This is a genomic window from Streptomyces sp. MI02-7b, assembly GCF_033793585.1.
In the GTDB taxonomy this organism is placed as follows: Bacteria; Actinomycetota; Actinomycetes; order Streptomycetales; family Streptomycetaceae; genus Actinacidiphila.
In genome coordinates, this window is the sequence record NZ_JARAWX010000020.1 from 56,105 (window position 1) to 113,775 (window position 57,671).

At 70.8% G+C, this 57,671-nt stretch carries 47 protein-coding genes, 2 tRNA genes and 1 pseudogene (2 of these 50 running past the window's edge); 17 read left to right on the forward strand and 33 right to left on the reverse strand.

Annotated elements, in window-relative coordinates; translation table 11 throughout:
* A protein-coding gene (locus tag PV364_RS28890) for a class E sortase (protein WP_319663441.1) crosses the window boundary here: on the reverse strand, positions 1–626 show its 5' portion. It extends 85 nt beyond the left edge of the window; only the first 626 of its 711 coding nucleotides appear in the window; it begins with the start codon at positions 624–626; the stop codon falls past the left edge of the window.
* Entirely contained in the window at positions 626–1,393 is a 768-nt protein-coding gene (locus tag PV364_RS28895) for a DUF881 domain-containing protein (protein WP_319663326.1), read from the reverse strand. The genes PV364_RS28890 and PV364_RS28895 overlap by 1 nt, the downstream gene beginning before the upstream one ends.
* Positions 1,394–1,528: 135 nt before the next feature.
* On the opposite strand from PV364_RS28895, the gene crgA reads away from it, so the two are divergent.
* Positions 1,529–1,783 (forward strand): cell division protein CrgA, encoded by a 255-nt coding sequence (gene crgA / locus PV364_RS28900; protein WP_319663327.1) that lies wholly within the window; start codon positions 1,529–1,531, stop codon positions 1,781–1,783.
* Positions 1,784–2,024: 241 nt separating this feature from the next.
* Here the strand turns inward: crgA and PV364_RS28905 are convergent, their stop codons facing one another.
* Together PV364_RS28905 and PV364_RS28910 are read right to left on the reverse strand one after the other, a co-directional pair.
* Positions 2,025–2,879, reverse strand: a complete 855-nt coding sequence (locus tag PV364_RS28905; protein WP_319663328.1) for a rhomboid family intramembrane serine protease — start codon at positions 2,877–2,879, stop codon at positions 2,025–2,027.
* Positions 2,880–2,952: 73 nt separating this feature from the next.
* Positions 2,953–3,480: a peptidylprolyl isomerase gene (locus tag PV364_RS28910; protein WP_319663329.1), complete on the reverse strand. Its 528-nt coding sequence runs from the start codon at positions 3,478–3,480 to the stop codon at positions 2,953–2,955.
* A 216-nt stretch (positions 3,481–3,696) separates the two neighbouring features.
* Between PV364_RS28910 and PV364_RS28915 the strand changes: the two genes are divergently transcribed.
* Complete coding sequence (locus PV364_RS28915; RefSeq protein WP_319663331.1) at positions 3,697–4,464, forward strand: DUF5324 family protein; 768 nt, start codon at positions 3,697–3,699, stop codon at positions 4,462–4,464.
* Between the two features lie 80 nt (positions 4,465–4,544).
* Here PV364_RS28915 and PV364_RS28920 read toward each other — a convergent pair whose 3' ends face one another.
* The 4 genes from PV364_RS28920 to PV364_RS28935 form a co-directional block, all read right to left on the reverse strand.
* A complete protein-coding gene (locus PV364_RS28920; RefSeq protein WP_319663332.1) occupies positions 4,545–6,137 on the reverse strand; it encodes an MFS transporter in 1,593 nt (530 codons plus the stop codon).
* Positions 6,138–6,193: 56 nt separating this feature from the next.
* Entirely contained in the window at positions 6,194–9,508 is a 3,315-nt protein-coding gene (locus tag PV364_RS28925) for a BTAD domain-containing putative transcriptional regulator (protein WP_319663334.1), read from the reverse strand.
* Positions 9,509–9,558: 50 nt separating this feature from the next.
* Positions 9,559–9,933 (reverse strand): VOC family protein, encoded by a 375-nt coding sequence (locus tag PV364_RS28930; protein WP_319663335.1) that lies wholly within the window; start codon positions 9,931–9,933, stop codon positions 9,559–9,561.
* A 100-nt stretch (positions 9,934–10,033) separates the two neighbouring features.
* Positions 10,034–10,106: transfer RNA gene (locus tag PV364_RS28935), tRNA-Ala, on the reverse strand.
* Positions 10,107–10,215: 109 nt separating this feature from the next.
* Here PV364_RS28935 and PV364_RS28940 point away from each other — a divergent pair.
* Positions 10,216–10,794, forward strand: a complete 579-nt coding sequence (locus PV364_RS28940) for a DNA-binding protein (protein ID WP_319663336.1) — start codon at positions 10,216–10,218, stop codon at positions 10,792–10,794.
* Complete coding sequence (locus tag PV364_RS28945) at positions 10,787–12,028, forward strand: serine/threonine-protein kinase (RefSeq protein ID WP_319663338.1); 1,242 nt, start codon at positions 10,787–10,789, stop codon at positions 12,026–12,028. Before PV364_RS28940 ends, PV364_RS28945 begins: the two co-directional genes overlap by 8 nt.
* A gap of 24 nt (positions 12,029–12,052) precedes the next feature.
* On the opposite strand, the gene PV364_RS28950 is transcribed toward PV364_RS28945, so the two are convergent.
* From PV364_RS28950 to dnaA, 12 genes and pseudogenes are all read right to left on the reverse strand, one after another.
* On the reverse strand, positions 12,053–13,279 hold the full coding sequence (locus PV364_RS28950; protein ID WP_319663339.1) for a hypothetical protein: 1,227 nt from the start codon (positions 13,277–13,279) through the stop codon (positions 12,053–12,055).
* The gene (locus PV364_RS28955; protein WP_319663340.1) at positions 13,276–15,045 is read right to left on the reverse strand and encodes a hypothetical protein; all 1,770 of its coding nucleotides are present in this window, start codon (positions 15,043–15,045) and stop codon (positions 13,276–13,278) included. The genes PV364_RS28950 and PV364_RS28955 overlap by 4 nt, the downstream gene beginning before the upstream one ends.
* Positions 15,046–15,199: 154 nt before the next feature.
* The gene (locus PV364_RS28960; protein ID WP_319132034.1) at positions 15,200–15,340 is read right to left on the reverse strand and encodes a DLW-39 family protein; all 141 of its coding nucleotides are present in this window, start codon (positions 15,338–15,340) and stop codon (positions 15,200–15,202) included.
* Between the two features lie 590 nt (positions 15,341–15,930).
* Positions 15,931–16,007: transfer RNA gene (locus PV364_RS28965), tRNA-Ile, on the reverse strand.
* Positions 16,008–16,060: 53 nt separating this feature from the next.
* Positions 16,061–16,768 carry a DUF3566 domain-containing protein gene (locus PV364_RS28970; RefSeq protein WP_401972980.1) on the reverse strand — a complete coding sequence of 236 codons (708 nt, stop codon included), beginning with the start codon at positions 16,766–16,768 and terminating at the stop codon, positions 16,061–16,063.
* A gap of 6 nt (positions 16,769–16,774) precedes the next feature.
* Entirely contained in the window at positions 16,775–19,351 is a 2,577-nt protein-coding gene (gyrA, locus tag PV364_RS28975; protein WP_319663342.1) for a DNA gyrase subunit A, read from the reverse strand.
* Positions 19,352–19,394: 43 nt separating this feature from the next.
* The gene (gene gyrB, locus PV364_RS28980; RefSeq protein WP_319663343.1) at positions 19,395–21,437 is read right to left on the reverse strand and encodes a DNA topoisomerase (ATP-hydrolyzing) subunit B; all 2,043 of its coding nucleotides are present in this window, start codon (positions 21,435–21,437) and stop codon (positions 19,395–19,397) included.
* A gap of 270 nt (positions 21,438–21,707) precedes the next feature.
* Complete coding sequence (locus tag PV364_RS28985; protein ID WP_319663344.1) at positions 21,708–22,244, reverse strand: DUF721 domain-containing protein; 537 nt, start codon at positions 22,242–22,244, stop codon at positions 21,708–21,710.
* A complete protein-coding gene (gene recF, locus PV364_RS28990) occupies positions 22,241–23,371 on the reverse strand; it encodes a DNA replication/repair protein RecF (RefSeq protein ID WP_319663345.1) in 1,131 nt (376 codons plus the stop codon). Before recF ends, PV364_RS28985 begins: the two co-directional genes overlap by 4 nt.
* A 66-nt stretch (positions 23,372–23,437) precedes the next feature.
* Positions 23,438–24,322 (reverse strand): annotated as a pseudogene (gnd, locus tag PV364_RS28995) (phosphogluconate dehydrogenase (NAD(+)-dependent, decarboxylating)); the annotation flags it as partial.
* Between the two features lie 79 nt (positions 24,323–24,401).
* Positions 24,402–25,532: a DNA polymerase III subunit beta gene (dnaN, locus tag PV364_RS29000; RefSeq protein ID WP_319663346.1), complete on the reverse strand. Its 1,131-nt coding sequence runs from the start codon at positions 25,530–25,532 to the stop codon at positions 24,402–24,404.
* A gap of 850 nt (positions 25,533–26,382) precedes the next feature.
* Complete coding sequence (gene dnaA, locus PV364_RS29005) at positions 26,383–28,164, reverse strand: chromosomal replication initiator protein DnaA (protein WP_319663347.1); 1,782 nt, start codon at positions 28,162–28,164, stop codon at positions 26,383–26,385.
* A gap of 388 nt (positions 28,165–28,552) precedes the next feature.
* Between dnaA and rpmH the strand changes: the two genes are divergently transcribed.
* The 9 genes from rpmH to PV364_RS29050 all read left to right on the forward strand — a co-directional run bounded on the left by rpmH (position 28,553) and on the right by PV364_RS29050 (position 35,195).
* Positions 28,553–28,690: a 50S ribosomal protein L34 gene (rpmH, locus tag PV364_RS29010; RefSeq protein ID WP_003975051.1), complete on the forward strand. Its 138-nt coding sequence runs from the start codon at positions 28,553–28,555 to the stop codon at positions 28,688–28,690.
* A gap of 27 nt (positions 28,691–28,717) precedes the next feature.
* Complete coding sequence (gene rnpA, locus PV364_RS29015; protein ID WP_319663349.1) at positions 28,718–29,092, forward strand: ribonuclease P protein component; 375 nt, start codon at positions 28,718–28,720, stop codon at positions 29,090–29,092.
* Positions 29,089–29,409, forward strand: a complete 321-nt coding sequence (gene yidD, locus PV364_RS29020) for a membrane protein insertion efficiency factor YidD (protein WP_319663350.1) — start codon at positions 29,089–29,091, stop codon at positions 29,407–29,409. The genes rnpA and yidD overlap by 4 nt, the downstream gene beginning before the upstream one ends.
* 2 nt (positions 29,410–29,411) lie before the next feature.
* Positions 29,412–30,485 (forward strand): membrane protein insertase YidC, encoded by a 1,074-nt coding sequence (yidC, locus tag PV364_RS29025; protein ID WP_319663351.1) that lies wholly within the window; start codon positions 29,412–29,414, stop codon positions 30,483–30,485.
* Between the two features lie 15 nt (positions 30,486–30,500).
* The gene (locus tag PV364_RS29030; RefSeq protein WP_319663352.1) at positions 30,501–30,995 is read left to right on the forward strand and encodes a protein jag; all 495 of its coding nucleotides are present in this window, start codon (positions 30,501–30,503) and stop codon (positions 30,993–30,995) included.
* A gap of 129 nt (positions 30,996–31,124) precedes the next feature.
* Positions 31,125–31,841, forward strand: coding sequence for a 16S rRNA (guanine(527)-N(7))-methyltransferase RsmG (gene rsmG, locus PV364_RS29035; protein WP_319663353.1), 717 nt, complete (start codon positions 31,125–31,127; stop codon positions 31,839–31,841).
* 264 nt (positions 31,842–32,105) lie between these two features.
* Positions 32,106–33,155: a ParA family protein gene (locus tag PV364_RS29040; protein WP_319663354.1), complete on the forward strand. Its 1,050-nt coding sequence runs from the start codon at positions 32,106–32,108 to the stop codon at positions 33,153–33,155.
* Positions 33,152–34,267 carry a ParB/RepB/Spo0J family partition protein gene (locus tag PV364_RS29045; RefSeq protein WP_319663355.1) on the forward strand — a complete coding sequence of 372 codons (1,116 nt, stop codon included), beginning with the start codon at positions 33,152–33,154 and terminating at the stop codon, positions 34,265–34,267. Before PV364_RS29040 ends, PV364_RS29045 begins: the two co-directional genes overlap by 4 nt.
* 310 nt (positions 34,268–34,577) lie before the next feature.
* On the forward strand, positions 34,578–35,195 hold the full coding sequence (locus PV364_RS29050) for a GNAT family N-acetyltransferase (RefSeq protein ID WP_319663356.1): 618 nt from the start codon (positions 34,578–34,580) through the stop codon (positions 35,193–35,195).
* 81 nt (positions 35,196–35,276) lie between these two features.
* Here the strand turns inward: PV364_RS29050 and trxA are convergent, their stop codons facing one another.
* The 7 genes from trxA to PV364_RS29085 form a co-directional block, all read right to left on the reverse strand.
* Positions 35,277–35,606, reverse strand: a complete 330-nt coding sequence (trxA, locus tag PV364_RS29055; protein ID WP_319663357.1) for a thioredoxin — start codon at positions 35,604–35,606, stop codon at positions 35,277–35,279.
* A gap of 52 nt (positions 35,607–35,658) precedes the next feature.
* Positions 35,659–36,642, reverse strand: a complete 984-nt coding sequence (gene trxB / locus PV364_RS29060; RefSeq protein ID WP_319663358.1) for a thioredoxin-disulfide reductase — start codon at positions 36,640–36,642, stop codon at positions 35,659–35,661.
* A gap of 104 nt (positions 36,643–36,746) precedes the next feature.
* The gene (locus tag PV364_RS29065) at positions 36,747–37,652 is read right to left on the reverse strand and encodes a hypothetical protein (RefSeq protein ID WP_319663359.1); all 906 of its coding nucleotides are present in this window, start codon (positions 37,650–37,652) and stop codon (positions 36,747–36,749) included.
* Entirely contained in the window at positions 37,649–38,341 is a 693-nt protein-coding gene (gene sigM / locus PV364_RS29070) for an RNA polymerase sigma factor SigM (protein ID WP_319663360.1), read from the reverse strand. The genes PV364_RS29065 and sigM overlap by 4 nt, the downstream gene beginning before the upstream one ends.
* A 19-nt stretch (positions 38,342–38,360) precedes the next feature.
* The gene (locus PV364_RS29075) at positions 38,361–40,064 is read right to left on the reverse strand and encodes a serine/threonine protein kinase (protein ID WP_319663361.1); all 1,704 of its coding nucleotides are present in this window, start codon (positions 40,062–40,064) and stop codon (positions 38,361–38,363) included.
* Positions 40,065–40,185: 121 nt separating this feature from the next.
* Complete coding sequence (murJ, locus tag PV364_RS29080; RefSeq protein ID WP_319663362.1) at positions 40,186–42,240, reverse strand: murein biosynthesis integral membrane protein MurJ; 2,055 nt, start codon at positions 42,238–42,240, stop codon at positions 40,186–40,188.
* Between the two features lie 34 nt (positions 42,241–42,274).
* Positions 42,275–44,686, reverse strand: coding sequence for a DUF6049 family protein (locus PV364_RS29085; protein WP_319663363.1), 2,412 nt, complete (start codon positions 44,684–44,686; stop codon positions 42,275–42,277).
* Between the two features lie 161 nt (positions 44,687–44,847).
* Between PV364_RS29085 and PV364_RS29090 the strand changes: the two genes are divergently transcribed.
* Positions 44,848–46,266, forward strand: a complete 1,419-nt coding sequence (locus tag PV364_RS29090; RefSeq protein ID WP_319663365.1) for a CCA tRNA nucleotidyltransferase — start codon at positions 44,848–44,850, stop codon at positions 46,264–46,266.
* 120 nt (positions 46,267–46,386) lie between these two features.
* On the opposite strand, the gene PV364_RS29095 is transcribed toward PV364_RS29090, so the two are convergent.
* The 3 genes from PV364_RS29095 to PV364_RS29105 all read right to left on the reverse strand — a co-directional run bounded on the left by PV364_RS29095 (position 46,387) and on the right by PV364_RS29105 (position 49,536).
* On the reverse strand, positions 46,387–47,676 hold the full coding sequence (locus PV364_RS29095) for an MFS transporter (protein ID WP_319663366.1): 1,290 nt from the start codon (positions 47,674–47,676) through the stop codon (positions 46,387–46,389).
* A 100-nt stretch (positions 47,677–47,776) separates the two neighbouring features.
* A complete protein-coding gene (locus PV364_RS29100) occupies positions 47,777–48,859 on the reverse strand; it encodes an inositol-3-phosphate synthase (RefSeq protein ID WP_319663367.1) in 1,083 nt (360 codons plus the stop codon).
* 23 nt (positions 48,860–48,882) lie between these two features.
* Complete coding sequence (locus PV364_RS29105) at positions 48,883–49,536, reverse strand: PadR family transcriptional regulator (protein WP_319663368.1); 654 nt, start codon at positions 49,534–49,536, stop codon at positions 48,883–48,885.
* A gap of 347 nt (positions 49,537–49,883) precedes the next feature.
* On the opposite strand from PV364_RS29105, the gene PV364_RS29110 reads away from it, so the two are divergent.
* Both PV364_RS29110 and PV364_RS29115 read left to right on the forward strand, forming a co-directional pair.
* Positions 49,884–52,664: a transglycosylase domain-containing protein gene (locus PV364_RS29110; RefSeq protein ID WP_319663370.1), complete on the forward strand. Its 2,781-nt coding sequence runs from the start codon at positions 49,884–49,886 to the stop codon at positions 52,662–52,664.
* A gap of 141 nt (positions 52,665–52,805) precedes the next feature.
* Entirely contained in the window at positions 52,806–54,371 is a 1,566-nt protein-coding gene (locus tag PV364_RS29115; RefSeq protein ID WP_319663371.1) for a glycosyltransferase family 87 protein, read from the forward strand.
* A gap of 70 nt (positions 54,372–54,441) precedes the next feature.
* On the opposite strand, the gene PV364_RS29120 is transcribed toward PV364_RS29115, so the two are convergent.
* From PV364_RS29120 to PV364_RS29130, 3 genes are all read right to left on the reverse strand, one after another.
* Positions 54,442–55,473, reverse strand: a complete 1,032-nt coding sequence (locus PV364_RS29120; protein WP_319663372.1) for an alanine racemase — start codon at positions 55,471–55,473, stop codon at positions 54,442–54,444.
* A gap of 46 nt (positions 55,474–55,519) precedes the next feature.
* On the reverse strand, positions 55,520–56,641 hold the full coding sequence (locus tag PV364_RS29125) for a lipid II:glycine glycyltransferase FemX (RefSeq protein WP_319663373.1): 1,122 nt from the start codon (positions 56,639–56,641) through the stop codon (positions 55,520–55,522).
* A gap of 172 nt (positions 56,642–56,813) precedes the next feature.
* The gene (locus PV364_RS29130) at positions 56,814–57,155 is read right to left on the reverse strand and encodes a hypothetical protein (protein ID WP_319663374.1); all 342 of its coding nucleotides are present in this window, start codon (positions 57,153–57,155) and stop codon (positions 56,814–56,816) included.
* Between the two features lie 290 nt (positions 57,156–57,445).
* On the opposite strand from PV364_RS29130, the gene rpsF reads away from it, so the two are divergent.
* Positions 57,446–57,671, forward strand: the 5' portion of a protein-coding gene (gene rpsF / locus PV364_RS29135; RefSeq protein WP_319663375.1) for a 30S ribosomal protein S6. 65 nt of this gene lie beyond the right edge of the window; 226 of the gene's 291 nt are visible here — the first part of the coding sequence; it begins with the start codon at positions 57,446–57,448; its stop codon lies beyond the right edge, outside the window.

Genomic DNA, 57,671 nt, shown 5'->3' on the forward strand with positions numbered 1-57,671 from the left:
CCCCACTCGGGATCGCAGGTGGTCAGGGTCAGATAGCGCCCCGGACCGCGGTATCCGGACTTCACCGGCACGGGATCGACGACCGCGACGTCGGTGGGCACCGTGCGGTAGGGTGCCCGGTCGATCTCGTACGTGTACCAGGTGCGGCCGTCGGTGAGGAGCACCTCGTCGCCCTTACGCAGCCGCGGGAAGTCCTTGAACGGGTCGCCATAGGTGCGCCGGTGGCCGGCGACGGCGAAGTTGCCGATCCCGCCGAGGCGGGCGGTGTCCGCGTAGTGGCCCAGGCCCCGCTTGAGGGTGTCGGTCTCGGTGCCCTGCAGCACCGGCTTGTGCCAGGCGCGCCCGAGCCGGGGGACGTACATGACGGCGAACGCCTTGCCCTGCGGATACGGCGTCACCTTGGGAGCGGGCCGCGCGGAATCCGGCACCTTGTGCGGGGTGGACGGCCGCACGGTGGCGACCGGTTGCGTCGCCCAGCTGTCCTGGAGCCGGTGGATCTCGCGGTCCATGGCGCTGTCGGCCCGTAAGCCGGTCCAGAAGAGCACGTAGACCACGAACAGCACCATCAGCGCGCCCACGGTGACGCACAACTCGCTCAGCGTCCGCACCACCAGGCGCACGGCGATCACCCCACAGGCTTGGCGTAGTGCAGATCCACTGTGCCGGAGTAGCCGGGCAGAGTCACCCGCTTGTCGTCCTCGACTTTCCATCCGAGTCCGTAGGCGTTGACGTACTGCAGGTAGTTCTGGATCGCGGGGCTCCGGTCGATCGCCTTGTGGAGCTTGCCGGGGTCGCCCACCGCCGTGATCTTGTAGGGCGGGGAGTAGACCCGCCCCTGCAGGATGAGGGTGTTGCCGACGCAGCGCACCGCGCTGGTGGAGATCAGCCGCTGGTCCATGACCTTGATGCCCGAGGCGCCGCCCGCCCACAGGGCGTTGACGACGGCCTGCAGGTCCTGCTGGTGGATCACGAGGTCGTTGGGCTGCGGGTCGGGCACGCCGGGGATGAGCGGCGTGGCGTCCGGCGGCGCGTCGTTGAGGGTGACCGAGACGGCGGGGCCGCTCAGCTTGCTGGTGCCGGCCTCCGCCGACAGCCGGTCGAGCATGTCGCGGGTGGCGTCGCTGACCCCGCTGTCGGCGTGGGCGAGGGAGTCGACGTCCTTGCGCACCCCGGAGAGCTCGTTGTCGAGGTCCTCGTTCTGCCGGCTCTTCTCCTGGACCCGGTCCGACAGCCGCAGGAGAGGCTCGTCGGTGCGGATGTCCACACCCTTGGCAGTGTCGAAACTCACCCAGAACAGCAGCCCGGCGAGCGCGAAGACAGCCGCGCTGAGCAGGCGAAGCACCACAGACCGGGCAGAACGGCGGGTGGGGGAGGCGTGGATCGGAGTGCTCACCGTAGCCTTATCTCCTTCCAACCCTTGGAAGCACTACGCTAACGGACGCCCGGCGGCTGGTTTCCCCTGCCGCCCGCCAGATCACACCACACGTCACACGCGCGGTCACGCAGCGCATCGACAGGAGAGTCCCTCGTGCCGAAGTCACGGATCCGCAAGAAGGCAGACTTCACTCCGCCGCCGGCGAAGACCGCCGCCATAAAGCTCAGCACCGGCAGGGGCTGGGTCGCGCCGCTGATGCTGGCGCTCTTCCTGGTCGGCCTGGCGTGGATCGTCATCTTCTATGTGACGCAGGGCAGCTGGCCCGTGGAGCAGCTGGGTAACTGGAACATCGCCGTGGGCTTCGGCTTCATCGCGGGTGGCTTCGTCGTCTCCACGCAGTGGAAGTAGTCGATCGCACAGTTATCCACAACCGTCATCCACAGTGTTGAAAAGGTCGCATGATCTGTGGATAACCACTACCGGGTTGACGCCGGTGTGACCGGTGGTCCGATGTACGGGCCACCGGTCTTTCATTGATCTTGCAGGTCAGACACGGTCTGTGGGGGCCCGAGCACGGCTTGCCCACAGGATGCACAGGACGGCGGTCCTGCTCTGTGGATAACGTCAGATCAACAGAGCGGGTTACGGCCTAACCGGTGATTCTTGCGACGCCGGCCCAGGTCACGACCAGCACCACGGCCAGCACCGCCGCGGCCGTCCCCCACTGCACGAGCGCGCGGCGCTCACGCGGCGCGTAGGCCATCCCGACGGCCACCAGACCGCCGGTGACCAGCCCGCCGATGTGGGCCTGCCAGCTGATGCCCGCCCAGAGGAACGTGAAGGCCAGGTTCAGCGCGAGCAGGATCAGCACCGGGCGCATCTCGTAGCGCAGCCGCCGCATGAAGACCGCCGTCGCGCCGAACAGTCCGAAGATCGCGCCCGAGGCACCGAGCGTCGCGGCGTTCGGAGCCGCCAGCAGCAGTACCAGCGCGCCCCCGCCCAGGCCCGACAGCAGGTAGAGGACGAGATAGCGGGTGCGGCCGAGCAGCCCTTCCAAGGGGGCGCCGATCCACCACAGCGACAGCATGTTGAAGCCGATGTGCCACAGCTCCTGGTGCAGGAACATCGAACTGAGCAACCGGTACCACTGGTCCGCGCCCAGGGCGACGCCGAAGCATCCGGAACGGTCGCAGGCCGCCCCGACGAGCGCCAGGTCGTTCACCACCCGGTCGCCGAGCGCCTGCACGAGCAGGAAGACCGCGAGGTTCAGCCCGATGAGGATCTTGGTCACCAGACGCGGGTCGCCTGCCACGCTGCCGCCCGCGACCGTACGCGGCCCGGTGGCCTGGGCCTCCCGGCGCGCGTCGCGCACGCACTCGGGGCAGTGGAAGCCGACCGAGGCGTTGACCATGCACTCCGGGCAGATGGGCCGCTCGCAGCGGGAGCACCGGATGCCGGTCTCCCGGTCCGGGTGCCGGTAGCAGCGGACCGCCTGGTCGGTCATCTCTCAGCCCTTCACCGCCGAATCGCCCCGCACATCAGACGGACGGGCGGGGCGGTTGAGTTCCCGGGACGCCCTACCGGCGCTCGACGACCACGCTCTCGATGACGACGTCGTCCACCGGACGGTCGGTGCGCGGATTGGTCGGGGTCGTCGCGATGGCGTCCACGACCTTCTGGCTGGCCGGGTCCACGACCTCGCCGAAGATGGTGTGCTTGTGGGTCAGCCAGGTCGTGGGGGACACGGTGATGAAGAACTGCGAGCCGTTGGTCGCGGGCCCGGCGTTCGCCATGGCCACCAGATACGGCCTGGTGAAGGCCAGCTCGGGGTGGAACTCGTCGCCGAACTGGTAGCCCGGGTCGCCGGTGCCGTTGCCCAGCGGGTCGCCGCCCTGGATCATGAAGCCGGAGATGACGCGGTGGAAGACCGTGCCGTCGTAGAGGTGCTCCGTGGAGGGGCGGCCGGTCCGCGGGTCGGTCCACTCGCGGGTGCCCTCGGCGAGCTCGACGAAGTTCTTGACGGTCTTCGGCGCGTGGTCCGGCAGCAGCCGGATGGTGATGTCCCCGTGGTTGGTCCTCAGGGTGGCGTGGAGCTGCTCGGCCACGGGTCTACCTTCCATCAGTCCTCGACGACAGGGACAAATCCTCGCACGTCGGGGCCTGCCCCGCGCCCCGTCGCGACCCGGGCCCGCGGCGGTACCCCGGGCGGGCGCCGGCTTGACCCGGATGCCCGTACGCACATGCCGTTCCCCGTCGTCGCGGGCATGATTTCAAACCGGGTGGAAAGGCGAAAACGTAACGCCACCGAGGAGGAGGTTCTCGTGACCCGCATCGACAGCGTGCGCGACGCAGCCGGAAGGACGAAGGACAGCGTGCGACACGCCGCGGACGTGGTGGCGCCGTACGCCGACACAGCGAAGGGCAGCGCCGCGCACTACGCGGACGAAGCGCGGCTGTATCTGGCGCCGAGGGTGTCGTCGGCCGCCCTGCAGGCCCGCGACGCGGCCCGCCTGCAGTACGACGCCCACCTGGCGTCGCGCGTCGACCAGGCCCTGGCGGCGGTGCCACCAGGAGTGCAGCAGGCCGTCGGCACCGCCGCCCAGCGCACCCGCAGGACGGCACGGCAGGCGGCGGAGTACACGGCCCCGCGCGTGGAGCAGGCGGTCAGCACGGTCCGCTCGGTCGCCCAGCCGGCGGCGGAGGAGGCGGCGGTCCGGGCGGCGGCCGCGGTCGCCGTACTGCGCAGCCACGTCACGGCCGCCGACATCCGCAAGCTGGAGCGCCGCAAGGTCCGGCGTGCCCGCAGCGGGCGTATCGCCAGGGGCTTCCTGCTGGTGGGCCTCGTCGCGGGCGGCGGATTCGCGGCCTGGAAGTGGTGGAGCAAGCAGACCAATCCCGACTGGCTGGTGGAACCCGCGCCCGCCACCGAGGTCGCCGACCGTGCCTCGCTCAACGGCGGGGTCGGCTCCGACGCCGCCTTCGGCAAGGTCGACGGCTCCCCGGTCGACGCCCTCGACCCCGAGGTGCAGGCCAAGCAGGCCGAGGCCGACTCCAAGGACCGGCCCGGCAACGGGGAGACGTATCCGTGAGACGGCCCCCAGCCGCGACGTCATGACGCGGGAGGGCGGCGGACCGCACGGTCCGCCGCCCTCCCGCTGTGCGTACGGGCTCACCGCCGCGCGGGCACCGGCAGGCCGGCGGCCTCCTGGTCCGCCTCGGGGTCGCGGATCTCCGCGGGCACCGCGCGCAGGGCCCAGCGGACGACGACCGCGCCGCAGGCGATGAGCACCGCGCCGGCCAGTGTCGTGACCTGGATGCTGTGGCAGAAGGCGTCCTTGGCGGAGTCCGTCAGCGCGGTCCCCGCCGCGCCCTGGATCCGGGCACCGGCCTCCACCGCCCCGCCGACCGACTCACGCGCGGCCCGTGCCGCGCTGTCGGGCAGCCCGGCGGGCAGCGCCAGGGCGTCGCGGTAGACCGATCCGAGGACGGAGCCGAGAACGGCGATGCCCAGTGAGCCGCCCATCTCCATCGCCGTCTCCGAGACTGCGGCGGCCGCTCCGGTGCGGTCCTTGGGAGCGCTCGCCAGGATCGTGTCGTTGGTGACCGAGACGATCAGGATGATCCCCGTGCCGTTGGCGATCAGCGGGGCCAGCAACTCCCCGTAGGGCGTGCCCGGGTCGGACAGCTGCCCGAGGACCGCGGTGCTCGCCGCCACCAGCACGAGGCCCAGGGCCACGACCCTGGCCCGGCCGAGACGCGGGATCAGCGCGGTGGCGAGCGGCGCGGCGAAGGCGGCGGCGAGCGGGCCGGGAAGCAGCGCCAGGCCCGCGGTGAACGGCGACCAGCCGCGGACGGTCTGGAAGTACATCGCGAAGGCCAGTGACAGCGTGGACGACGCGAAGATCATCACGAGGTTGGCGCCGACCGCGCCGCTGAAGGCCGGGTTGCGGAACAGCCGCAGGTCGATCAGCGGCTCCTCCACGCGGACCTGACGCCGGACGAAGGCCAGCAGGGCCGCGACCCCCACCGCCGCCGCGATCCACACCGGAGCGTGGCCGGCGCCGTCCCGGAAGCCGGTCTTGATCGCGTAGATGGCGCCCAGCACCCCGATCACCGACAGCGGGACACCGGGCCAGTCCAGCCGCCCGGGGCGCGGGTTGCGCGACTCGGGCAGCACCACGGTCCCGGCGATCAGGACGACGGCCATCAGCGGGACGTTGACCAGGAAGACCGAGCCCCACCAGAAGTGGTCCAGCAGCAGCCCGCCGACGACCGGGCCGAGCGCGAAGCTCGCCGCGCCGATGCCGCTGCTGATGCCGATCGCGGTGGTGCGCTCCTTGGGGTCGGCGAAGGCGTGGCGCAGCAAGGACAGGGTCGAGGGGACCATCATCGCGCCGGCCACACCCAGCAGGGCGCGCCCGGCGATGAGCAGCGCCGGGCCGGGGGCGTAGGCGGTGAGCAGCGAGGCACCGCCGAACGCCACGGCGCCCAGCAGCATCAGCCGCTTGCGGCCGAGGCGGTCGCCGAGGTTGCCCATGACGACCAGCAGGCCGCCCATGGCGAAGCCGTAGACATCGGAGATCCACAGGATCTGGGTGCCGCTCGGGTGCATGTCCCTGAGCAGCGACGGGATCGCGTAGTTGAGGACGCTGTTGTCGATGCCGAGGAGCATGGCGGCCAGGCAGCAGACGGCCAGCGCGGCCCATCGGTGGCGGGCGGGGCCGGCGGCCCGCGGGGTCGGGGTGGTGCGTGTCGTCGTCATGGGCGCAACGGTGGCCGGGTGCGCTGACCGGCCGCGCACCGCGCGCTGACCGGTGGCTACCCGCCGGCGGCGGACCCGGTCAGCGCCCGCAGGGCCCGGTCCGCGGAGAGCCCCGCGCCGCGTGCGTACGCCGCCTCGTACCCGGCGGCCCCCAGCGCGGTCCGTACGGCGGCGTCGGTGCGGGCGGTCCCGGGGAGCGCGGGCACCGACGGACCGCGCAGGGCGCGGGCGACGCCGAGGAGTTCGGCGGCCGCGCGGGGGTCGCCCTCGGCGAGCGAGAGATCGGCCCGGGCCTCGGCGAGGGCAGCCGCCAGGGGCAGGTTCCGGGCGCCGTGCGCAGGATCGGCGGCCTCCAGGAAGCGGGCGCGGGCCTGCTCGGTACGGCCTTCCGCCAGGGCGATCCGGCCCAGCGCGATGAGTGTCTCGGTGCGTGCGCCCTCGCCGGTGTACCAGCCGGTCAGGCACTCCGACAGGGCCAGTTCGCACAGCCGGCGCGCCTCGGCCAGGTCGCCCTCCAGCCGCGCGCACTCGCCGAGACCGAGGTGGGCACCGGCGAGCATCTCCCGGGCGCCGGTCCTGCGGGCCAGCTCCAGGCACGCGGCGAAGTCGGCCCGGGCCCGGTCGACCCGGCCCGCACGGACAGCGCTCTTGCCGCGCTCGCCGAGCAGTTCGGCGACGTTCTCCGTGGCACCGATCTCCCGGGCGACCGTCAGTGCCTCGTCCACGAGGCCCGCGGCGCGCGGCAGGTCGCCGCGGGCCCCGGAGAGCCAGGCCAGTTGGGTGAGGGCCAGGGTGGCGCCCCACCGGTCGCCCAGCGTGCGGAAGGCCGCGAGCGCGGTGGTGAACTCCGCCTGCGCCGCCTCGATGTCGCCCTCCACCATCCACCGCTGGAAGCCCGAGCCGATGTGCGTGAGCGCGGTCTGCCAGGGCTCCTCGGCCATCCCGGCCAGCTCCCGCTGGTACACCGCGTACGTCTCGGTGTCGGGGACGCCGGAGAAGGGCGCCCACAGCAGGTTGAGCACGGGGAAGCGGCGGGGCAGGCCGCCGAGCCGGCGCACGACCTCTGCCACGGCGGCGAAGTGCTCGGCGAGTCCGGCCTGGTCGGCGGTGCCGGCGGCGGCCGTCATCACGCACAGCGCGTACTCCTCGTCCAGCCCCTCCGGCGGGCCCGTCCCCGTCGCCCGGAGCAGTTCGACGGCGGGCTGGGCGCCTTCGTAGCGCATACCGCGGAGCATCCAGTACGTGCACAGGGCGGCGAGCAGCCGCAGGGCGACGGCGGTGTCCCCCGCGGCGACCGCGCCGCGCAGGGCGGAGTGCAGGTTGTCGTGGTCGGCGGCCAGGCGGTCCAGCCAGTCGAGCTGTTCGGCCCTCCGCAGATGGGGGTCCGCGGTCAGCGCCAGGTCGAGGAAGCAGGCGGCGTGCGCGCGGCGCAGCCACTCGGTCTCCCCGGCCTCGGCCGCACGGTCGGCGGCGTAGGCGCGGATGGTCTGCAGCAGCAGGTAGCGCGTCCCCCGGGCGGTGCCGCCCTCGGGACGCCGGACGACGAGGAGCGACTTGTCGGCGAGCGAGGCGAGCAGGTCCAGCACGTCGTCGGCGTCGATGCCCGCGGCGCCCGGCACCCCGTCCGGCGGTCCGGCGCAGACCGCCTCGGCCGCGGCGAGGGTCCAGCCGCCGGCGAAGACGGACACCCGGCGCAGGACGGTCCGCTCCTCCTCGGACAGCAGCTCCCAGCTCCAGTCGACGACCCCGCGCAGGGTGCGCTGGCGCGGCTGCGCGGTACGGCTGCCGCGGGACAGCAGCCGGAAGCGGTCTCCCGCGCCGACAACCCCCGGGAGGGCGTCGAGCCGGTCGGCGATCTCGGCTGCGGACAGCGAGCGCAGGCGGGCGGCGGCCAGCTCGATGGCGAGCGGCATGCCGTCCAGGGCCCGGCAGATACGGGCGGCGGCCCCGGGGTCCGGCAGGCCCTGCACGGATCCGGCCGCCGTGGCCCGGTCGGCGAGCAGCCGGACGGCGGGGGAGGCGAGCACAGCGGCGTCGTCCGCCCCTTCCTCGGGCAGCGGGAGCGGCGCGAGCGGGGACAGCGTCTCCCCGGTGATCCCGAGCGCCTCCCTGCTGGTCGCCAGGACGCGCAGGCCGGCGCAGGCGGACAGCAGACCGTGCGTGAGGCGCGCCACGTCGTCGATCAAGTGCTCGCAGTTGTCCAGTACCAGCAACAGGTCGCGATCGGTGAGCGCGGCCGTGAGCCGCGCGAACGGACCGGGGGCGCCCGCCTCCCGGCCGGTGGCGGGCAGCGGACCCGCCTCGCGGAGCCCCAGCGCCCCGGCGACCGCCTGGGGCACCGCCGCTCCGTGGGTCAGGCCGGACAGGTCGACGAAGCACGCCTCCCCGGCGTACCGGCCCGCCGCCTCGACGGCGATCCGGGTCTTGCCCGCGCCGCCCGGCCCGATCAGGGTCACCAGCCGCGCACCGGCCAGCAGCGACCCGATCCGCTCCAGGTCCTCCTCCCGGCCGACGAAGCTGGTGAGCGGCGCCGGCAGCGTGTGCCGCGGAGGCGGTGACCCGACGGGCGGGGCGGCCGGTGTTTCACGTGAAACACCCGAAGCGCGGGAAACAGGCGCCGTACGGACCACCGGGCGGGGGTCTCCGCGCAGCACCGCCAGATGCGTCTCGGCGAGCTCGGGGCCGGGGTCGGCGCCCAGGCTGTCGGCGAGCTCGCGGCGTGTGTCCTCGTACACCGCCAGCGCCTCGGACTGGCGCCCGCAGCTGTACAGCGCCCGCATCAGCTGGGCCGTCAACCGTTCACGGAGCGGGTACGCGGCCACCAGCTCGCGCAGTTCGGCCACCAGCTCACCGTGCCGGTGGGCATCGAGCGTGAGGTCCGCCGCGATCCGGTCCTCCAGCGTCGCGACGCGCAGTTCTTCCAGACGGGTGATCTGCGGCCCGGCGAAGGGCGCGTCACCCACGTCGGACAGAGCGGACCCCCGCCACAGCCCGAGCGCCTCACGGAGCAACCCGGCCGCCCGCTCGGTGCCGCCGGCGGCCAGCGCCCCGCGGCCCTCGGCGGCGAGCCGCTCGAAGCGGTGGACGTCGACCTCGTCCCGGGGTACGGCGAGCCGGTAGCCGCCCGGGTGGCTCTCCACGGGTGCCCCGATCGCGGAGCGCAGCCGGGAGACCTGCGACTGAAGGGCGTTGCCCACACCGGTCGGCGGGTCGTCGCCGTACAGGCCGCCGATCAGGCGCTCGGTGCTGACGATCCGCCCGGCCTCCAGCAGCAGCATCGCGAGCAGCGCGCGGCGGCCGGGCCCGCCCGCCGAAGCGGTGTCCCCGTCGGGCCGCAGGGCCCGCGTCTCCCCCAGAATGCCGAACCGCACGCCGCCGATTGTGCCGCACGGTCCACCCGAACGGGCCAGTCCCTGTCGGTCTAGTCCTCCTGCAGGACGGCGAGGATATTGCCCGCCGGGTCGGTGAACCAGGCGATCGGCGGGCCGCCGGTGCCGCGGGCGACGCCCTTCTCGTCGTGCTCGAAGCCGGGGTAGCGCTCGAAGGTGACGCCGCGCCGGATCAGCTGGTCGACCGCCCGGTCGATGTCGGCGACGGGGAAGTTCAGGACGGTGAACGAGGCCGGGGTGTGGCCGGGCTTCGGGTACACCAGCACCCGGGTGCCGCCCTCGATCCGCAGGGTCAGCAGTCCGTGCTCCGCGCAGACGTCCAGCCCCAGCGTGTCCCCGTAGAACTCCCTGGCCCTCTCGATGTCGTCCACGGCGAAGCCGCTGTACGCCCTCGTTTTTCCGAACATGGCTCCAGCATGCCCAAGCGCCGGACGCACCGCCCTCCGAGCGGGACGGAAAAGACGGCGGGCCGGAACCTCGATGAGGTTCCGGCCCGTCGGGGGACTGTGGAGCCTAGGGGAGTCGAACCCCTGACATCCGCCATGCAAAGACGGCGCTCTACCAACTGAGCTAAGGCCCCGTGCCGCAGACCAGCGTACCGGCTGCCGCGACGATCACCGACCGAGTATCGGTGTCCGTAGGATGACGGGCAAGTTCGCGGCCGCAAAGGTCCCCCGTCAGGAGCCCGCATGGACACCTCGCAGCAGGACGCCACCGCTCGCGCCCGGGAGATGCAGCGCACCTGGTACGGCGAGCCGCTCGGGGCGCTCTTCCGGCGGCTGATGGCCGATCTGGGGCTCAACCAGGCCCGCCTGGCCGGGGTGCTGGGGCTGTCGGCGCCGATGCTGTCGCAGCTGATGAGCGGGCAGCGGGCCAAGATCGGCAACCCCTCGGTCGTGCAGCGGCTCCAGGCGCTGCGCGAGCTCGGCGCGGAGGCCGCCGACGGGATCGTCACCCCCGTGGAGGCGGCCGGACGGATGGAGGAGATCCGCCGGTCCGAGGGCTCCTCGGTGCTGGGTACGACGCAGAGCTCGTCCGCCGGGCAGCCGCTGCCGCCCGCGCGCCGCGTCGTCCACGAACTGCGCACGCTGCTGCGCGCGACGGCGCCGCCCGCCGAGATCGCCGAAGCCGCCGACTCCCTCGCCCCGGCCCACCCCCAACTGGCAGAGTTCCTCCGTGTGTACGGCGCCGGGCCCGCCGAGGACGCGGTGCGGCACTACGAGGCGCACCAGCGGCGGTCACAGGGGGCGGACGCAGGGCATGGGTGAGGTCTTCGCGGGCCGGTACGAGCTCGTCGACCCGGTCGGACGCGGCGGTGCGGGCGCGGTGTGGCGGGCCTGGGACCGGCGGCGCGGCCGCTATGTGGCGGCCAAGGTGCTGCAGCAGAGCGACGCCCACGCGCTGCTGCGCTTCGTCCGCGAGCAGGCGATGCGCATCGACCATCCGCACGTCCTCGCCCCCGCGAGCTGGGCCGCCGACGACGACAAGGTGCTGTTCACCATGGAACTCGTGCGCGGCGGTTCGCTGGCGCACCTCATCGGTGACTACGGCCCGTTGCCCCCGCGCTATGTGTGCGCCCTGCTGGACCAGTTGCTGTCCGGACTGACCGCTGTGCACGCGCAAGGCGTGGTGCACCGCGACATCAAGCCGGCGAACCTCCTGATGGAGGCGACGGGCACCGGCCGCCCGCATCTGCGGCTGTCGGACTTCGGCATCGCGATGCGCAAGGGCGAGCCCCGCCTCACCGCCGCCGACTACGTGGTCGGCACGCCCGGTTACTTCGCGCCCGAGCAGCTGATGGGCGCCGACCCGGACTTCCCGGCCGACCTGTACGCCGCCGGGCTGGTCGCGCTCTACCTCCTGAGCGGCGCCAAGCCGGACGCAGAGGCGGTCGCCACCCAGTACGCGCACGGAATGCCCCGGGCGCCGATCGGCGTCCCCGGACCGTTGTGGGAGGTCGTCGGGACGCTGCTGCAACCCGACCCCGAGGCCCGTTTCCGCACCGCGTCGGGCGCCCGCAAGGCGCTGGCCGCCGCCGTGGAACTGCTGCCCGAAGCGGATCCCTGCGAGGAGCCGGTGGAGGTCTTCGACCAGATCGGCCCGCTCCCCGAGGGCTTCTCCCCCAACGGCCCGGTGCGCCGGGCGCCGGGGGCCGAGAAGGCGGAGCACACCGAGCGCGCGGAGGGCACGGAGGACACCGGCAGCTTTCGTCTGCCGCCGCCGCTGCCATCGGTGCCCGCGGCACCGGACGCGATGCCGTCCGCCCGCGTTCCCGCCGTTCCCCCGACCCCGCCGACGCGGCCCCCCGCCGCCCCTGCGCCCACGCGCCCGTACACGGCGGGCGACGGGAGAGCGGGCACGCCGCCCCTTCCCGCACACCACCGCTCCGGTCCCCTCGGGACGCACCGTCCGGGCCCTCCCGCCACGGTGGTCGTGCCCGTGCTGCTCGTGGCCGCGCTGTGCTTCGCCTTCGGCATCTGGGCGCTGTCGGTCTCCTCCTGAGGCCGCGCCGCATCACCCGCCGGATCACGCCCCGGTGCGCCGCCGGGCGGACGCGACCCACACCGCCAGCGACAGCAGCAGTACGCTCCCCGCGCCCAGGGAGGCGAACCCGGCCAGCCGCAGGGCCGATTCGCCGCCGGAGCTCTCCTCCCCCGGCAGGCCGAGGTCGGCGGTCGGGTCGCCGTCGTACCGCGGAGCGGCCTGCGCCTCGCCCTCCAGGCCGACCCGCAGCGTGACGGGAATCGGGCCGCGCACAAATCCCGCGACGTCCCGGTGGACGGTGACCGCCACGTAGTACGGGCCGGCGAAGCGTGCCGCCGAGACCCTTTCGTCGGGCTCCCAGCGGTTGGCGTAGGCGACCTTCCCGGTGGTCGCCGTGACGGAGGTCTGCTTCCCGGAGTACGCGCCCCCGGCGCCGCCGACAAAGCCCCAGCGCGGGTTGTAGAGCTCCACACGCACGCCCGAGGCCGCGAAGCCGCCGGCCTTCGTCACGGGCGCGTTGGCGAACTCGGCGTCGATCCAGGCCTCTCGCCCCCAGTCCACCGGCACCTCGTAGAAACGGGTCTGCCCGGGCGGCACTTCGTCCTTCCACACGCCCGCGCCGAGTTCCGCCGCCCCGGCGACGTCGGATCCGCCCGCCACCCCCCGCGCGGTCCCGGCCGCGGGCGCGGGAGGCCGCGTGCCCGCGCTCACGGCAGGTCCCGGCGTGGCGCCGGTGACGAGTGGCGGCTCGGTCGTGAGGCGTATCTGCAGCGGCCACGGCGCCGGGTCGGAGGTGGCGGCGGACCTGCGGGTCACGGAAAGGACGTAGGCGTGCGCCTCCTGACACGGCTCGTCGGCGCCGATCGTGCGCTTGACCCAGGTGCCCAGCGGCCGGGCGGCGCCGTCGCCGGAGAAGGTGCGGTGGTCGCTGTCGCAGCGGGTGCCGTCGGTGCTCTCCAGGCTCAGGTCGACACCGTCCCCGAACGCGACCTCGCTGCCCGGCCCGGGGAGCGCGAAGACGGCGAGGTAGGCCGATTTCTCCGCATCGAGCTGGACGGCGTAGTGCCGCGCCTCCCCGCCCGGGGGCAGGGTGTCCCGGTACAGCACACCGGCCGTCAGTTGAGGGGCGTCGGCCGTGCTGGGCCGGCCCCGGACCACCTCGCCCCGCGGCTGCCGGCCCGGCGCTGCGGAGTCGGCGAAGGCCGTCCCCGCCGGCCCGGTGGGCAGCAGGAACGCGGCCACCACGGCCGCCACCGTCCTGCGGATCACGTGTGGCCCCTCCGCCGCCGGCTCAGCGCGGCCACCCCCGCGACCCCCGCGAGCGCCACCGCGCCGCCGGCCCCCGCCGCGACCACGTCGCCCGCGGTCATGAATCCTCCCCCGTGCCTACCGCCGCCCGGCGCGGCCGCCGCGACGTCCGTCCCGGCCTCCTCGGACGGCGAACCGCCGCCCAGCGCCGCCGCCTTGTACTGCGGACCGGCCAGCTCCGTCCCCGCCACGTCCACGCGCAGCACAACCTTCACCACCGCGCCACGGGCGATGCGCGCCGCACCCGGCCCCAGGGACACGGCGACGTAGTAGTCGCCACTGGTGCGGGCGCCCGGCGCCGCGCTCCCGGCGACCCAGCGGTTGGTCCATGTCACCGGCACCGTACCGAGCCCCACCGACACGGGGCGCCCCGTGTAGGCACGCCGCTGCGAGACGCCGGAGGCGTCGTCCACGGTCTGCCGGTCCGGACCGTAGGCCGCCGTCGCCACGAAGGAGGGCGCCGTCGGGCCGTCCGCGTCCCGCACGGGCACATCGGCGAACTCCGCGGCGTACACCAGCCGTTGTCCCCAGCCCACCCGCACCTTGTAGAAGCGGGTCCGCCCGGGCGGCAGCGCGTCCCGCCACACGCCTCTGCTCAGCCGCAGCGCGTCGTTGAAGCCGCTGCCGCCCTCGACGTCGCGGGGCGTCCCGGCCATCGGCGGGGGCGCCTCCCCGAACCGCGTCGCGGCGGGTGCCGGGGTGGTCCCGGCGGCGAGCGGGGCCTCGGTGCCGTAGCGCAGTTCGACCGGCCAACGCTCCCGGTCCGAGCCGGCGTCGCTGGTGCGGTGCACGGACAGCGCGTAGCGCCCTGACGTGTCGCAGCCGCCGTGCCCGTCGGCGGACGGGACGCGGCTGACGGCCCCGCTGAGCACCATGGCGCCCTCGTTCTGCCCGAAGTGCGCGAAGTCCGTTCCGCAGGCCGGGGAGTACCGGCCCGGGGCGCCGAGCCGCAGTTCGATCCCGTCGCCGTGGGCGACCTCGACGCCGGTGCGCGGCACCGCGGTGACCGCCAGGTCGGCGGTTGTGGCGGCGTCCAGATCGACCGCGTACCAGCGCGTCTCACCGGGTCCGAGGGTGTCCGTGTACTGACCCGGCGTCAGGATCGCCGCGGTCTTGTCGCTGCCGCCCCCGCTCACCCGCCGGCCCTGCGGGCGGTACGCGTTCGCGTTCGCGTTCGCGACGAGCGTCGAGGCCGGGGTCAACTGCCGTGCCGGCGCCGCCGCGTAGGACACATCGTGGCCGTTGCCGCGACCGGCGGCGGCTGCGACGCACTCCACCTGCCGCCGCGAGCTTCCGCGCACCCGGAGACCGAGCGCACCGATCCGCGGGCCGGCGCCCTCGCGCTCGGCCCCGGCCACCGGTTCGGCCGCCGGCGTGCAGGGCTGGCCTGCTCTGCAGACACCCTCCGCGTCGGAGACCGGCACGTCGGCGTCGCCGGAGGCCTTCGGGGCCGTCCGGTCCAACGGGCGCACGGGCCGCACCGGGCGTGTGTCGTCACAGCCGTACTCCTTGGCGCCGTGCACCCCCACGAACGCGCCGACGGCGTTCCCGGCGGCCGTCGCCGTGGCACCCTCCATGGAGCCGGCAGAGGAGTCCAGCACCATGGCGGGCTTCTCGGCCACCACCGGGCCCGCTCCGGCCGCGAGCAGCGCCACGCCCACGGCGCACACCAGCGGGGCCGTGCGCGGCGCGTGCCCGTACGCCGGCAGCGCCTTTCCTCGTCGCATGTGCCGTTCCCCCTCGCACATCGTCGGCTGCGGCGACGCTAGTGATTTGCGAGAGCAAATTCAAGGGGATCCCGTCACGGTCAGGCAACGACGAAGCCCCGGCCACACCGTGGCCGGGGCTTCGGGAAACCTTGGGATGCGGGCCTTGCCCGCCTCAGACGCTCGCGCCGGAACCGGCGGGAACGGAGTCGGTCGCCTCCGTCCACAGGTCCTGCTCGGCGCGGTCCGCCTGGATCTGGCGGTACACGAGAAGACCGCCGATGGCGGCCAGTGCGACCAGGAGCAACTTCTTCACCGCGCGACCTCGTCCTTCTTGCGTTGGGGGGTCCTCCGACCAGCCCGACTATACACACCGGTCGATATCGAACGGTGATCTGTCTATCCACCCCAACGGTAGTACGTGAGGTGAGGAAACGGTCCGTCCGGATGAAAGCCGAGGCCCGAACCCAGGTCGTGCCGGGTGCTGCGTCGAACCCGTCGTCTCTCCCCTCACCGGGCCGGTTCCACGTGAAACCGGGCCGGCAGAGCCGCACCGGCCCCGCCTCGCACACCCGCCGACGCCAGTGGGGGCCCCGGCCTCGGCGGACGCAACAAGGCCCGCAATAGGAACGTTTGGAACGCCGCCCGCGGCGTGCACAGACTCGCGCAACCGCGCAGGGACCGGCCCGGCGCTGACCACCTGGCCGCGGGCCGCCCACCGGGAAGGAAGCGAGCGAGGAGGGAGGGCCGGCGGGAATCCGGGGAGCGACGGGGAAACATCCGCCGGGGCGGAGCGCCACGGCGCACGGCCGTGAGGCGCGTCACGCGTCACGATCCGCCCTGCCCCGGCCGGTATCCCCCGGGAATGCCGAAGGACCCCGGGAAATCTCCCGGGGCCCTTCACGCTGGTGGGGCTAACAGGACTTGAACCTGTGGCCTCTTCCTTATCAGGGAAGCGCTCTAACCGTCTGAGCTATAGCCCCGCGCTGCGTCGCGTTGAAAGATTAGCGCACGCGGGGCCATGTCCCAAAATCGGTTACTCGTCCTCCGCCAGGGTCAGCTCGACGCCGCCGACCATGCCCGCCGACATGTTGTAGATGAAGGCGCCGAGCGTGGCCAGGGCGGTGGCCAGCACCACGTCGATGACGGCGATGACCGACGTGAAGGTCAGCACCCGCGACAGCGACAGGAACGACACCAGGTCGAAGCCGCCGTCCGAGCCGGACGAGGTGGCCTCGCTGAGGGTGCCGCCGACCGTGCTGAAGACGCCGATGGTGTCGAGCACCATCCACAGGACGGCGACCGCCACGATCGTGCAGACGCCCAGCGCGATGGAGAGCAGGAAGCTGACCTTCATCACCGACCACGGGTCGGCCTTGGCCACCCGCAGCCGGGCCTTGCGGGTCCGCGGGACCTGCCGGGCCGCCGGGCGGGGCTGGCGGACGCCGGCGGTGGCCGGGGGCCCCGCCGGGGGCGCGTACGCCTGCGGCGGCTGGTGCGGGCCCTGGGGGGCCTGCTGAGGCTGCTCGGGGGCGCCGGGCACGGCCCCGTAGGTCTGCGTCTGCTGTCGCACCGCGTGCTGGTGGTGCGGCGGACGGGTGTCAGTCACGGTGGTTCCCCCCTGATGCGGGCCGCTGTCCGTACGTGAGCCAGGGGCACCACCGATCGCGTCCGGTACCGCAGCCGGCATCGGCTGCGGTCCTTCCGCGCCCGTCCCACCCGCGGCGCCCTCGGCTCCACTCACGGCTACTTACTCCTCCGACTCGGCGGCCGCGGGCTGCTCGCCCTCGGCCTCTTCGGCGGCGACGACCTCTTCGGCCTCCGCCCCCGCCTCGGCATTGCGTGCGATGCCCACAACGGCATCCTTCTTACCGAGGTTGATCAGTTGGACGCCCATGGTGTCACGCCCGGTCTCGCGGATCTCGTTGACGCGGGTGCGGATCACTCCGCCGCCGAGTGTGATGGCAAGGATCTCATCCGTTTCCTCGACCACCAGCGCCCCGACCAGTGAACCCCGGTCCTCGACGATCTTCGCCGCCTTGATGCCGAGTCCGCCGCGGCCCTGGACCCGGTACTCGTCCACACTGGTCCGCTTGGCGTACCCGCCATCGGTGGCGGTGAAGACGAACGTACCCGGTCGCACGACATTCATCGAGAGCAGTTCGTCCCCTTCGCGGAAGCTCATGCCCTTGACGCCCGATGTCGCCCGGCCCATCGGCCGCAGCGCGTCGTCCGTCGCCGTGAAGCGGATGGACTGCGCCTTGCGGCTCACCAGGAGCAGGTCGTCGTCCGGGCCGACCAGTTCCGCACCGATCAGCAGGTCCTCGCCGCCGTCCTCGGTCTCCCGGAGGTTGATCGCGATGACACCGCCCGAACGGGGCGAGTCGTAGTCCTTGAGCGAGGTCTTCTTCACCAGGCCCGAACGGGTGGCCAGCACCAGGTAGGGCGCCGCGTTGTAGTCGCGAATGGCCAGCACCTGGGCGATCTGCTCGTCCGGCTGGAAGGCCAGCAGGTTGGCCACGTGCTGCCCGCGGGCGTCACGGCCGGCGTCCGGCAGCTCGTAGGCCTTGGCCCGGTAGACCCGGCCCTTGTTCGTGAAGAACAGCAGCCAGTGGTGGGTGGTGGTGACGAAGAAGTGGTCGACGATGTCGTCTTCCTTCAGCTTCGTGCCGCGCACGCCCTTGCCGCCGCGCTTCTGGGAGCGGTAGTCGTCCGTCTTGGTGCGCTTGACGTATCCGCCGCGGGAGATCGTGATGACGATGTCCTCCTCGGCGATCAGGTCCTCGATGGACATGTCGCCGTCGAAGGGCACCAGTGCCGAGCGCCGGTCGTCGCCGAACTTCTCGACGATCGCCGTCAGCTCCGTGCTGATGATGCCGCGCTGCATCTCGGGCGAGGCCAGGATGCGGTTGTACTCGTTGATCTTGGCCTGGAGCTCGTCGTGCTCCTGGACGATCTTCTGCCGCTCCAGGGCCGCCAGGCGGCGGAGCTGCATCTCCAGGATCGCGTTGGCCTGGATCTCGTCGATCTCCAGCAGACCCATCAGGCCTTCACGCGCCACGTCGACCGTCGCGCTGCGCCGGATCAGGGCGATGACCTCGTCGATCGCGTCCAGGGCCTTCAGCAGACCGCGCAGGATGTGGGCGCGCTCCTCGGCCTTGCGCAGCCGGAAGCGGGTCCGGCGGACGATGACCTCGATCTGGTGGGTCACCCACTGCTTGATGAACTGGTCGAGCGAGAGCGTGCGCGGCACGCCGTCGACCAGCGCGAGCATGTTGGCGCCGAAGTTCGTCTGCAGGTCCGTGTGCTTGTAGAGGTTGTTCAGCACGACCTTGGCGACGGCGTCGCGCTTGAGCACGATCACCAGGCGCTGGCCGGTGCGCGACGAGGTCTCGTCGCGGACGTCGGCGATGCCACCGACACGGCCGTCCTTCACCAGGTCGGCGATCTTCTGGGCCAGGTTGTCCGGGTTCACCTGGTACGGCAGCTCGGTGACGACCAGGCACTGCCGGCCCTGGATCTCCTCGACCTCGACAACCGCGCGCATCGTGATGGAGCCGCGGCCGGTGCGGTAGGCCTCCTCGATGCCCCTGCGGCCCACCACCAGGGCGCCGGTCGGGAAGTCGGGGCCCTTGATGCGCTCGATGAGGGCTTCCAGCAGCTCCTCGCTGGACGCGTCGGGGTTGGCCAGGCACCACTGGGCGCCCTCGGCGACCTCGCGCAGGTTGTGCGGCGGGATGTTGGTCGCCATGCCGACCGCGATGCCGGCGGAGCCGTTGATCAGCAGGTTGGGGAAGCGCGACGGCAGGACCGTCGGCTCCTGGTTGCGGCCGTCGTAGTTGTCCTGGAAGTCGACGGTCTCCTCGTCGATGTCCCGGACCATCTCCATGGACAGCGGCGCCATCTTGCACTCGGTGTACCGCATGGCGGCCGCCGGGTCGTTGCCCGGGGAACCGAAGTTGCCGTTGCTGTCGACCAGCGGCATGCGCATCGACCACGGCTGCGCGAGGCGGACCAGCGCGTCGTAGATCGAGGAGTCGCCGTGCGGGTGGTAAGTGCCCATGACGTCGCCGACGACGCGGGCGCACTTGTAGAAGCCGCGCTCGGGGCGGTAGCCGCCGTCGTACATCGCGTACAGCACGCGGCGGTGGACGGGCTTGAGTCCGTCGCGGACGTCGGGCAGCGCGCGGGAGACGATGACGGACATCGCGTAGTCGAGGTAACTGCGCTGCATCTCCGTCTCGAGCCCCACGGGCTCGATCCGCATGGTGTCCGTCGCGGCGCCCTCGGGGCCCTCGGGCGTGACGGGGGTCTTGTCGTCGGCCATTGCTGGTCAAAGTCCTTTCGAGCTGCGGCTGATGGGGGCCGACTCAGATGTCGAGGAAGCGGACATCCTTGGCGTTGCGCTGGATGAAGGAGCGCCGGGCCTCGACGTCCTCGCCCATCAGCACCGAGAAGAGGTCGTCGGCGAGGGCAGCGTCGTCCAGGGTGACCTGGCCCAGCACACGGTGGTCGACGTCCATCGTGGTGACCCGCAGCTCCTCGGCGTTCATCTCGCCGAGGCCCTTGAAGCGCTGGATCGAGTCCTCGCGCACGCGCTTGCCGTTCTGCCGCCCCAGCTCGATCAGGGCGTCACGCTCGGAGTCGGAGTACGCGTACTCGAAGTCGTCCCGGCCCCACTTGATCTTGTAGAGCGGGGGACGCGAGAGGTACACGTGCCCGGCCTCGACCAGCGGACGCATGAAGCGGAACAGGAAGGTCAGCAGCAGGGTGTTGATGTGCTGGCCGTCGACGTCGGCGTCCGCCATCAGGATGATCTTGTGATACCGCAGCCGGGAGATGTCGAAGTCCTCGTGCACACCGGTGCCGAAGGCCGAGATCAGCGCCTGGATCTCGGTGTTCTGCAGGATCTTGTCGATCCGCGCCTTCTCCACGTTCAGGATCTTGCCGCGGATCGGGAGGATCGCCTGGTACTGCGGGTTGCGGCCGGACTTGGCCGAACCGCCGGCGGAGTCACCCTCGACGATGAAGATCTCGCACTTGCTGGGGTCGTTGGACTGGCAGTCGCTCAGCTTGCCCGGCAGCGACGCCGTCTCCAGCAGTCCCTTGCGGCGCGTCAGGTCGCGCGCCTTGCGCGCGGCGACACGGGCGGTGGCCGCCTGGATCGACTTGCGGATGATGTCCGCGGCCTCGTTGGGGTTGCGGTCCAGCCAGTCCGTCAGGTGCTCGTGCACGACCTTCTGGACGAAGGTCTTCGCCTCGGTGTTGCCGAGCTTGGTCTTGGTCTGGCCCTCGAACTGCGGCTCGCCGAGCTTGACCGAGATGATTGCCGTCAGACCCTCGCGGATGTCCTCGCCCGTGAGGTTGTCGTCCTTCTCGCGGAGGAACTTCTTCTCCCGCGCGTACTTGTTGACCAGCGTGGTCAACGCGGCGCGGAAGCCCTCCTCGTGAGTGCCGCCCTCGTGGGTGTGGATGGTGTTCGCGAAGCTGTAGACACCCTCGCTGTACTGGGTGTTCCACTGCATCGCGACCTCGAGCGACAGGAGGCGCTCCTTGTCCTCCGCCTCGATGTCGATCACCGAGGGGTGGACCGTCTCGCCCTTGCGCGAGTTGAGGTACTTCACGAAGTCGACGATGCCGCCCTCGTAGTGGTACGAGACGGTGCGCGGCTCGCCCTCGTTCTCGACGTCCGCGTGCTCGGGGCGCTCGTCGGTCAGCGAGATCGTCAGGCCCTTGTTGAGGAAGGCCATCTCCTGGAAACGCCGCGACAGCGTCTCGAAGGAGTACTCGGTGGTCTCGAAGATGTCGCCGTCGGCCCAGAACGTCACGCTCGTACCGGTCTCCGAGACCGGCTCGTTCTTCTGCAGCGGGGCGGTGGGGACACCGAGCTTGTAGTCCTGGGTCCAGCGGAAGCCCTCACGCTTGACCTCGACCGCGACCCTGTTCGACAGGGCGTTCACCACGGAGACGCCGACGCCGTGCAGACCGCCGGAGACGGCGTAGCCGCCGCCGCCGAACTTGCCGCCCGCGTGCAGCACGGTGAGGACGACCTCGACGGCCGGCTTGCCCTCGGACGGCACGATGTCCACCGGGATGCCGCGGCCGTTGTCGATCACGCGCACGCCGCCGTCGGCGAGGATCGTGACCAGGATGGTGTCCGCGTGACCGGCCAGCGCCTCGTCGACGGAGTTGTCGACGACCTCGTACACCAGGTGGTGCAGGCCGCGCTCGCCCGTCGAGCCGATGTACATGCCCGGGCGCTTGCGAACCGCGTCCAGGCCCTCGAGGACGGTGATCGCGCTGGCGTCGTACGCGCCCCCGTGCGGGGGCGCGGCGGAGCCGTCGGCTGCGGACGTATTGATCTCGTTGGGGTTGCCGGAATCGGCCACGAAGCGCCCTTTCTGGCACAGCATGAGCCGGGACCCGCGGAGCGGGTTCGGCTGCATCACTTCGACATCGATCGACGGGTCCCGCTGGGATCCCCCAGTGCCGGAGGCCAGGGGCGGGCGTCTTGCCACCAGTCTACCGGTAGCGCCGACATAGATGGGGCTTTGGCGGTACCTGAGTTCCCGTGTACCCGACGGAAGTGCCTCCATCCGACTCCCTACACGCGCACCGGGTCTCAAAACCGCTCACGCGGGCGCACAGGGCTTCGACCTGATTACGCACAGCAGGTTTCCGGCCTATCCGTACGTATCGCCCGGCCCACGGCTCCCGGGAGCCCTCAGACGACCGTAGGAACGCACCGGTCCCCCCGGTCCCAGGACTTTGATCAGCTTGACCGTGCCGTGACCGAGATCGGCATTCAGCCTGGCCACCAGGGTCGGGGCGAGCAGCCGCAGCTGGGTCGCCCAGGCCGTGGAGTCGCACTGGACGGTGAGGACCCGCTCCTCCTCGTCGTACCGCTGCGGCTGGCAGTGCAGCGCCACGTCGTCACCGACCAATTGCGGCCAGCGCCCCATCACCCCGCCGACGGCGGCCGGGGCCTCCCAGCCGCGCTCGGTGATCAGGCGGCTGATCGCCGCGCCGAGCGGCAGCGGATCGCGGCCGTCGGCCCGGGCGCCACTGCGCAGCCCGCCGCGGCGGGCCTGCTTCTTCTGCTGGGCCGCGGCGCCCTTGGCCCGCGCCTGCTCCTTGGCCGCGCGCAGCGCCACGCGCGCCAGGTCGACGCCGGACAGCGGCTTGTCCTGCGCGGGAGGTTGTGCCTGCTGCTCGCTCATACCCGCTCCACGCCGCCGCTCTCCACCGCGTAACGGGCGCCGACCAGCACGCCCGGCACGTCGTCGTCCACGGCCGCCGTCACGAGCACCTGCTCGCCGGGGGCCACCAGTTCCGCCAGGCGGTCGCGGCGCCGGGCGTCCAGCTCGGCGAAGACGTCGTCGAGCACCAGCACCGGCTCACCGCCGTCGGCGCACAGCAGGTCGTACGAGGCCAGCCGCAGGGCCAGGGCGTACGACCAGGACTCCCCGTGGCTCGCGTACCCCTTGGCGGGAAGCCGGCCCAGGTTCAGGGACAGGTCGTCGCGGTGCGGGCCGACGAGGGTGACCCCGCGCTCGATCTCCTGCTTGCGGACCTCCCCGAGGGCCTCCAGCAGCAGTCCGTACAGCTCCTCACGGCCGGACGCCCCGGCGATGCGCTCGCCGACCGAGCTGCGGTACTCCAGCGCGACCGGCCCGCCGCCCGGTGCCAGCTGCTCGTACGCCTTGTCGGCCAGCGGCTGCAGCGCGTGCGTGAGGTCCAGGCGCTGGGCCAGCAGCTCGGCCCCGGCCCGGGCCAGATGCTGGTCCCACACGTCGAGGGTGGACAGGTCGGCGCCGCGGCCACCGTGCCGGCGGGCCATGGCCGCCGACTTGAGCAGGGTGTTGCGCTGCTTGAGCACCCGCTCGTAGTCGCTGCGCACGCCCGCCATCCGGGGCGCGCGGGCGGTCAGCAGCTCGTCGAGGAACCGCCGGCGCTCCCCGGGATCGCCCTTGACCAGGGCCAGGTCCTCGGGAGCGAACAGCACGGTCCTGACTATGCCCAGCAGGTCGCGCGGGCGGACCTGCGAGGAGCGGTTGAGACGGGCGCGATTGGCGCGGCCGGGGTTGATCTCCAGCTCCACCAGCTGCTGGCGGTCGCCCTGGACCACGGCCGCCCGCACGATCGCGCGGTCCGCGCCCATACGCACCAGCGGGGCGTCACTGGCGACCCGGTGGCTGGCGAGGGTGGCCAGATAGCCGACCGCCTCGACCAGGTTGGTCTTGCCCTGGCCGTTGGGCCCGACGAAAGCGGTGACGCCCGGGTCGAGCGGGACCTCGACCCGGGCGTAGGAGCGGAAGTCGGCGAGCGACAGATGCGCGACGTGCATGGCTGTGCGACGCCTCCTTCCCTCGTGGGCGCGGTGGGCACCCGGTGGACATGACTGCTTGCGCGGCTACTTCTTGGTCTCGACGGCGTGGCCGCCGAACTGGTTGCGCAGCGCGGCGATCATCTTCATCTGCGGGGAGTCGTCCTGCCGGGAGGCGAAGCGCGCGAAGAGCGACGCGGTGATCGCGGGCAGCGGCACGGCGTTGTCGATGGCGGCCTCGACCGTCCAGCGGCCCTCGCCGGAGTCCTCGGCGTACCCCTTGAGCTTTTCCAGGTGCTCGTCGTCGTCGAGGGCGTTGACGGCCAGGTCCAGCAGCCAGGAACGGATCACCGTGCCCTCCTGCCAGGACCGGAAGACCTCGCGCACATCGGTGACGGAGTCGACCTTCTCCAGCAGCTCCCAGCCCTCGGCGTAGGCCTGCATCATGGCGTACTCGATGCCGTTGTGGACCATCTTCGCGAAGTGCCCCGCGCCGACCCTGCCCGCGTGCACCGACCCGAAGTTGCCCACCGGCTTGAGGGCGTTGAAGACCGGCTGGACCTTCTCGACGTGCTCGGCGTCGCCGCCGTACATCAGCGCGTAGCCGTTCTGCAGGCCCCACACGCCGCCGGAGACACCGCAGTCGACGAAGCCGATGCCCTTGGCGGCCAGCTCCTCGGCGTGCTTCTCGTCGTCCGTCCAGCGGGAGTTGCCGCCGTCGACCACCACGTCACCGGGCGACAGCAGCTCGCCCAGCTCGTCGATGGTGGACTGGGTCGCGGCGCCGGCCGGCACCATCACCCAGACCACCCGCGGCGCCTCCAGCTTGTCCACAAGCTCTTGCAGGCTGTGGACATCGGCGAGGTCCGGGTTGCGGTCGTAGCCGATGACCGTGTGTCCGGCCTGGCGGATGCGGGTGCGCATGTTCCCGCCCATCTTGCCGAGACCGATGAGACCGAGCTCCATCGTTGATCCTTCGTTCGAAGCCTGCCTGACCTAGGTCGAGCCTACGTCGGCCCCTGAGGGCCGACGTGACCGGACAGGCCTCGCATCAGCCGGACAGCCGGACCGGCATGATGAGGTACTTGTACGCGTCGTCCGCCTCGGCGTCGACCGCCGGACGGCCGCTCAGCAGCGCGGGCTTGGTGGACGTGGTGAACGACAACTGCGCCACGGGGGAGTCGATCGCGCTCAGCCCGTCCAGCAGGAAGGTCGGGTTGAAGGCGATCGAGATGTCGTCGCCGTCCAGCTTGGCGTCCACCCGCTCCACAGCCTGTGCATCGTCGCTGGACCCGGCCTCCAGGGTCAGCACGCCCTGCTCGAAGCTCAGCCGCACCGGCGTGTTGCGCTCGGCCACGAGGGCGACGCGCTTGACGGCCTCGACGAACGGGGCGGTCTCGATGACGGCGACGGAGTTGAACTCGGTCGGGAAGAGGGTGCGGTACTTCGGCAGGTCGCCCTCGAGCAGCCGGGTCGTCGTACGGCGGCCCGCGCCCTCGAAACCGATCAGGCCCTCGCCCGCGCCGGAGCCGGCCAGGGCGATGGAGACGGAGTCCCCGTTGGTGAGCGACTTGGCGGTGTCCAGCAGCGTCTTGGCGGGCACCAGGGCGACCGCGGAGATGTCCGGGGTCTCCGGCTTCCACAGGAACTCGCGGACCGCGAAGCGGTAGCGGTCGGTGGCGGCCAGGGTGACGGTGTCGCCCTCGATCTCGATGCGCACACCCGTGAGCACCGGCAGGGTGTCGTCACGGCCGGCGGCGATGGCGACCTGGGCGGCGGCCGCGGCGAAGACCTCGCCGGGGACGGTGCCGGAAGCGGTGGGCATCGCGGGCAGCGCAGGGTACTCGTCCACAGGCAGGGTGTGGAGTGTGAATCGCGAGCTGCCGCAGACGACGGTCACGCGCACACCGTCGGTGGAGATCTCCACAGGCCTGTTGGGAAGTGCCCGCGAGATGTCGGCGAGCAGCCGGCCGGAGACCAGGACCGTGCCGTCCTCCTCGACGTCGGCCTCGACGGAGACCCGGGCCGAGACCTCGTAGTCGAAGCCGGACAGGCTCAGCTGGCCCTCCTCGGCCTTCAGCAGCAGCCCTGCGAGGACCGGCACCGGGGGACGGGCCGGGAGACTGCGGGCCGCCCAGGCCACTGCCTCCGCGAGTACATCGCGCTCCACCCGGATCTTCACCGGAACCGCCTCCTGCTGTTGCTGGCTGTCTGTGGCCGAACTGTCTCTTGGCCCTGCTGGCCCTCTTGCCGGGGAACAGTCTGACAGCCGCCACCGACATGCGGTGCGCGTTGGGGTCAAGCCGGAGCGGGAGGGGTCGGGCGGTCGACGGCTCGTTTGTGCACAGGCCCCGCTTCGAAGCAGGTCTCCCGGTATCTATCCCTGGTCGTAGTAATAGGGGGTGTGGATACCGTGGATAAGTGGTCTCTGCGCAGGTCAGACCGCGTTTTTTATCCACCGCGCCTGTGGGTGGCGCCCGTGGACAAACAGCCCCGTCTGTGGACAGCCCGACGTTGTGCACACCCGATGCACAGGACAGGCCTGGTTCTCCCCAGCACTGTCCCCAGGAATACCCAGGTTCTCCCCAGCCCAACCCACCACGTTGGTGTGACGCGGTTCACTCCGACCGGTGAGAGGTCGTGTCGGGTTGCCGAACAGTGGACAGAACTGTGGAGAAGCCGGTCCCGGGTGGGGACAACCGCCCTGTTCCTGTGGGCGGCCGGTGGACAACTTCGTGGACGCCCCTGTGGGCGGCCGGCACGTCCACAGTCTGTGGATCCGGGTTGCCCACAAATCCACACGCCTCCCAGCAGGCGCGATGAGTCTCCCACAGCACCGCCTGTGGACGAGTTCTGGACAACTCGGGCATCCCCAGGCTGTGGACGGGGACAACCGGGCCATTGCTGTGGAGAGACGTTCCTGTGCACACCATGCGGCCGGCGCGTTCGAACAAAGCGAAGCGCCCCGGGAGTTGGACCCGGGGCGCTGAGGACGCGTGGAGACCGCCGAAGCGGTCGTGAGGAGGCCGCGATCAGCTCTTGATGCGGTTGGTGAGCTCGGTGACCTGGTTGTAGATGGACCGCCGCTCCGCCATGAGGGAGCGGATCTTCCGGTCGGCGTGCATCACCGTCGTGTGGTCGCGGCCGCCGAAGAGCGCGCCGATCTTCGGCAGCGAGAGGTCGGTGAGCTCACGGCAGAGATACATGGCGATCTGGCGGGCGGTGACCAGCACCCGGCTCCGGGAGGAGCCGGAGAGGTCCTCCACGTCCAGTCCGAAGTAGGAGGCCGTCTCGGCCATGATCGCCTGGCCGCTGATCTCCGGCACGGAGTCCTCGCCGCCAGGGATCAGGTCCTTCAGCACGATCTCGGTCAGCTGGAGGTCGACCGGCTGCCGGTTGAGGCTCGCGAACGCGGTCACCCGGATCAGCGCGCCCTCCAGCTCGCGGATGTTGCGCGAGATCCGGGAGGCGATGAACTCCAGCACCTCCGGCGGGGCGTTGAGCTGCTCCTGAACGGCCTTCTTGCGCAGGATCGCGATCCGGGTCTCCAGCTCCGGCGGCTGGACGTCGGTGATCAGGCCCCACTCGAAGCGGTTGCGCAGCCGGTCCTCCAGAGTGACCAGCTGCTTGGGCGGCCGGTCGGAGGACAGCACGATCTGCTTGTTCGCGTTGTGCAGGGTGTTGAAGGTGTGGAAGAACTCCTCCTGCGTCGACTCCTTGCTCGCCAGGAACTGGATGTCGTCGACGAGCAGGATGTCCATGTCGCGGTACCGCTTGCGGAACGCGTCCGCCTTGCCGTCGCGGATGGAGTTGATGAACTCGTTGGTGAACTCCTCCGAGCTCACGTACCGCACCCGGGTGCCCGGGTACAGGCTCCGCGCGTAGTGCCCGATGGCGTGCAGCAGGTGCGTCTTGCCGAGGCCGGACTCCCCGTAGATGAACAGCGGGTTGTACGCCTTGGCCGGCGCCTCGGCGACCGCCACCGCCGCGGCGTGCGCGAAGCGGTTGGAGGCGCCGATGACGAAGGTGTCGAAGAGGTACTTGGGGTTCAGCCGGGCGGTCGGCTCGGCCGGGCCGCCGGAACCGCCGGAACCCGTGCCCGCACCGCCGCCGTGACCGGACGGGCTGTGGCCGTTGTGACCGCCATGGCTGTTGTGGCTGTTGTGGCCTCCGTGCCCGACAGGACCGCCGCCGTTGTGGCCACCCGGCGTGCGGGGTGCCGGCATCGGGGGCAGCGGGGTCGTCGGGGGCTCGCGGCGGGGCGGGACCTGGTGCGCCGGTGGCATGTCGTAGCGCGACTGGGGCGACGGGTACGGCTCGCGCTCCTGGAAGTCGCCGAGCCGCTGCTGCTGCCAGTGGTCCTCGGGGTCGCGGGGCGGCCAGCCGCCGGGGGAGCCGGCCTGGTGCTCGGGGTACGCGCGGCGCATCCGCGGGCCTTCCCCGTAACCGTGCTGCGGCTCGTCGTAGGGGGAGGGCTCGGGCTCGTACGCCCCCTGCTGCGATTCGTGGAACGGCGGGGGCGGTTCGGGCGCCGACTCCTGCTCGCTGCCCGAGGCGACGGCGATGGCGATGCCCACGGGGTGACCGAACTCACGGCTGAGCACTTCGGTGATCAGCGGGAGGAGCCGTCCCTCCAGCACGCTCTTGGCGAACTCGTTGGGAGCCGAGAGCACAGCGGTGCCCGCGACCAGCGCGAGCGGCTGGGTGCGCTGGAGCCAGTCCGCGTCCTTCGGCTTCAGGTCGTCGCCGTCGACGAGAAGTTTCTGCAGGACCCTTGGCCAGACTGAGGCAAGATCGGCAGTTACGTCAGCCACAGGGCACGCTCTCTCGGTCGCTGGTCGGTGCCGATGGGTCCCACGAAGGTGTGGTTCTTGGGACGGACGGGAATGTTTTGGGGTTCTGCCACGGTAGTCAGCCGGGCCTGCCTGGTTCAAGTCGTTGTCCACAGGGTGTGCAAAACCACGTCCGGATGGCGGCGCCCGCCGGTCCCCGGACCGGCTGGTTTGACCTGATGCCTCAGCCGCGCGTACCGTAACCAGGTCGAGTTGTCGATGGCTGCTGCCGCCTGCCTACCGATGGGCGAGGATCACCGAGGTGATCGTTAAGCGGTGCACACCTGGGATGTTCCGCGAGTTTCTCGTGGGCGCACGGTGACAGCCAGGCGACGCCCCGCCAACACACGATTCATCCTGGAGCCCCCGAGTGAGCAAGCGCACCTTCCAGCCGAACAACCGTCGTCGCGCCAAGACCCACGGCTTCCGGCTGCGCATGCGTACGCGTGCCGGCCGCGCCATTCTCGCGACCCGCCGTAGCAAGGGCCGCGCCCGTCTGTCCGCCTGATCGCACCGAAGCGCGAGGTGTGATGCCGTGCTGCCCACCGAGAATCGGCTGAGGCGGCGGCAGGACTTCGCGAGCGCGGTACGTCGAGGACGCCGGGCCGGACGACCTCTCCTGGTCGTTCACCTGCGCACCGACAGTGACACAAGGGACCCGCACGCGGCGGGGGGAAGTGCCCCCCCGGCGCGTGCGGGTTTCGTTGTCAGCAAGGCCGTCGGGGGCGCTGTCACCCGGAACCTGGTCAAGCGTCGCCTTCGTCACCTTGTTCGCGAACGTCTGTCCGTGCTGCCCCCCGGTAGCCTGGTAGTCGTACGAGCGCTGCCCGGTGCGGGTGACGCAGACCATTCACAGCTGGCCCGAGACCTGGATGCCGCCCTCGGGAGGCTCCTGGGGGTGGCGCGATGAAGTACCCGCTACTGGCGTTGATCAAGATTTACCAGTGGACCATCAGCCCGTTGCTCGGTCCGGTCTGCAAGTACTACCCCTCGTGTTCTCACTACGGGTATACGGCGATCGATCGGCATGGCGCGATCAAGGGCACCGCCCTGACCGCGTGGCGGATCCTGCGTTGCAACCCGTGGTCGCTGGGCGGCGTGGACCATGTCCCGCCGCGCAAGCGACCCCCGTGGCACGCTCGCCTGCGTGAAGCCCTTCGGGGCGACACAGCGGGCGGGTCCGTTTCTCCCGAGCCCGTCGAGACCCCTAACGCCCAAGGAGCCTGACCGTGGGGATCTTGAACCCCCTCTACGACGCAGTTTCGTGGATCATCGTCCAGTTCCACTCGCTGTACAGCCTTGTCTTCGACAAGGACAGCGGCCTGGCCTGGGGTCTGTCGATCGTCTCGCTGGTGGTCCTGATCCGGATCTGCCTGATCCCGCTCTTCGTGAAGCAGATCAAGGCGACCCGGAACATGCAGGCGCTCCAGCCGAAGATGAAGGCGATCCAGGAGCGCTACAAGAACGACAAGCAGCGCCAGTCCGAAGAGATGATGAAGCTGTACAAGGAGACGGGTACCAACCCGCTCTCCTCGTGCCTTCCCATCCTGGCGCAGTCGCCCTTCTTCTTCTCGCTGTACCACGTCCTCAGCAACATCGCGAAGGGCAACCAGGTGGGCGTGCTGAACGCCGACCAGGTCGCCAGCGCCCAGAAGGCGCACATCTTCGGTGCCCCGCTCGCCGCGACGTTCCGGGACGGCGCCGACAAGGTCGCGTCGCTCGGTGCCTCGGTCACCGACGTGCGGATCGTCACGATCATCATGATCGTCCTGATGTCGGCCTCGCAGTTCTACACGCAGCGCCAGCTGATGACCAAGAACGTCGACATGACGGTGAAGACCCCGTTCATGCAGCAGCAGAAGATGCTGATGTACGTCTTCCCGATCATGTTCGCCGTCTTCGGTATCAACTTCCCGGTCGGTGTCCTCATCTACTGGCTGACCACCAACGTGTGGACCATGGGCCAGCAGATGTTCGTGATCCGCCGCAACCCGACGCCGGGCAGCATCGCCTACAAGCAGCGCCAGGAGCGCCTGAAGGCCAAGGGCCTGCTCAAGGAGGAGTCCGCGCCCGCCAAGGAGCCGCAGGACACCGCCCCGGTCAAGCGCGCACAGCCCAAGCGGCAGACCAAGTCCCAGCGCCAGACGGGCGGCAGCGGTCAGCCGGCCGCGACCAGCGCCGGCAGCAAGCCCAAGCCGGCCGCGGTCAGCAGCAAGCCCAAGCCGGCCGGTGGTGGCGCCGGGGGAACCAAGCCCAAGCCCAGCAGTGGCGCGGACAAGCCGAACCTGTCGAAGAAGAAGTAGTAGAGGAGTCCCGCCGTGACGGACGGCAACACCACCGACGCGCTGACCCGCCTCGAGCAGGAGGGTGAGATCGCGGCTGACTACCTCGAGGGCCTGCTGGACATCGCCGACCTCGACGGTGACATCGACATGGACGTCGAGGGCGACCGCGCGTCGGTCTCCATCGTCGGCGAGTCGTCGAGCCGTGATCTCAACAAGCTGGTGGGTCGGGAGGGCGAGGTCCTGGAGGCGCTCCAGGAACTCACCCGGCTCGCGGTGCACCGGGAGACCGGTGACCGCAGCCGGTTGATGCTGGACATCGCCGGCTTCCGGGCGCGCAAGCGCACCGAGCTGACGGACCTGGGCGTCAAGGCCGTCGAGGAGGTCAAGGAGAGCGGCCAGCCGGTGAAGCTCAAGGCCATGACCCCCTTCGAGCGGAAGGTCGTGCACGACGCCGTCGCCGCGGCAGGGCTGCGCAGCGAGTCCGAGGGCGAGGAGCCCGAGCGCCGCGTGGTCGTCCTTCCGGCCTGACCGCTTTCCGGTTCCCGCTGTGTGTACGTGGCCCCGTCTGCTCGCAGGCGGGGCCGAATGTTGTCACCCTGATGACGGTTCCCATGGTTCTCACGGTTCTGAGAGCCGAACGACGGAAGGACGGTTCTCGTGACGGAAGCAGCGGCGGAGCTCCCCCCGGCGCCGGAAGCGGCGCGGGAGGTCTTCGGAGAGCGTTTCGCGGATGCGGTCCGCTACGCGGAGCTGCTGGCCGAGGCGGGCGTGGGACGTGGGCTCATCGGGCCCCGCGAGGTGCCGCGCCTGTGGGAGCGGCATCTGCTGAACTGCGCCGTGCTCTCCGAGGTGATCCCGCACGGTGCCTCGGTCTGTGACGTCGGCTCCGGAGCGGGACTGCCCGGCATCCCCCTGGCGCTGACCCGGCCCGACCTCACGATCACCCTTCTGGAACCGCTGCTCCGCCGGACCACCTTCCTGGAGGAGGCCGTCCGGCTGCTCGGCCTCGACAACGTCGAGGTGGTGCGGGGCCGCGCCGAGGAGATGATCGGCAAGCTGCCTCCGGTGGATGTCGTGACCGCCCGCGCCGTGGCGCCGCTGGAGCGGCTGGCCGGCTGGGGGATGCCGTTGCTCCGTCCGCACGGCGAGATGGCCGTGCTGAAGGGTGACACCGCCGAGGAGGAGCTGAAGGCCGCCCGGGCGGCGCTGAGTCGGCTCGGCGCCGCGGAGACCTCCGTGGTGCAGGTCGGCGAGGGCGTGGTGGACCCGCAGTCCACAGTGGTCCGTGTGCTCGCGGGGGAGAGCCCCGGCGGTGTCCGTGCCGCGACCCGGCGAGCGAAGGCCGCGCGGGCGAACCGTCGGCGTCAGCGCTGAACATGACGTTCGCGACATCCCCTGGGTGTGCTCCATACCACCGGTCAAACCCGGACAACCCGGAGTGTCGGATAGGAAACGGATGCGCGCCTGCGCATCGTGTTTCACGTGAAACGGCGCTCTCTGCTTCCAGGAATCCTCGGTCGGGCCCGTGCGGCCGCCGAATCGCTGACCCAACGGGCCTCGGAATCGCTCGCTCCGGCGAGCCGACCGGAGGATTCATCCACAGGAGAACGGGCCTCACTGGTTCGCGACCCCGAAAGCATGGCAGGCTCTGTTCATTGCGAGCTTGTAGTCGAGGAGAGTGAATCCTTGCGGTCCGACGCCAACATCGCGGGACCGATGGCCGATCCGGTCCCCGGTCCCCGCACCGAGCTGTTCGGGGAGGATGTTTCACGTGAAACACCGCCCCCGATGGATGACACCCCCATCGGTCGAGCCGCCCAACTGGCCGTCGAGGCTCTGGGGCGGGCCGGTGAAGGACTCCCCCGCCCAGCCGAGACCAGAGTGATCGTCGTCGCCAACCAGAAGGGCGGCGTCGGCAAGACCACCACGACGGTCAACATGGCGGCTTCCCTGGCTCTCCACGGGGCCCGGGTGCTCGTGGTGGACCTCGACCCCCAGGGCAATGCCTCCACGGCACTGGGGATCGACCACCACGCCGAGGTGCCGTCCATCTACGACGTGCTGGTCGAGAGCAAGCCGCTCTCCGACGTCGTGCAGCCGGTCCCGGACGTGGAAGGGCTGTTCTGCGCTCCCGCCACGATCGACCTCGCCGGTGCGGAGATCGAGCTCGTGTCACTGGTGGCACGGGAGAGCCGGCTGCAGCGGGCCATCGAGTCGTATGAGCAGCCGCTCGATTACATCCTCATCGACTGTCCGCCCTCGCTCGGTCTGCTGACCGTCAACGCCCTCGTGGCGGGTGCCGAGGTGCTCATCCCGATCCAGTGCGAGTACTACGCCCTGGAGGGTCTGGGTCAGCTGCTGCGGAACGTCGAGCTGGTGCGCGGCCATCTCAATCCCAAGCTGCACGTCTCCACCATCCTCCTCACCATGTACGACGGCCGGACCCGGCTCGCCTCACAGGTCGCGGAGGAGGTCCGTACCCACTTCGGCAAGGAAGTGCTGAGCACGAGCATCCCGCGCTCGGTCCGCATCTCGGAGGCCCCCAGCTACGGTCAGACCGTGCTGACCTACGACCCCGGGTCCAGTGGGGCGTTGTCCTATCTGGAGGCGGCGCGGGAGATGGCGATGCGCGGTCTCGGAAGCGGCAGTGAGTCGAATGAACAGAGCAGGTCGGAGGGGATCCAGTGAGTGAGCGACGCAGAGGGCTCGGCCGTGGTCTTGGCGCGCTGATTCCTGCCGCACCGAATGGTGCGGATCAGGCGGCCGCGACCGCGGTGGCGACGGCGGCGGCTGCGGCCGCTCCCGCCGTGGCGGTCCTGGCGCCGGAGCGGGGGATCGCGGCGGCGAAGGTGACCGCCCTCGCCGAGCACAGCGGGACCGTGGAGATCCCTGTTTCACGTGAAACGCAGGAGGGGTTCGGCGACCAGGGGCCGGCCCCGGTGGCGGGGGCCTACTTCGCGGAGGTGCCGCTCGACGCGATCACCCCCAACCCCCGGCAGCCTCGTGAGGTCTTCGACGAGGACGCCCTGGCCGAACTCGTCGCCTCCATCAAGGAAGTCGGCCTCCTCCAGCCGGTCGTGATCCGGCAGGTCGCTCCGGAGCGCTACGAGCTCATCATGGGTGAGCGCCGCTGGCGGGCCAGCCGTGAAGCCGGGCTGGAGCGCATTCCGGCGATCGTCCGCGCGACCGAGGACGAGAAGCTCCTCCTCGACGCGCTGCTGGAGAACCTGCACCGCGCGCAGCTGAACCCGCTGGAAGAGGCTGCCGCCTACGACCAGCTGCTGAAGGACTTCGCCTGCACGCACGAGCAGCTGGCCGACCGTATCGGCCGGTCCCGCTCCCAGGTCTCCAACACCCTCCGGCTGTTGAAGCTCTCGGCGCCCGTACAGCGCCGTGTGGCGGCCGGTGTGCTCTCCGCCGGGCACGCCCGCTCACTGCTCGCCCTGGAGGACGTGGAGGACCAGGACAAGCTCGCCAGCCGGATCGTGGCCGAGGGGCTGTCGGTGCGCGCGGTCGAGGAGATCGTGCACCTGATGAACTCCGAGACCGCTCCCGTCCGGAAGTCCGCGTCACCGCGGGCCGGGAGGCGGGTCTCCCCCGCCCTCACCGATCTGGCGCTGCGCCTGTCCGACCGGTTCGACACCCGGGTGAAGGTAGACCTCGGCCAGAAGCGCGGCAAGATCGTCGTCGAGTTCGCCTCGATAGAAGATCTGGAGCGCATCCTCGGCTCGATGGCTCCGGGCGAGAGCAACACCCTTCAGCGGTCGCTCACCGAGGAGACCGACGAAGACGAGGAGTGAGCCCGGCTCACCGCCCGGCCGGCCGCGCCGGCCCACCACGCGAAAGCGGGCCACATCCCCTTCGGGGGATGTGGCCCGCTTTTTGCTGGGCCGTTGGTGTTGTCCGGTGTCGGACATGTCCTCCCGCGGATACGATGCCTACGAGATGGAGCACTACCCCCTGAGGTGGGAGGCCCATGCGATCGGTGCGGCGCGCTGGAGTGGAGCACGATTGGCAGACGGCCGCTCTCCTGGCCGCGGGGCTGGGACTGGGGGCGGTCGGTGGCTTCGTCGGCAGTTGGGTCCACGACAGAAACGAGGGTCTGACCTCATGGGGCGTCGGCTCGTTCCGCTCACGCTGGACAACCTCCCGGATCTCCCCAACCGCTGCCGCTCGTGCGTCTTCTGGGAACTCGACCCGGTGAGCGGTGAGGCCGCGGTCCAGACTGGGAAGCCGGAGCTGGAGAAGGAGTCCTGGATATCGGCCGCCCTCCTGGAATGGGGTTCGTGCGGCCGGGTCGTCTATGTCGACGAGGTTCCCGCCGGCTTCGTGCTCTACGCACCGCCCGCGTACGTGCCGCGTTCCACGGCCTTCCCCACCAGTCCCGTCTCCGCCGACGCGGTGCAGCTGATGACGGCGCGGGTCATGCCGGGCTTCCAGGGACAGGGACTGGGTCGAGTGCTCGTGCAGACCGTCGCGAAGGACCTGGTGCGGCGCGGCTTCCGAGCGATCGAGGCCTTCGGTGACGCGCGTTGGGAGGAGCCCGCGTGCGTGCTGCCGGCGGAGCATCTGCTGGCGGTCGGCTTCAAGACGGTACGCCCCCATCCCCGATTCCCGCGGCTGAGGCTGGAGCTGCGGACGACGATCTCCTGGCGGGAGGACGTCGAGTTGGCGATCGACCGTCTGCTCGGAGCCGTGCAGAAGGAACCCGCGCTGCGGCCCCTGTGACAGCGAAAGGGCCCGCCCCCCCCGGTGGGGGGCGGGCCCTTTCGCTGTCCGTCGTCAGGTCGGCGTGTCAGTTGTCAGCCGTCAGCCGATGAAGTCGGAGAGGTCGCGCTCGATGGCGGCCTTCGGCTTGGCACCGACGATGGTCTTCACGACCTCGCCGCCCTTGTAGACGTTGAGGGTCGGGATCGACATGACGCCGTACTTGGCGGCGGTGACCGGGTTCTCGTCGATGTTCAGCTTGACGATGGTGATCTGCTCGGCGTGCTCGGCGGCGATCGCCTCGAGGGACGGGGCGATCTGACGGCACGGACCGCACCACTCGGCCCAGAAGTCGACGAGGACGGGCTTGTCGCTGGCGAGGACCTCCTCGTCGAAGGTCGCATCGGTGACGATCTTGGTGTTGCCGGCCACGGCTGTCTCCTCGGGGTGTTGTGCGGGTGCTTCGGTTGTGGTGGCGGGTAGGTCAGACTGCGGCGGTGGTCTGCTCGGGCTCGCGGGTGTGCTCCGCCTCGGCGTCGCTCAGGGCGGCGAGGAAGCGCTCCGCGTCCAGCGCGGCGGAACAGCCGGTGCCGGCCGCCGTGATGGCCTGACGGTAGGTGTGGTCCACGACGTCACCCGCGGCGAAGACGCCGGGGATCCGCGTGCGGGTGCTGGGGGACTCGACCTTGAGGTAACCCTCGCCGTCCAGGTCGAGGATGCCCTTGAAGAGGTCCGTACGCGGGTCGTGGCCGATCGCGATGAACAGGCCGGTCACCGGGAGCTCGGAGGTCTCACCGGTCTTGGTGTTGCGCAGGGTCAGACCGGCGAGCTTGCCCTCGCCGTGGATCGTGTCGACCTCGCTGTCCCAGATGAACTTGATCTTGGGGTCGGCAAAGGCACGCTCCTGCATGGCCTTGGAGGCGCGCAGGGTGTCACGGCGGTGCACCACCGTCACGGTCTTGGCGAACCGGGAGAGGAAGGTCGCCTCCTCCAGCGCGGTGTCGCCGCCGCCGATGACGGCGATCTCGTTGTCCTTGAAGAAGAAGCCGTCACACGTGGCGCACCAGGAGACTCCGCGGCCGGACAGCACGTCCTCGTTGGGGAGCCCGAGCTTGCGGTGCTGCGAGCCGGTGGCGATGATCACGGCCTTCGCGTGGTGCACGGTGCCCGCGGAGTCGGTGACGGTCTTGATGTCACCGTCGAGGCTCACCTCGATGATGTCGTCCGGGATCAGCTCGGCTCCGAAGCGCTCGGCCTGGGCGCGCATGTTGTCCATCAGGTCCGGGCCCATGATGCCGTCACGGAAACCGGGGAAGTTCTCCACCTCGGTCGTCGTCATCAGTGCACCGCCGGCGGTCACCGCTCCCTCGAAGACCAGGGGCTTCAGCGAGGCGCGTGCGGTGTACAGCGCGGCTGTGTAGCCCGCCGGCCCGGAACCGATGATGATCACGTTTCGGACGTCGCTCACGGGTTCATTCCTCGTCTCTGTCTGCCAGCTGCGCCGGTGTAGCGGCGGGACTGTTGTATCCGCCTAACGGATACTACGGGCCCGGCATTCCCAGCGCTCCGGCCCTAACGAGGGTATGTCTCCTCGCGCAGCAGAGTGCCCGTTGGGGCCGGCGTGGCGGCCGAGCAGGAGGCATCCACGACGAAGGCGTCGACCAGTGACCGATCGCCGGGGTGCGGGAGGACGACGAGGTAGGCGTCCGCCCCCTCGTAGGCCCCTCGCCGGGCGGCCAGCGGTTTGCTGTCGTCCGGACGGTCGATCGCCCGCAGGACGCATGAGGGCGGCACACCGTTGACGTCCATGAGGGGGGACTGGGAGTCGGGCTTCTGCTGGACGTGGTTGCGCGCGGTGCCGGCCAGCAGCTGCTGGACCTGCGTGGCCAGGGGGTCGGCTGCTTCGCTCCGCTCGTCCGACTGGCCGGCAGTGGCCGCCGAGCCCTTGGGGCCGACAGCGGCGTCGGCGCTGCTCTGGGACTGCACGGACGAGGACTCCACCAGGGCGGCGCCGAGCCCGCCGAGGCCGAGGACGGCCATCGCGGAGACGGTCAGGACGAGTCCCTTGTGCCAGCGGCGGCGAGCTCGTGCCGGAGGCCGGCCGGGACCCGTGGCGGCGGCGGCCCGGCCGTCGGGTCCACGGCTGCCGGTGGGCGATGTTTCACGTGAAACAGGTGTCCCCGCCGTCACGGGCGATGTTTCACGTGAAACATCGGGGGCGGTGGAGGCCAGCAGGACTTCCGCGGCGAGTGCGGCGTCGATCCGGCCGGCGATGTCGGCGGGCATCCGGGGCGGGCCGGGCAGCGTCCCGAGCAGCCCGCGGATCTCTTCCAGGGAAGCCCGTACGTCCGCGCAGAGCGGGCAGTCGTCGAGATGGCCGCGGATGGAGGCGGACCGCTGGGGCGGCAGGATGCCCTCGGTGAAGTCCGAGATCTCGGAGACCTCGGGGTGCTCGTTCGTTCCCGTCGGTGACGTCATCGATGTCCACCTCCGCCCTTCGTGATCCCGTGACCCGGCCCGGACTCCGTCTCTGGGACGGATGCGTTCTCCGTCCGGTTCCTTCCCCCGCCCCGATCGGTGCTACCCCCGGTCCCTTCACGCAGATGAGTGAGCAGGGGCAACAGCCGTGCCCTGCCCCGGGCGCATCTGCTCTTGACCGTTCCCGGCGGGACGTCCAGGACGGCCGCGGCCTCCGCCACGGGGTAGCCCTGCATGTCGACCAGGACGAGGGCGGCGCGCTGTTCCGGCGGCAGCGTCGCGAGGGCCCGGAACAGCTCCCGATGGAGCTCGCCCCGCTCCGCCGGGGCCGCGGCCGACTCATGTGGTTCGAGGAGGTCCTCGAACTGCTTCTCGTCGACGACCGACGAGGTCCGGCGGGAGGCCGCCTTGCGGGCGCGGTCCAGGCAGGCGTTCACGGTGATGCGGTGCAGCCACGTCGTGACGGCGGACTGGCCTCGGAAGGTGTGGGCGGAACGGAAGGCGGAGACCAGGGCGTCCTGGACGGCGTCCGCGGCCTCCTCGCGGTCCCCCAGGGTCCGCAGGGCCACCGCCCACAGCCGGTCCCGGTGGCGCCGCACCAGTTCCGCGAAGGCGTCCGGGTCCCCCGCTACATGACGGGCGAGGAGGTCGCTGTCCGCGACCTCCCCGCCCGTGTTCTGCTTCGGCACTCTCCCCCCAGTTCTTCCGCTAGCCGCTGACCTTGATCTCGGAGATCCGGCCGCGGTAGTTGCCCTGATCGGTGCGGGGGAGTTGGGTCAGCCAGACCAGGAGGTAGCGGGTCTTGACCGCCTTGCCCGGCGTGAAGCTCACCTCGCCGCCGGAGCCGGAGGCCGCCTTGGTGAAGTCGTCGAGACCGGTCGGCATGGAGCCGGCGCCCGCGCTCGCGGCCATCAGGTCGGCGCTGGTGTCATCCCCTATGAAGTCGACCTTCACCTTGCCGACCTGCTGGACGCTGCCCAGATCGACGATGACGCCGACACCGGACTTCAGGCCGCCGAGGTTGGCCTGGGTGTACCAACTGGTCTCCCAGAAGGTGGACGGCTTGCCGTCGTAGGCGTTCGCCACGTCCCGCGGGTTCTCCGAACCGTCCGTGCCCAGCGGGTCGAAGTCCTTGGCGCCGGTGATGGCGATGGGCTTGCCGGACGTCAGCTGTGCGGTGCCGCTGGGGTCGTCGTCGCCCGTGGGCGGGGCGGTGCTCGTGCCGCCGTTCTTGGACTGGTTCTCGCGGTCCATCAGCGTCTCCGCGACCTGCCAGCTGCCGAGACCGATGGCGGCGATCAGGAGGGCCGACACGGACCACTTGAGGGCTCTGCCGGTACGGCCGGTGAGGGCCGGGGGCGGACTGGCCGGCAGGACCGTGGCGACGAGTGACGAGGGATGGGGGGTGGACTGGCGGTAGGCGCCCTGCTGGTAGGTCGTCCGCGAGTACGGGGTAGTGGACGGCTCGGGCGGCCGGATCTTGGGCGTCGCGGCGACCGCCTTCGCCAGCTCCTCCGGGGTGGCGCACGGACCCGGCTCGCGGGACGCGGTGGCGCCGTCGTTGACCAGGGCGCGCATGGCGAGCTCCGACAGCCCCCGGTGGATTCCCGCCCGTACCTTGTCCGGGGCGACGAGACCGACGTCCTTGGGCAGGCCGCTGAGCCCGTACGCGTCCTCCGCGTAGGGCCAGCGCTGGGTCAGGCACGCGTACAGCAGAGCGCCGATCGCCTCGGTGTCCTCGCGCTGCGGACGCTCGGAGCTGATGCCGCGCAGCGCGGCCGCGACGGCCAGACCGCGGATGCGGTACTGGCCGGCCTCGGTACGGAGCACGGCGTCCGGGTTGAGCCGCAGATGCGCCAGGCCTTCGCGGTGGGCGGCGGCCATGGCCTGGGCGACCTGGCTGACCATCTGGTAGGCCTCGTGCGGTTCCAGGGGGTCGGCCGCGATGAGCTCCGTCAGCTCGCGGGCGTCGGGCAGCCACTCATGGATGACGTAGACGAGGTCGTTCTCCTCGACGGCGTCGAGGACCTGGACGAAACGGGGGTCCCCGAGCAGCGCCGCGGAGCGCGCCGCGGCCAGCACCGGGCGGGCGCGGCTGTGGTCGGCGGGCAGGATGTGGATGCCCACAGCGCGGCGGAGCTTCTCGTCGAAGGCCTTCCAGCTGCTGAAGCCGTCGACACGGGTGAGGCAGTCCTCCAGGCGGTACCGCCTGGCGAGCTTGTGGCCGCTGTGGAGCTCCGGCGGCGCGTTCCTGGTCGGTGCTGTCTCCTCGGGGAGGGTCTGTTGCGGTGCGTCCTGCTCTTCGCTCAGGTCGGTCGCCTCGTCGGCAGTGGCATCGTCCGCGTGAGCGGTGAGCGGCTTGTCGCCGCTCTCGTTGGCCACTCCGACGGCAGCCGGGCTCCGTTCCGCCACCGTCGTTCCTGCCTCCCCATCCGTTGCAAGATCTGACAACACAGCCAAGGACAATTGTGCCAACAGTCCACCGCTGTGCACGACACGCGGGGGCGGGTGATGGTTGCCCCCGCGGCTTGAATCAGCGGCCCAGCCGGCCGCGGACCATGCCGACCATGGCCGTCATCTCCTCGATGCGCATGCGCTTGGCGGCGATGAAGAAGACTCCGCCGAGCACCACGCCGCCGAGGACCAGTGACAGCAGTGAGACGGCGGCGCCGTGGCCCAGCGAGTGCGAGACACCGTAGACGACCGCCCCGGCGGCAGCCGCGGCGGGGATGCTCGCGCCGAACAGGCGGGCGTAGGTGCGCACCACGCGCTTGCCGTCGATGTCGCCGCCGAGCCGGTGGCGCAGCCGCTTCACCGCGACGCCCACGCCGATCGTGTAGGCCAGGCCGTAGCCGGCCGCCATGCCGACGACCGCCCAGCGGGCGGGCAGCAGGAAGTAGCAGAGCGCCGCCGCCACCGCGTTGCACGCGGCCACGATCACCGTGTTGTAGAAGGGGGTGCGGGTGTCCTCGTACGCGTAGAAGCCGCGCAGGACGATGTACTGCACGGAGAAGGGGATCAGCCCGAGGCCGAAGGCCATCAGGATGAAGCCGATGTTCAGCGCGCCGCTGCCGGAGCCGCTGTACAGCAGGGTGGTCATCGGGACGCCGAGGGCCAGGAAGGCGAAGGCGCACGGCACGATGGCCACGCCCGAGGTGCGCAGGCCGTAGGAGAGGTCGTCGCGGACCGCCGCCGCGTCTCCGTCGGCGGCGGCGCGGGAGATCCGCGGCAGCACGGCGGTCATGACGGAGACCGTGATGATCGCCTGGGGCATCTGCCACAGCAGGAGCGCGTAGTTGAAGCCGGTGATGCCCGTACCCTCCTGGCCCGCCTTCTCCGCCGCCGCACCGGCCGCCGTCGCGAACTGGGTCAGCACGATCATGCCGATCTGGTTGGCGAGGACGAAGAAGAACGTCCACTTGGCCAGCCGGGCGGCGTGCCCGAGGCCGTGGCCGCGCCAGTCGAAGCGGGGGCGGATGCGGAAGCCGGCGTCGCGCAGGTACGGAAGCATCGACAGCGCCTGCACGGCCAGGCCGAGCAGGGTGCCGATGCCGAGCAGCCGGGCGCCGTCGGGAGTGATCGTCGCCGAGCTGACCCCGGTCGTGGTGAAGGAACCGAAGGCCCAGATGAAGGCACCGAAGGTGGCGATGGTGACGATGTTGTTGAGGACCGGGGTCCACATCATCGCGCCGAAGCGGCCGCGGGCGTTGAGGATCTGGCCGAGCACGACGTGCACGCCCATGAAGAACATCGTGGGGATGCAGTAGCGGGCGAAGGTGACCGCGACCTCGAACCTGACCGGGTCGGAGGCGATGTCGTGGGACATCGCCTGGATGAAGACCGGGGCCGCGACCACGCAGATCGCGGTGACGACCGCGAGGCCCGTGACGACCAGGGTGAGCAGGCGGTTGGCGTAGGCCTCGCCGCCGTCCTCGTCGTTCTTCATGGCACGGACCAGCTGCGGGATGAAGACGGCGTTGAGCGCGCCGCCGCCGACCAGGATGTAGATCATCGTGGGCAGCGTGTTGGCGACCTGGTAGCCGTCGTTCAGGGTGCCGACGCCGATGGCGGCGGCCATCACCAGGGTTCGCAGGAAGCCGGTCAGGCGGGAGACCAGGGTGCCGGCCGCCATGACGGCGCTGGACTTCAGCAGGCTGCTGCCGCGGCTGCCCGCGGAAGCCTGGACCGGCTCCACCACCGGCTCCGGTTCGGGAGCAGGAGGCTCCGGCTCGTCCCGGAACAGGTGCGCGTAGGCGTCCGGCGCGGGCGCCTGGGCGCCGTTCTCGTCAGGGGCGTACGAGACGAGCTCGTCCACGCCCACGTACCGCGTGGCGGCGTCGTCGGCGTAGGGCATCCGGTAGGGCTGGTGGCCGTAGGGCGGCTGACCGTAGCCCTGGGCCGGGTGCGCGGTGCGGTCGTACAGCGCCTCGTCCACCGGGTCCTGCGCGGTGGGGTCCTGGCGCTGGTACGGATCGCGGGCATACGTGTCCTGCAGATACGGGTCGGGCACGGCGGGGGGCTGCCCGGGCTGGGCGGGGAACCGCTCCGCCGCTTCCCGTTCGCGTTCACCGTCGTACGGCGCGTTCATCACTGCCCCACCTCATCGGCCCCTGACTCGCTGACTATCGGTCCACCTTCTCACCCGTCCCGGACGGGTCCTTACTTTGCGCGGCGGTGTCCGCCGCCGGGTCACCCGGCTGCCCGGGCCCGGCGCCGTCCGGGGTACCACCGGTGCCCTCAGCGGTGCCGCCGGCGGTGTCCTCCTCCGCGTCTTCCCCGTCCTCGGCCGCTTCCGCGCCCTCGTCATCCGGGTCTTCCCCGTCGCCCTCGTCGTCGCCGTCCTCGACAGCGGCACGGCGCTTGCGCTGGTGATACATCCGTACGCCGGCGAGGACAAGCAGCAGCAGACCGGCGGCGATCACCACCATGACGGTGGAGGTGATCGAGGTGACGTCCACCGTGAAGGTGATCGGCTTGCCGTAGGCGACGTGGTCCTTGGTGTAGAGCTGCGCGGTGATGGTGTTGAGGCCGTTCCGCGCCGCCGTCGCCGCGAACTTCAGGGACCGGGTGTGCCCGCCCTCCACCGTGACCGGCTGCGGGTCACCCGGGTCCATGCTGTTGCCCTGGCTGGAGCTGAGCTCCAGCTGCAGGCCCTCGATGGTCTGGCCGAGCTCGTTCTTCACCGTCACCGGGATGGTGCCGCTGCGGCCGGAGAGGGTGAGGGTACCGGTCTTGGGGAGGATCTGGACGAGCCCCATGAGATCGGAGAGGTACGCGCCGATCGCCGACCGGTACGAGGCCGCGCCTCCGGGGTTGCCGCGCCACTCGGTGGACATCGACCGCAGCAGCGCCGTCGTGAAGGGGGTGGTCACCCGGTCCTTGCGGCTGAGGATGACCAGGAAGCCGTTGAGCCTGGCCTGGGTGGCCTGGATCTGGCGGAAGGCGTCGGTGCTCAGCTCCCGCTTGCGCAGGTTCGCCGGGTAGGCGCTGCCGCGGGGCACCGTGCGGTTGGCATGCGGATCCGGGGTCGCCTTGGCGGCGTCGGCGAAGTCGGCCGTCTCGGCCCACGCGCTGGACTCGACGGAAGTGATGGCCTGCGCCATCGCCTGCGCCTGCGAGGCGCTGGGCATGCGCTGCGGGGCGACGACGATGCTCCGCTGCCGGTCGGGCGCCTGCATCGTGACCATCAGCGTCTGGGAGACGAACTTCTGGATCGCCAGGGTGGCGTTCTCGGCCCGCATCATGTCGCCGTCGAAGCCCTCGGAGAGCCCCGCGTCGGCCACCACGGCGGTTGTGCCGCCCCCGATGGGACGGGCCGAGGTGGGCGTGTAGACGGGCTTGCCGGGCTCGCCCAGGCTGTCACTGCGGGCGATGATCTTGTCCGCGCCCGCCGAGGTGGCGACGTCGACGATGGAGGGGTCGACCGCGCCCTGCACCGGCCAGGCCACGTCCGTGGCCGGCGTGATGTGCAGGACGGTCTCGAAGGTGGTGGTCGCCAGTTCGGTGGCGGTGTTGAGGTGGGCCAGGGTTCCGGCGACGTTCTTGCCGTGGTGCGCGATCGAGGCGATGTCCGGGTCGGAGAACGGCAGGGCCACCACGTCGTCGCCCGTCAGGGCGGTCTTGAGGTCGGTCAGCCAGCGCTTGGCGTCGTCGGTCCCGGTGCCGGAGGTGGTGTGATCGAGATCACCGCCGGGACCGGCCACTTGGTAGCGGCGGGTCATCGCGTCGACGGTGGCGATCAGGTCCGGGTCGACCACCCAGGTGACCGGGAGGTTCCGGCCGAGCGTCACGAGCTGCTGGAGCCGCCCGCCGGGAGCCAGGTCCTGGGCGAGGTTGTCGTCCAGGAAGATGGGGCTCTGCTGGTCGTCGCCCTCGCTGCGCACGGCCAGGTGGGGACGGTCGATCAGCGGCCACAGAAAGGTGTAGCGGGTGCTCTTGGCGGCCGCGGTCCTGTACCAGGGCAGGAAGGTCCGCTCCACGCCGAGGATCTGCCGGTAGCCGGCCGCCCGGGTCTGCCCGGCGAGGGAGATCCCGAGCTGGTAGACGCCGTCGGCGCCCAGCTGCAGGTCCTTGACGGGGATCGTGAGGGTGAAGGGCCGGCTCATACCGGCCTTCAGGTCCTTCAGGGCGGCGGTGTGGCCGGAGATCTCGTAGCCGTCGACGCCGGGACTGTAGGTGCCGCGCCCGGCGGCGGTGCCGATGGCGCTGCGGCTGGTGAGCGGGCCGCCGGGGGCCACCTCCACACCCACCTCGGCCTCGGTGACCGTCTGCTTCCCCTTGTTGGTGACCGTTCCGGTCACCGTGAGGGTGTCGCCCTTGGTGGGGACGGTGGGGGACAGCGTGTTCACCGACACGTCGACGTCGTGGCCCGAGGAGTCCGCGTACGCCGCGGGGGCCGTCTGGACCTGGAGCAGACCCGCGAACATCGCGGCGCCGGCGAGCAGCGCTGCCGCTCGACGCAGCCTCGTACGGGCCGGAGCTGTCCCAGGGTGCTGTGCCGCCTCGCCCACGCGCTGGCCGTCCCTCGTCGTCATCGGATGTGCGTCCTGGAATGGTAACGATGCTCGATGAGTCGAAGTGCTGCGGTCAGGCCACAAGATCGGCACAATGACGGCCGCGGACCGGTCCGTGGCGATCATGGGACGACACTAAACCGGTCCGCCGTAGGGCGCACGGGCACGTACCCTGTTCTGTTGTGCCGAATGCCAACAACGCCCCCCAGACCCTGAAGCCGGCGCCCGCCATCGCGCCGGTGGCCGAGGACCTCGGCCGCCGCTTCCAGGACGCCGGATTCCGGCTTGCCCTCGTCGGCGGTTCGGTCCGCGACACCCTGCTCGGCAGGCTCGGCAACGATCTGGACTTCACCACTGACGCCCGGCCCGACCATGTGCTCAGGATCATCCGCGGCTGGGCCGAGGCGGTCTGGGAGGTCGGCATCGCCTTCGGCACGGTCGGTTGCCGCAAGGACGGTTTCCAGATCGAGATCACGACCTACCGCTCCGAGGCGTACGACCGCACGTCCCGGAAACCGGAGGTCTCCTACGGCGACACCATTGAGGAAGACCTGGTACGCCGGGACTTCACCGTCAACGCGATGGCGGTCGCCCTGCCCGACCCCGAGTTCGTCGACCCGCACGACGGCCTGAGTGATCTGGCCCAGCGGGTGCTGCGCACACCGGGCACCCCGGAGGAGTCCTTCTCCGACGACCCGCTGCGGATGCTGCGGGCGGCCCGCTTCGCGGCGCAGCTGGACTTCGAGGTGGCGCCCGAGGTGGTGACCGCGATGACGGAGATGGCCGACCGTATCGAGATCGTCTCCGCGGAGCGGGTAAGGGACGAGCTGAACAAGCTGATCCTCTCCGACCACCCGCGCAAGGGCCTGAGTCTGCTGGTCGAGACCGGCCTGGCCGCCCGCGTGCTGCCGGAGCTGCCGGCCCTGAAGCTGGAGCGGGACGAGCACCACCGGCACAAGGACGTCTACGAGCACACACTGACGGTGCTCGACCAGGCGATGGCCCTGGAGACCGAGGGGCCGGACCTCGTGCTGCGTCTGGCGGCGCTGCTGCACGACATCGGCAAGCCCCGGACCCGGCGGTTCGAGTCCGACGGCCGGGTCTCCTTCCACCACCACGAGATGGTGGGCGCGAAGATGACCAAGACCCGGCTGACGAAGCTCAAGTACCCGAACGAGACGATCAAGGACGTCGCCCGGCTGGTCGAGCTGCACCTGCGGTTCCACGGCTACGGCACCGGCGAGTGGACCGACTCCGCGGTGCGCCGCTACGTCCGGGACGCGGGCTCGCAGCTCGAGCGACTGCACAAGCTGACCCGCTCGGACTGCACCACGCGCAACAAGCGCAAGGCCGCGGCACTGTCCCGCACGTACGACGGGCTCGAGGAGCGCATCGAGCGGCTGCGGGAGCAGGAGGAGCTGGACTCGATCCGCCCCGACCTGGACGGCAACCAGATCATGGGGATCCTGGGCATCGCCCCGGGTCCGGAGGTCGGCAAGGCCTACGCGCATCTGCTGGAGCTGCGGATGGAGCACGGACCGCTCGGCGAGGAGGCCGCGGTGGGGGCCCTCAAGGAATGGTGGGCGGCACAGAACGGCTGAGTCGTGCGGGCCGTGAGACGGTCACGGCATGGGAGGGGGTCGTGTTTCACGTGAAACACGACCCCCTTCGGCATGACCGGGTCGGATGTTTCACGTGAAACATGGCAATGCCGCCGTGTTTCACGTGAAACGGAGCGGAGTGCGCGCGGTGCCCACCGCCACCCCGGCGTAGATCAGGGCGAGGGCGATCACCAGCGGGGCGGACCTGCCGTCGGGGGGCAGGATCAGGGCGCAGACGGCCGCCGCGCCGACGAAGGCCACATTGAAGAGGACGTCGTAGAGGGAGAAGACCCGACCGCGGTAGGCGTCGTCGATCGAGGACTGGACCACCGTGTCGGTGGCGATCTTGGCTCCCTGGGTGGCGACTCCGAGGACGAAGGCGGCCACGAGCACCGGCACCGGACGGAAGGGCAGCCCCAGCCCCGGCAGCAGGACGGCCGCCGAGGCCGCGCAGACGGTGATCCAGCCGAAGGTGCCGAAGCGGCTCGCCGACCACGGAGTGATCACCGCCGCGACGAAGAACCCCGCCCCGGACGCGGCGACCGCGAGGCCCAGCAGCGCCAGTCCGTCCCCGCCTGACCGGTCGCCGGTTCCCCCGTCGGCCCAGGCGTACCGGCACAGCATGAGCACCGTCACCGTCAGCCCGCCGTAGCAGAAGCGCATCGCCGTTATCGCGGCCATCGCACGCGCCGCGCGCGGACGCTCCCGCAGGTGCCGCAGTCCGTGTAGAAGTCCGCTGAGCGTGCTCCGCAGCGCCTCGCCGACCCGCGGCTGGACCCGGGCGGGATCGGGGCCCAGCAGGTCCTTGCCCAACAGCAGGGAGGTCAGCCCGGCCGACAGATAGACCACCGCGGCCAGGAGCACGACCAGGGCGTCGGACGCCCGGCCCTCGGCGACCCCGAGATGGATGAGGAACGCCACGCCACCGCCCGCGGTCGCCGCAAGGGTGCCCGCGGTCGGGGAGAGCGAGTTCGCCATCACGAGGCGATCGCCGTCCACCACGCGGGGCAGTGCGGCCGACAGTCCGGCCAGGACGAAGCGGTTGATGCCGGTGACCGAGAGGGCCGACAGGTAGAACAGCCAGTCCGGGACGCTCAGCAGCATCAGGGCGGCGGTGCCGGCCGAGAGCAGTGCCCGCAGGAGGTTGCAGTAGAGCAGCACCTGCCGCCGGCGCCAGCGGTCGAGCAGGACGCCCGTGAACGGCCCCAGGAGCGAGTACGGCAGCAGCAGGACCGCCATGGCGGAGGCGATGGCCGCCGGTGAGGTCTGCTTCTCCGGGGAGAAGACCACGTAGGCCGCCAGTGCCACCTGGAACACGCCGTCGGACAGCTGCGACAGCAGCCGCACCGCCAGCAGGCGCCGGAAGTCACGGAAGCGCAGCAGCAGACGGAGATCGCGTACGACGGCCATGCGCACAGCCTCACACGACGCACAGGCCCCCGGGTGTCATACCCGGGGGCCTGATGGGTCGCGTCGTGCGACGGGCGGTGAACGGTGGTTGTACCGCCGATCAGCGGTCGACCTCGCCGCGGATGAACTTCTCCACGTTCTCGCGGGCCTCGTCGTCGAAGTACTGCACCGGCGGGGACTTCATGAAGTAGGAGGAGGCCGAGAGGATCGGGCCGCCGATGCCGCGGTCCTTGGCGATCTTCGCGGCGCGCAGCGCGTCGATGATGACGCCGGCGGAGTTCGGGGAGTCCCAGACCTCGAGCTTGTACTCCAGGTTCAGCGGGACGTCGCCGAACGCACGGCCCTCCAGGCGGACGTATGCCCACTTGCGGTCGTCCAGCCAGGCCACGTAGTCCGAGGGGCCGATGTGGACGTTCTTCTCGCCCAGTTCGCGGTCCGGGATCTGCGAGGTGACGGCCTGCGTCTTGGAGATCTTCTTGGACTCCAGGCGCTCGCGCTCGAGCATGTTCTTGAAGTCCATGTTGCCGCCGACGTTCAGCTGCATGGTGCGCTCGACGACGACACCGCGGTCCTCGAAGAGCTTGGTCAGCACGCGGTGCGTGATGGTGGCACCGACCTGGGACTTGATGTCGTCGCCGACGATCGGCACGCCGGCCGCGGTGAACTTGTCCGCCCACTCCTTGGTGCCGGCGATGAACACCGGCAGGGCGTTGACGAAGGCGACCTTGGCGTCGATGGCGCACTGCGCGTAGAACTTGGCGGCGGCCTCGGAACCGACCGGCAGGTAGCAGACGAGTACGTCGACCTGGCGGTCCTTGAGGATCTGGACGATGTCCACCGGCTCCTCGCCGGACTCCTCGATGGTCTGGCGGTAGTACTTGCCCAGACCGTCCAGGGTGTGGCCGCGCTGAACGGTCACGCCCGTCTGCGGCACGTCGCAGATCTTGATGGTGTTGTTCTCACTGGCACCGATGGCGTCGGCCAGGTCGAGGCCGACCTTCTTGGCGTCCACGTCGAAGGCCGCCACGAACTCGACGTCACGCACGTGGTACTCGCCGAACTGCACGTGCATGAGGCCGGGCACGCGGCCGGCCGGGTCGGCGTCCTTGTAGTACTCGACACCCTGCACCAGCGACGCGGCGCAGTTGCCCACGCCAACGATGGCTACGCGAACCGAACCCATTCCGGTTGCTCCCTGTGTGATCGTCACGCGGATCCCCGGTCGCTGCCGGGTCCCTCGTCGTTTTCCTGTTGGTTGTCCTGCTCGGCGTCGGAGGACGGAGCGGACAGGGGCGGCCTGCCGCGCCCCGCCCGCTCGGTCTCGATCAGCTCGTTCAGCCAGCGGACCTCGCGCTCCACCGACTCCATGCCGTGCCGCTGCAACTCGAGCGTGTAGTCGTCGAGCCGCTCACGGGTGCGCGCGAGGGACGCGCGCATCTTCTCCAGCCGTTCCTCGAGGCGGCTGCGCCGCCCTTCGAGGACGCGCATCCGTACGTCCCTGGACGTCTGGCCGAAGAAGGCGAAACGAGCAGCGAAGTGCTCGTCCTCCCATGCGTCCGGTCCGGAGTGGGCGAGCAGTTCCTCGAAGTGCTCCTTGCCGGCCGCCGTCAACCGGTACACGATCTTCGCCCGCCGGCCGGCCAGCGGCGCGGTGAGCGGATCGGACTCGGGGCCGGTCTCCTCGACCAGGTAGCCCTGAGCGACCAGTGTCTTGAGGCAGGGGTAGAGGCTCCCGTAGCTGAACGCGCGGAACACACCGAGCGAGGTGTTGAGCCGTTTCCGCAGCTCATAACCGTGCATCGGGGATTCGCGCAGCAAGCCCAGGACGGCGAACTCGAGGATGCCCGAGCGTTTGCTCATGCCCTCGTCACGCCTCCGTCCTTGCCGTCGTCGCCTCTTATCTCGCCGCGATGTATCGGCTCGATACATCGTGACGATAGAACGCCCGACCGGGCCCCGCAAGATGGCGCACGGTGACCGACGTCACATCGGGAAATCTGCACAGCGTCAACCGCCCCTTATGTGATGAAGATCGGGCTAGCGCGTCTTTTGACCCTGCGTACTCTGTTCGCCATGCAGAGCACCGGGAACCGTGAGGCGCAAGTGAGCGTCCTTGTCCGTGGTGCAGTGCGGCCAACGCACGCCGGGGGGACCGGAAAACCACTGCCGCTTTCAGGCGATCCCGCCTGTCCTAGGAGTAGCTGTTCATGAGCGAGCACCGTCGCAAGCCGCCGCAGACGCCGCCCGGCGGCGGCCGCGCAGCCGCCCGGCGCGGCGCGCAGCAGCAACCGCCGCCAGGAGGCCGGCGGGAAGCGCCGCCATCGCAGTCGTACGGCACACGCGGAGCCGGTCCGGCCCAGGGGGCGGGCGGCGGTCCGCGCCAGCAGCCTCGCCGGGACGGCGCCGTCCCGGGTCAGGGCCAGGGCGGACGTCCGCCCGGCGCCGGACAGGGCGCACGGGGAAGCGCCGGCCACGGCGCGGTCCCGGGTGCGGGTCAGGGCGGACGCCGGGGCGGGGGCGAGCCCCCGTACCAGGGCCGCGCAGCCGCACGCCGCGCGGCCCAGTCCACACAGAAGGGCGGCCGTCGCCGCACCGCGGGAGCAGGGGCGGGTGCCGGGGGCGGGCGCGGCGGCGGCCAGCCGCCGAAGAAGCGCATCCTCGACTACCCCCGCTGGGGCAGGGACGGCTGGCAGCGCTGGGTGCCGTCCTGGAAGCTCGTGTCGGGCCTGTGCGTCTTCTTCTTCGGCAGTCTGGTGGCCGCCGCGGGCATCGGTTACGCGATGGTCGGCATCCCCAATGAGAACGACGCCGCCAAGTCGCAGAACAACGTCTTCTACTGGGCCAACGGCGACCGCATGGTGGCGACCGGCACCGGTGCCAACCGGCAGAACGTCACGCTCGCCGAGATCCCGAAGTCCATGCAGTACGCGGTCATCTCGGCGGAGAACAAGACCTTCGAGAAGGACTCCGGCGTCGACCCCATGGGCATCGGCCGGGCCCTGTTCAACATGGCCAAGGGCGGTGACGCGCAGGGTGGTTCGACGATCACCCAGCAGTACGTCAAGAACACCTACCTGAGCCAGGACCAGACGGTCAGCCGGAAGTTCAAGGAGCTCTTCATCTCCATAAAGGTGGGGACGAAGCTCAAAAAGGACCAGATCCTTCAGGGCTACCTGAACACCTCGTACTACGGACGCGGTGCCTACGGCATCCAGGCGGCGGCCCAGACCTACTACGGCAGGGACGCCGAGAAGCTGACGGACAGCCAGTGCGCCTTCCTCGCCGCGCTGCTCAAGGGCCCCACGTACTACGACCCGGCCGGCAACGTGAGCATCGACAAGATCGCGACGCCCGAGGCGAACCGGAAGAACTCCGAGGACCGCTGGCGCTGGATCCTCGGTGAGATGTACAAGGACGGCCACCTGACCAAGGACCAGTACGACAAGGCCGTCGCCAAGTACCCGATGCCGCAGGGCCTGAAGGCCACCAAGGGCATGACCGGCCAGATCAGCTACCTGGTGGACACCGCCAAGAACTACGTGCTCAGCCACTCCAAGATCAGCCGGGCGGAGCTCGACCAGGGCGGCTACCAGATCTACACGACCTTCGAGAAGCCGAAGGTGGACGCGCTGTCCAGGGCGGTTCAGGAGGTCGAGCAGGACAACCTTGACCCGAAGAAGCGCGAGAAGGACAAGTACGTCCAGTTCGGCGCGGCGTCGGTGAAGCCGAACGACGGGGCGATCGTCGCGATCTACGGCGGCCCCGGCTTCGAGAACAACCACTTCACCAACAACGCCAACACCTCGGGTGTGCCCGTCGGTTCGACGTGGAAGCCGTTCGTGCTCGCCGCCGCCATGGAGTACGGCACGTACCGGAGCCACGGCGAGGGGATCTCGCCGCTGAGCAAGTACAACGGCAACGACCACCTGAGGGTCAAGAACAACGACGGCACCGACGTCCTGAAGAAGGACAACACGCCCTTCTACCAGGAGAACGAGAGCGACTACCCCTGGGGCTACATCACGCTGCGCAAGGCGATGGAGCAGTCGATCAACACCCCCTTCGTGCAGCTCGGCATGGACGTCGGCATGGACAAGGTGGCCTCGGTCGCCGAGAAGGCCGGCATCCTCAAGGAGTCGCTGGCCGGCCGGAACGCCTCGTTCGCCCTGGGTACCTCGACGCCGAGCGCCGTCCGCATGGCCGACGCCTACGCGACCTTCGCCGCCTCGGGCAAGCACACCGAGCCGTACTCGGTGACCTCGGTCAAGCAGGGCGGTGTGGAGGTGCCCGGCTTCGACAAGCCCAAGGCCACCGAGGCCATGCCGTCGGAGGTGGCGGACAACGTCACCGACGTGCTGCAGAACGTGATCCAGAAGGGTACGGGTATGAAGGCCCTGGCGCTGGGCCGGGCGGCGGCCGGCAAGACCGGTACCACCGACAGCAACAAGTCGGCCTGGTTCGTCGGCTACACCCAGCAGCTGTCGACCTCGATCGCGATGTTCCGCGAGAACCCGAAGACCCACAGTCTGCTCTCGATGAACGGCACGGCGGGCGTCGCGTCCATCCACGGTGGTGACATCCCGACCCAGGTCTGGACCGAGTACATGAAGTCGGCGCTCAAGGGAACGCAGGACACCGGCTTCCCGAAGCCGGTCAAGATCGGCGACATCCACGACGAGCTGGGCGCCCCCGTGTCGCCGAGCCCGTCCGTCTCGGCCTCGCCCACCCAGAGCGCGAGCTCGACGCCCACCCCGACGTTCACCAAGCCGACCCCGACGCTGACGCCCACGCCGACGGACACCTGCAAGGCCTGGCTGGGCTGCCAGGACCCCGGCAACGGCGGCAACAACAACGGCGGCGGCGGCAACAACGGCGGCGGCGACAACGGCGGTGGCCCGGGCGGCGGCCTGCCCTCGGACTCCTCGAGTCCGTCCGTCTCCTCCAGCAGTACCAAGGGCACCGGTCTCTTCCAGGGGCCCAACGGCTGAGACCGCCGCGGCCCCGCCCGGGGACCGCACCCGCACCGATCCGCGGCCGCGGAGGGCATCACGCCCTCCGCGGCCGCGGCCGTTCGCGGCGGCGTAAGGAACGGGACGGCCGCGCTCAGCCGCGTAGGGCAGGATGTCCGCATGACGAGCGTGCGCGAAGACCACCACCGGGAGGCCGGGGCGGCCGACGAGGCCCGGGAGGCGGAGGAGGTCGTTCCCCCGACGGGGGAGGACCCGGTCGCCCGGGCCGGGAGCGAGGTCATCGGGGGGCCGCTTGGGCGGTTCGCCGCCGTGGGGCGCGGCGGGTGGTGGAACCCGCTGCGGGTCATCGTGCTCGTGGCGATCGGGATGTTCGCGCTCGGCATGGTGCAGAAGCTGCCCTGCTACGACAGCGGCTGGTTCTTCGGGGCGAACGCCCAGTACAGCCACGCCTGCTACTCCGACATCCCACACCTGTACTACGGCCGCGGCTTCGCCGACGACCTGGTGCCGTACTTCGACCACATCCCCGACAAGGTCTCCGGCGGCATGGGCTACCTGGAGTACCCGGTCCTGACCGGCGTCTTCATGGAGGTCGCCTCCTGGCTGACCCCGCACGGCGGCACGATCCAGCACCGCGAGCAGATCTACTGGCTGGTCAACGCGGGGATGCTGATGGCGTGCACCGCGGTCATCGCGGTCTGCGTGGCCCGCACCAACCGGCGCCGCCCCTGGGACGCCCTGCTGGTCGCGCTGGCGCCCGCGTTCGCCCTGAACGCGACGATCAACTGGGACCTGTTCGCGGTGGCGCTCGCCGCGGCCGGGATGATGCTCTGGTCCCGCAGCCGGCCCCTGGCGGCGGGCATCCTGATCGGCCTGGCGACGGCCGCGAAGCTGTACCCGGTGTTCCTGCTGTGGCCGCTGCTGGTGCTGGCCCTGCGGGCCGGGAAGCTCAAGGCGTGGGGCGCCGCCTTCGGCGGGGCGGCGGGCTCCTGGATCGTGGTGAACCTGCCGGTGGCGTTCCTGGCCTGGGACGGCTGGTCCCGCTTCTACGGCTTCAGCCAGGAACGCGGCGTCGACTACGGCTCCTTCTGGCTGATCATCACCCAGCAGACCGGCATCTCGCTCGACCGGACCGTGGTCAACTTCTACGCCGCGGTGCTGTTCGCGCTGCTGGCGGTCGGCATCGGCCTGCTGGCGCTGTGGGCCCCCAGGCGGCCGCGCTTCGCGCAGCTGGCCTTCCTCGTCGTCGCGGCCTTCATCCTGACCAACAAGGTCTACTCACCGCAGTACGTACTGTGGCTGGTGCCGCTGGCCGCGCTCGCCAGGCCGCGCTGGCGCGACTTCCTGATCTGGCAGGCCGCCGAGGTCATGTACTTCCTCGGCATCTGGTTCTACCTGGCCTACACCACGGGCGGCGGCAACAAGGGGCTGCCGATGGACGGCTACCACCTCGCCATCGCCGTGCACCTGCTGGGGACGCTCTACCTGTGCGCGGTCGTCGTGCGCGACGTGCTCTTCCCCGAGCGCGACCCGGTCCGCCGGGACGGCTCGGACGACCCCTCCGGTGGTGTGCTGGACGAGGCGGAGGACAAGGTCACCCTGGGCCGCTCGGGCCACCATGCGCGCCACGCCGTCCCGTTCGCCGGCCCGGAGGGCGCGTACGGGCCCGGGAGGCCGGTCCAGCAGCCCGTGCAGTGGGGCGTGGACCCGAACCCGCCGGCCTGACCTCCACGGCGCTCCTGAGGCCCCCGCAGCCCTGTGGCTCGGGGGCCTCACTGGTGCGCGGAGCGCGGCGTCAGCGGTCGACGACGCGGTCGAACTGGGTCGTGGTGTGCCGCAGATGGGCCACCAGCTCGTCCCCGACGGCGGGCGGGGCGACGTCGCCCGGCAGGAAGAGGATCGACACCTGCATGTGCGGGGGCTCGGCGAACCAGCGCTGCTTGCCCGCCCACACGAAGGGCGACAGGTTGCGGTTGATGGTGGCCAGGCCCGCCCGGGCGACGCCCTTGGCGCGCGGCATGACGCCGTGCATGGCCTTGGGGGCCTCAAGGCCCACGCCGTGGGAGGTGCCGCCCGCCACGACCACCAGGTGGCCGTCCTCGCCCGCCCTCTGCTGGCGGTAGCCGAAGCGCTCGCCCTTGGCGACGCGGGTGACGTCCAGGACGGCGCCCCGGTACTCGGTCGCCTCGTGGTCGCCGAGCCAGAGCCGGGTGCCGATCCGGGCCCGGAAGCGGGTCTGCGGGAACTGGGTGCGCAGCCGCTCCAGCTCGCCCGCCTTGAGGTGGCTGACGAACAGCGTGTGCAGCGGCAGCCGGGCCGCGCGCAGCCGCTCCATCCAGTGGAAGACCTCCTCCACCGCGTCGGAGCCGTCGGTGCGGTCCAGCGGCAGGTGGATGGCGAAGCCCTCCAGACGGACGTCGTCGATGGCCGAGTGCAGCTTGACGAAGTCGTCCTCGCTCACGCCGTGGCGCTTCATGCTGCTCATGACCTCGATGACGACCCGCGCGCCGACCAGGCCGCGCACGCCCTCCACCGACGAGACGGACCTTATGGCCCGGTCCGGCAGCGGGACCGGCTCCTCGCCCAGCCGGTACGGGGTGAGGACGAGCAGGTCGCCGCCGAACAAGTCCTTGATCCTCGCGGCCTCGTACGTCGTGCCGACGGCCAGGATGTCCGCGCCCAGGCGGATGGCCTCCTCCGTCAGGCGCTCGTGGCCGAAGCCGTATCCGTTGCCCTTGCAGACCGGGATCAGCCCCGGGAACTGCTCCGCCACGGACTGCTGGTGCGCGCGCCAGCGCACGGTGTCGACGTACAGGGAGAGCGCCATGGCGGGTGGGGTGGCCTTTCGTGGTGTCGGCGGTCGGGCGGGCGGGTCAGCGGCGCGACATGTAGATGTCGAGCGCCTTGTGCAGCAGCTTGTTGAGCGGGAAGTCCCACTCGCCCAGGTATTCGGCAGCCTGCCCGCCGGTGCCCACCTTGAACTGGATGAGCCCGAAGAGGTGGTCGCTCTCGTCCAGGGAGTCGCTGATGCCGCGCAGGTCGTACACGCTCGCGCCGAGCGCGTAGGCGTCCCGCAGCATGCGCCACTGCATGGCGTTGCTGGGCCGCACCTCGCGCTTGTGGTTGGCGGAGGCGCCGTACGAGTACCAGACGTGCCGGCCGACGACGAGCATCGTCGCGGCGGCGACCGCCTCGCCCTCGTGCGTGGCGAAGTACAGGCGCATGCGGTTGGGGTCCTCGGTGTTGAGCACCTTCCACATGCGCTGGAAGTACGACAGCGGGCGGGGCCGGAAGTGGTCGCGCTCGGCGGTGACCTCGTACAGCTGCTGCCACACGGCCAGGTCGTCGTAGCCGCCCTGGACGACCTCGACGCCGGCCTTCTCGGCCTTCTTGATGTTGCGCCGCCACAGCTGGTTGAAGCCCTTCTGGACGTCGTCCAGGCTGCGGTCCTCCAGCGGGACCTGGAAGACGTAGCGCGGCTGCACGTCGCCGAAGCCGGCGCCGCCGTCCTCGCCCTGCTGCCAGCCCATGCGGCGCAGGCGGTCCGCCACCTCGAAGGCGCGGGGCTCGATGAAGGTCGCCTCGACGTCGCGCAGGCGCTTGACGTCCGGGTCCGCGATGCCCGCCTTGATGGCGTTCGCGTCCCAGCGGCGGATCACCACGGGCGGGCCCATCTTCACGGAGAAGGCGCCCTGCTGCTTCAGATGCGCGAGCATCGGGCGCAGCCAGTCCTCCAGGTTGGGCGCGTACCAGTTGATCACCGGGCCCTCGGGCAGGTACGCCAGGTACCGCTTCACCTTGGGCAGCTGCCGGTACAGGACCAGGCCCGCGCCGACCAGTTCACCGGTCCTGTCGTCGAACCAGCCCAGGTTCTCCGAGCGCCATTCGGTCTTGACGTCCGCCCAGGCGGGGACCTGGCAGTGGCTCGCCGAGGGCAGGCTCTGGATGTACGCCAGGTGCTGTTCCCGACTGATGGTCCTCAGGGTCAAGCTCATGCGGGGCGCTCCCCATCGCTGCTGCGGCTAAGGCGTCTCTGTCTGCACTACTACTGCACTACTACTGCGCCGAAGCCTACTGCGAACGGCGAACGCCCCCGCGAGGGCTGTGGACAACCGGAGGCGACCGCTCGGGCCCGGACGGCCCTGCGCCGGGCCCGGCCGCCGCCGGCTATCCCCCCAGCACTCCGCCGAAGAGGCCGCCGTGGGCCATGCCGATGTAGAAACCGACGCCGGCCAGGCCCATCCCGATGATGAAGACGAAGCGCTCCGCGGTGGTGACCGAGCGGTACTGCCCGTAGGCGCCGACGAGCAGGCCGATCAGTCCGGCCCAGGAGCTGAGCAGGTGCAGTCCGCTCCAGAAGGCGGCGATGGAGGCGAGCAGGCCCAGCACGAGCGTCGCGACAGCGAGGCCGTTCTCCACCGGGTGGGGCCGGCCGTCGCTGTTGAAGGTGAAGAACCGGAAGCGGTGGTGGTGACGGGCGTCGGTGGTGGGTCGTACTGCCTGTGCCATGGGGCACCTCCGTGATGGAGAAGTGGCGCATCGTAGCGCCGGACACACCCGATGTGTACAGATTGCGGTCTTCCACGGGCGGATTTCAACCGGAAGCACAGGGCCGGGTAGTGTGTACCGTCTGCACCGGTGTCTGTGCAGGCCCACACAACGGTCCGCAAGGCCTCCGGGGAGCGATCCGCGGAACGCCCAGGGCGTTGTCGGTGGCCCGCGATACCGTTGCGACGCGATGCAAACCCTCCTGCCATGGAAACGCCATGGCCGCTGAGTCCGAAGGAGGTGGGTTCCACATGCGTCACTACGAGGTGATGGTGATCCTCGACCCCGATCTCGAGGAGCGTGCTGTCTCCCCGCTGATCGAGAACTTCCTTGGTGTCGTCCGTACGGGCGGCGGCAAGGTCGAGAAGATCGACACCTGGGGCCGTCGTCGTCTCTCTTACGAGATCAAGAAGAAGCCCGAGGGCATCTACTCGGTCATCGACCTCAACGCCACACCCGAGGTCGTCAAGGAGCTCG

Bases quoted from the DNA above. Each gene is read 5' to 3' on its own strand.
- PV364_RS29125 (WP_319663373.1), bottom strand. From the start codon at position 56,641: ATGAGCTTGACCCTGAGGACCATCAGTCGGGAACAGCACCTGGCGTAC.
- PV364_RS28905 (WP_319663328.1), bottom strand. From the start codon at position 2,879: ATGACCGACCAGGCGGTCCGCTGCTACCGGCACCCGGACCGGGAGACC.
- PV364_RS28930 (WP_319663335.1), bottom strand. From the start codon at position 9,933: ATGTTCGGAAAAACGAGGGCGTACAGCGGCTTCGCCGTGGACGACATC.
- murJ (WP_319663362.1), bottom strand. From the start codon at position 42,240: ATGAACGCGCCGTACGACGGTGAACGCGAACGGGAAGCGGCGGAGCGG.
- PV364_RS29085 (WP_319663363.1), bottom strand. From the start codon at position 44,686: ATGACGACGAGGGACGGCCAGCGCGTGGGCGAGGCGGCACAGCACCCT.
- PV364_RS29105 (WP_319663368.1), bottom strand. From the start codon at position 49,536: ATGAGCAAACGCTCGGGCATCCTCGAGTTCGCCGTCCTGGGCTTGCTG.
- PV364_RS29040 (WP_319663354.1), top strand. From the start codon at position 32,106: ATGGCAGGCTCTGTTCATTGCGAGCTTGTAGTCGAGGAGAGTGAATCC.
- PV364_RS28940 (WP_319663336.1), top strand. From the start codon at position 10,216: ATGGACACCTCGCAGCAGGACGCCACCGCTCGCGCCCGGGAGATGCAG.
- PV364_RS28985 (WP_319663344.1), bottom strand. From the start codon at position 22,244: ATGAGCGAGCAGCAGGCACAACCTCCCGCGCAGGACAAGCCGCTGTCC.
- gyrA (WP_319663342.1), bottom strand. From the start codon at position 19,351: ATGGCCGACGACAAGACCCCCGTCACGCCCGAGGGCCCCGAGGGCGCC.
- gyrB (WP_319663343.1), bottom strand. From the start codon at position 21,437: ATGCTGTGCCAGAAAGGGCGCTTCGTGGCCGATTCCGGCAACCCCAAC.
- PV364_RS29050 (WP_319663356.1), top strand. From the start codon at position 34,578: ATGGGGCGTCGGCTCGTTCCGCTCACGCTGGACAACCTCCCGGATCTC.
- recF (WP_319663345.1), bottom strand. From the start codon at position 23,371: ATGCACGTCGCGCATCTGTCGCTCGCCGACTTCCGCTCCTACGCCCGG.
- PV364_RS29115 (WP_319663371.1), top strand. From the start codon at position 52,806: ATGACGAGCGTGCGCGAAGACCACCACCGGGAGGCCGGGGCGGCCGAC.
- PV364_RS28945 (WP_319663338.1), top strand. From the start codon at position 10,787: ATGGGTGAGGTCTTCGCGGGCCGGTACGAGCTCGTCGACCCGGTCGGA.
- PV364_RS28955 (WP_319663340.1), bottom strand. From the start codon at position 15,045: ATGCGACGAGGAAAGGCGCTGCCGGCGTACGGGCACGCGCCGCGCACG.
- PV364_RS29065 (WP_319663359.1), bottom strand. From the start codon at position 37,652: ATGACGTCACCGACGGGAACGAACGAGCACCCCGAGGTCTCCGAGATC.
- PV364_RS29110 (WP_319663370.1), top strand. From the start codon at position 49,884: ATGAGCGAGCACCGTCGCAAGCCGCCGCAGACGCCGCCCGGCGGCGGC.
- PV364_RS29095 (WP_319663366.1), bottom strand. From the start codon at position 47,676: ATGGCCGTCGTACGCGATCTCCGTCTGCTGCTGCGCTTCCGTGACTTC.
- PV364_RS29100 (WP_319663367.1), bottom strand. From the start codon at position 48,859: ATGGGTTCGGTTCGCGTAGCCATCGTTGGCGTGGGCAACTGCGCCGCG.
- PV364_RS29120 (WP_319663372.1), bottom strand. From the start codon at position 55,473: ATGGCGCTCTCCCTGTACGTCGACACCGTGCGCTGGCGCGCGCACCAG.
- yidD (WP_319663350.1), top strand. From the start codon at position 29,089: ATGAAGTACCCGCTACTGGCGTTGATCAAGATTTACCAGTGGACCATC.
- PV364_RS28920 (WP_319663332.1), bottom strand. From the start codon at position 6,137: ATGACGACGACACGCACCACCCCGACCCCGCGGGCCGCCGGCCCCGCC.
- PV364_RS29130 (WP_319663374.1), bottom strand. From the start codon at position 57,155: ATGGCACAGGCAGTACGACCCACCACCGACGCCCGTCACCACCACCGC.